Below are 50716 nucleotides of genomic sequence, written 5' to 3'. Positions count from 1 at the left end.
TAAACCCTATTCAATCCCAGTGTCTTGCACAAGCTAGGCAATTTAATCAAGAATAATCCCCGTCCTTCGAAAGAAGGCTGACAAATTTTTCCGTTATTACGGCTTTATTTTTTGACCTGATTTCTCATGGCAGCAAGTAATGGGCATTTTTATACCTCTATATTTATTGAAATATATACTTTCTTAAGTTCTATTCTTCAGCTATTTTTAGGGTTGATGCTAAGGAGAAGGAAAACGACTTCCTGCAGCCCTGTTAATTTTTCTGGCGTACTGCAAGATTACATTTTGAATACATTTGCTATTTTAATGGTCTGAAATTTTTAAGGAGTATCTGGCTTGCAAAAAAGAGCACAAAGAGTCATTCAGGTTAAACCCAATTCAAAACGTAATCGTTTATTTTTATCGTGTTTAGGCTGCTTATTGCTGTGCGTTTGCCTGTTGTTAAATCTCTTCTTGTGGGAGCAGTATAAGATCCAGTTAATCTTTATCATGTCAGCCAGTTTTATGATGTTATTTGTTGGTTTACTTAAATTTTTAGAGCCGCCAATAAGTTACCGCATAACACCAGAGACTATCTTTTATTGTCATCGTCACGGTCATTGGAATTTACCTTGGCAAGATATTCTGCGCATTGGTGATATCCCGGCTGATATACGGGGACAGCATGTGAAATTACCTTACTTGGGCATAAAATTAAATAGTTTGACAAATATAGCGCAAACTATTTCACCAAGGTTGGCTAATAAATTACTTCATGAGCAGCTGGAGCTATTATTGTTAGCGGTAAAAAACCATGAAATTGATCTACCAGATGGTCTGATTAACTTTGAGCCCTTTAAATTAAATGGGATCACCTACAAAGGCCCGATCGCCGCCTGGTTATATCGGACAGAAGAGTTGAGTAAAGCTTATGGTTATCATCTCTATTTACCGGAAAATAGTTTTGATCGCGAGTTAATTGAATTTTTGGGCTTATTGAAAGAATGCCACCATTACATTAATAGCTATCAGAGTAACTGATTATTGCGGATCATATTAACGAATTGTAAAAACAGGGGTACTCTTATTCAAACTCAAAAAAAAGCTTAATTGTTAAACAATTAAGCTTTTTTATTCAAAATCGATTGAAAAGCGTTAGCCTATATTTATTCTGCAGTAGTAACGGGTACAGAATAAGCTTTTGTTCCCCATAGCGGAACGGTAGACATTGAATGCTTAAAGCTACCCTCAATTTCTTTAGTGCTATAAGAAATGTAAAGTATAGTTTGTGTTGACGGATCAAAAATACGTCTGATTTTTAATGACTTAAATAAAATACTTTTCGATTTTGTAAAAACCACATCTCCGCTTTTTGACTTATCGATAAGGCTGAGCATTTCTGGAGTGATTTCACCCGTTTGACGACAGCTTATGGATGAATCCGATGGATCGGCAAAACTCAAATCAGCAACAATATTAGAAATATGGCAGGTTACACCGGGTATTAACGGATCATTTAGTTTTTCAATTTTAATATCTTTTGTGGTGAAAAGTCCCAGAGAAACAGTACCGACTTCATCTCTGGAGCAACTGTATAAAGCGAAAAAAGTGATAACAAGAATGATACTGATCGCGCCGAAAAACTTTATTTTTTTTACCATTATTTTTCCCTTATTTTTTGAAATCCCAAGATATGTTTGACAATAGTTTGCATGGCTCACATTTGAAATCAAAGATATCAAATAATGGCGCAGCTAGTTTCCAATCTCCTCCACAGGCGGGGCATTTTCGCTCCTGTTCTGCTATTAAACTGTTACCGGCAACACGGTATAGGTAATAATAGGTTGGTACTTTAGTAATTTCTTCAATGCGCTGACATAAATTAGTACCGCGATAAAATAGTTTGCTGCCGATTTCGCCAATTTCTTTTAAAGCTGCACTGGAAACCGCCGAACCGTTCATTTGCAGTTCGTCGCAATTTATCCACTCTTCCTGCCATTTTAGAACGGCTTTACGATCACCATTACTAATTGCTTCGGGCGTTCGATAGAGCGGAATGGGAGCGAGGCTTTCACCGCAGCGCAGTGGGGAGCAAGTATCTAAAAAGGTAGTGTACAAAAGCTGCCAACTTGGTTGAAATTTCTCTGCGCAGCACATAGAGTTTAAATCTTCAGCAGTATTTTTAATTTTAGGTGAAAGTAAGCCCGCTTCCGTTAAACCTTGTAATGCCTGCTTTACCTGCGGGCTATTAAAAATCTCATTTAAACTATTTTCTTCCGGGCAGACTAAGCTTGAGACAAACCAACCCTCAAACATGGCGATCGGAAATTCACGCCCCAGAATTTGTCCGTTATAGCGTAGCATATCAAAATAGTTATTGATGGCTTTTTCAACGGCTGCGTACTGGGTGTTTTTGTAACACTCAAAAGTTATTTCTTTAATAAACACGGCTACTCTTTTTCTTGTATGTTAAGTTGTTTTTTTAAATCAACAAGCTGTTTAGTTAATAACTCAATCTGTTTTATTAATGGCGCAATGGCTTGATTAATTTTAGTGTCGATTAAAGTCTCGATCGTTGTGCTGCTGTCTACAGTTTCACTTGCTGTTACTTCTGTTGGAGTATTTATGACTTTATGAGGATCATTCATCCACATTTTTAAACCCTGGATAATAGCCGGCAAGGGTACATTTTTAGGCAAGCGTGCTTTGATCAATGCGGTATTCGGTTTTTTGCCTTCTTTGGCAATCTGTTGTGCAATTAAAATGATGCTATCCATAAAAAGCCTTGTTATAAATTAATTGAGTGAATCTGAGGATTCCACCGAGCGGTAAACCGGCAGTTCAAATCTTGGTCGGCGTAACCCGCGCATAAATAAATGCCCTTGGTAGTTGTTGTTATTGTCGCTGCTAAATTCAAAAACGAAACTGGCTTGTAAAAACTGTTCACCCAATTTGAAATTAAAATTAGAACGAGAAACCGACAGCAACTGCAGATCTAATTTAAAACAATGTTGGGTGATCTGCTCTCGAGCATATTCCGATTGTTTACGTAATTTCCAAATAATAGCGCTCAAAAGCACAGTCAACAAAATAAATAGCAGCTCGATCATTATAATTCCACCTAATTTTAACTACCTGAAAATAATCGTCCGATCGCGTCCGTTAAAGCCGGTGAGCGCGCGGGTAAACGTATTTGTCTGAGTACTTTTTCGCGTAATAAAGGAATTGCCACAATATCTGTAAAGAGTTGCGGAAAAAGTGCTGCTTGGTTATTCGCTAAAGATTCCAAAAAGCGATTAAGTAAGGTTTCATCTTCAAGGACTGTCCATAAGCGTCCTGCAATGCCAACATACCAATGTACGTTATGGATTAAGTCTGAATAAAGTTGCTCTTCTATCAATTTTTTGGTGATAACCATAGAGGGGGAGCTTGCCAATGCCCGTAATAATAAAATTGCATTTTCCTGGCGATGTTCTTGTAGTTCGACTCTTATTTGTCCGGCAATCGCCTGCTGTAAATCAGGGTTTATTTTATTCTGATGCTCTAAACACAACGCGAGGGACTGCAAAGGCTGTTGTGGTAAATAAGGAAGAGCGTTAATTAAATTCTGCTGATTATTATCATGATCTAAACGCGCAGTGAGGTCAGCAATGCCTTGAATGCCCAGTTCTTGCCACTCGTTCCAGCTTGTCGAACCTGAAAAATAGCGCTGTGCACCACTGTAAAAAGAGGAAGCAGGACGAATGAAACGAGCATTCATAATCGCATTAAAAATAGCCAATTTTTCTGTACTTGGCTTAAATAGAAACGGATTACTCGCCATACGCTCTTGTAATTTATCACTCACATCTGCGGTTAAATCCTCACCCAGCGCTTCTACAACCATTTTGATAAAGCTTATCTGCGCGGGAATTTGTAATAACCCCTGCTCATCTAATGGTATTTTTAAGAACCAAATGAAATGTTCTTTTTGTGCATCAGTTTGCCAAAACGTTAATGCAATAAAAGCGTGCTGCTGAATGGGATAGGGGTAAGGTAATTGGTTAAGTTCAATTTCTTTAAAAAGGCTGTTGGATATGTTGCAAACTTTACGTCCCAAATCATAAACACTAAATTGGCAATTTGATTGTTCTAAAAATTCGCTAAGGTTATTTATGTTCATAGTCATCTGTTCTGCTGTTTAGTAAAGTGTCTGGATTATATCAATTACTAACTTGATATTGTTAGGATTTTATATGATTTTGCTAACCCGTGGCTGAGCTTCTATAAATAAGCTGGGATTATACAGAGTCTTAAACTTTTGGCTAACCAATGAGTCAGTGATTTCTGCCGCCTTAATCTATATTATATTGGCATTATAAATCTATTTCAGTTAGAAAAAATCATGTTGAAAAATGAATTGGAATTAAAAAAACGCCGCCTTATTTTGCCTTTATTGACTGCATTAGAAGATGAATTGCGTAATAAGGGGTTATGGCAGGAGATTAAACCTGACCAGCAGGCACTCGATAGCCGGGAACCTTTTGCGATAGACAGCTTAAGCTTTGTACAGTGGTTACAATTTATCTTCTTAGATAAGATGGTCAAACTTGTGCGCTTGCCGCAACCCTTACCACGTGCAATGCGGGTATTACCGATGGCGGAGGAATATTTTAAAAATTTGCCGGGCAATAGTGCTGAAATAACAGATATTATCGGCCGTATTGATCTGTTATTTAGCGAATAATTTGTCGTCCAGCCAGGTGGAAGGTCCATATGCTAAAGATGCGCTTTGTTGGTTATACACTAAACCATGGTATGGGCGCAGGCAGCATGGAAGGACGTTTACGTTTCAAAGCAACGTGATGTCTAAAGAGCCGTTAGGTTATTCACTAAACCATGGTATGGGCGCAGGCAGCATGGAAGGACGTTTACGTTTCAAAGCAATATGATGTCTAAAGAGCCGTTAGGTTATTCACTAAACCATCATATGGTTGCAGGCAGCATGGAAGGAAGTTTACATTTTAAAGCAATATGATGTCTAAAGAGCCGTTAGGTTATTCACTAAACCATCATATGGTTGCAGGCAGCATGGAAGGAAGTTTACATTTTAAAGCAATATGATGTCTAAAGAGCCGTGAGGTTATTCACTAAACCATCATATGGTTGCAGGCAGCATGGAAGGAAGTTTACATTTTAAAGCAACGTGATGTCTAAAGAGCCGTGAGGTTATTCACTAAACCATCATATGGTTGCAGGCAGCATGGAAGGAAGTTTACATTTTAAAGCAACGTGATGTCTAAAGAGCCGTTAGGTTATTCACTAAACCATTATATGGTTGCAGGCAGCATGGAAGGACGTTTACATTTTATAAAGCAACGTGATGTCTAAAGAACCGTGAGGTTATTCACTAAACCATGGTATGGGCGCAGGCAGCATGGAAGGACGTTTACGTTTCAAAGCAACGTGATGTCTAAAGAGCCGTGAGGTTATTACCAGCGGTTAGTTTTTTTAATTAATTTGAATATTAAATGATGCACCTATTGGCGATTATCGCCGATCTTTATACTCCACTTTTAATCTTTTTCTGGTTATTTTATTTATATCGGGGAGCTGCAACCCGTGGTGCCGAGATAAAGGTTTTATTGTTTTCATTATTACTTGTTTATACTGTGATGTTGTTAGATAACTATTTCAATATTTGGCCAATTTGGGGATTGGATTACAGCACTCATAGCGCGGTGGCATTGGTTTTTGTGGTTAACTTAATCTGGCGAAATAAAGTATTGCGGCTGCTCGCGCCATTGTCTTTATTCGCTTATTGCTGCTTAATGCGGTTACTTAACTACCACTCCTTTGCTGATACTTTTATGACCATATTAGTGTTATTACCTGCACTATTGTATTGGCAAAAAGGATTGAAAAACCAACTTGTCTGTAAATAATATTGGGCAGTTAATGTTATGCGTTATTTTTTTCAAAATAGAGATAAAAAAAACATCATTAGTTCTTAATTAATTCGTCATATCACTGTAACATCCCGTTGGGCACTGATTATAATAAGGATTTTTATGAGCAATAAAAAAATAGTGGCAGTAAAGGATGACGCCTGTATTATCGAAGCACCCATTTATTACTTACGGCGGCAAGGTTTCGATGTTATTAGCACCGTTTCTGAGTGCTTATAAATCAATACTTTCACCCTATCGTTTTATTAGATCTATCGCGTTATAGAAAATGAGTAATACATGTTAAAATCATCTCTGTTTAAACCCAGTTTGCTGCGCCGTTTATTTGTCGGGTATGTGGTTCTTATATTAAGTCTAACCATTATTGTAAGTGTATTAATTAGCCGGCAAACCACTGAAAATACGTTACAAGAGACCCACCATTCATTGTTTATTCGCGCACAGTTTTTAGCTGAATTATCAAAATATTTATTGCCCTTCTCAGATCAAACATCATTAATACCCCTTAATCAGACCATTGTTGAGTTGGGCAAAAAAACACAAAGTAGATTAACGCTTATTAGCGAAAACGGCACAGTATTGGCCGACTCCCAAAAATCGCCCCTGAGCATGAATAATCACGCTAACCGTCCCGAAATTATCGCAGCACGGCAACAACACATTGTCCCCACCACGCGATTTAGCCATACTTTACATAAAGACATGGTTTATCTCGCACTGCCGGTTATGACTGAGCAAAAAATTCAGGGTTTTGTTCGTGTGTCTTTACCCTTAACCATTATAGATAAAAAATTAACACAATTACGTTTGGCATTGGCTTTCAGTGCCTTTATTTCAGCGTTAGTCGCGTTAATTTTGGGTTATTATTTTGCGAAACGTTTTTCAGCACCTTTAATAAAAATAACGGCAGTCGCAGAGGCAATCTCCAAAGGTGATTATAGTAAACGTATTATTACTCATCAAAAAGACGAAATAGGTTTATTGGCAGATGCCTTCAATCTGATGGCGCAAAACTCCGAGCAACGCCTTAATGAAATTGAAACGGACCGCAACCGCTTAGCCATGATTTTTATGGGTATGGTGGAGGGGGTTATTTATGTTAATGAGCACCTGCAGATTATCCACATGAATCAAGTGGCAGCAGAGATGTTCAACCTGTCTGCTAGCAGCTCTATTAAGCAACCTCTAACAGATCAGATTAAGGTACCTGAAATAGTATCGGCGGTGCAGGATGCTATTGCACAACAAGGTGTGGTAAAAGCGCAATTACACCATGATGACCATACTAAAAATGATGAAGTGATTGATATTTATGTTGCCGCGCTCAGTAATGATTTAGGTGAGTCCGTTGGCGCCGTAGTGGTACTCAACGATATATCTGAGCTTGCTTATTTAGAAAGAGTACGCCGTGACTTTGTTGCCAATGCCTCCCATGAGCTTAAAACGCCGATTACTGTGATCCTTGGCTTAGCTGAAACCATATTAGATTATAAAGATATGCCAGAGAACATGCGCACTCGGTTTATGGGCGACATACAAACACAAACATTGCGCCTTTCTTCGTTAGTTACTGATTTAATGAGTATATCTCGTTTAGAAACAACTCAAAATGGCATTGTCTTTGAAACAGTAGATTTAACTGCCAGCGTCAAAAATGCGCTTACTAATGTGAGTAATATTTGCCGGGAGAAAAAAATAACGCTTTCAAATAAGTTGCCAAATGGAAAAGTATTAATCAATGGTGACAAGCAAGAAATAAATCAACTCATTGATAATCTGATCGGTAATGCCATTAAATACACGCCTTCGTTAGGTCATGTTAGTGTGGCTCTGCAAGTGTTAGGCGAGCAGGCACAGATAATAGTAAAAGATACCGGAATCGGTATCAGTTTGTCGCATCAGCAACGTATTTTTGAACGCTTCTATCGTGTCGACAAAGCTCGTTCCCGGGATTTAGGGGGTACGGGGTTAGGCCTGTCCATTGTAAAAAATATTGTTGAAAAACATAACGGGACTATCTCTGTGAGCAGTCTTGAAGATCATGGTTCGACGTTTACCCTGTTGCTGCCACTGAGTTAATGTGAATATTAAATTTATCGCCTCAGGGAACGGCTTAAGCGTCGTGCACCTTTTATATAATAACACTAGAGTCAATTGAAATTACGCTCGTCCGAGAGCAATAATGCGATCTAACTTACTGTTTGAGGCGATCAATTTTGTTATAAAAAGAACTATCATTAATGAATATACAATCTAATGCTTTATTGCAGGGCTCTGGGAGAGTGTGATGTCAACAGGAAAACATAAGCGTAAAAAGGTCAATAACTCGAATAAAAATAAGAGTTTAAAAAATGCTGATAAACACCCTGGTGTGATCAGTAAATATCCTCAGCTTTTTCTTTTTGTCGGTGTATCGTTAATCGTAACCGGCATCTGCTTAATTACTATTGGTATACCCAATAATGCAAAAATTGGACTGGCGATGCTGTCCATTTTCTTTGGTATAACAACCGCCATTTTTGCCAACTCAGCCCTACCTAAGAAGCAATAAAACAGATAAAATGCTGCAAACTGTGTAAATTAGTTTGAAGGTGATGAAAAGAGGGGGGATATAAGAAAAACCTCTCTCTGCAACGAGCAACAACTGTGCTGATTAAGCGCGTTTACGTCTGCTGAATGCAACATTTTATGCTAGAATGCTTACCTTCTAAGGTTATTACCTTTATACCCAACTGTTTATTTATTAATCATACCCCTGAGATGCCAAATGCTATTTTCCACCCTTAAATTAAGCGATCCGATTGTCAAAGCGGTAACTGAACTAGGTTACCAAACCCCGACACCTATTCAAGAACAGGCTATTCCTGTTATTTTAGCGGGTAAAAACCTGATCGCCGCTGCGCAGACAGGCACAGGTAAAACAGCCGGTTTTGCATTACCTATATTACAGAACCTGATTGATGCGCCTGCCGTGCGGGCTAAGCGTATTCGCGTCTTAATCCTAACACCCACTCGAGAACTGGCTATACAGGTGGAGAATAATATTGCCCAATATGGAAAACATCTGCCTCTTAAATCGATGGCCATGTATGGTGGCGTTGACTCAGAGCCGCAAAAGCAGCGCCTGATCGAAGGTGTTGATATTTTAGTCTCCACACCGGGCCGCTTATTGGATATGTATACGCGCAGAGCTATCCACTTTGATGAAATAGAAGTGTTAGTCATAGATGAAGCCGACCGTATGCTGGATATGGGGTTTTTGCCTGATATTAATAAAATTGTTGAACGCTTACCCTTACAAAGACAGAACCTGCTGTTTTCAGCCACGCTTTCTGATCAGGTGCGTTTTTTAGCTAAAACGGCTATTACCGATGCGGTTGAAATAGCTATTTCTCCTGATTACAAAACAGCGCCACAGATTGAGCAATGCTTAATTAGTGTTGATAAAGATAATAAATCTGCATTGCTGAGTCATTTGATCAATGAAAATCAGTGGCAACAAGCACTTATTTTTATCGAAACCAAACGTGGCGCGGCTAAGTTAGTCAGTCAACTTGAAAAACGCGGCATTAAAGCTGAGGCTATTCATAGTGGTCGCAGCCAGGCAGTACGAACACAACTATTAGCGGACTTTAAATCGGGGCAACTCAAGTTTTTAGTGGCGACCGGGATTGCTGCACGGGGCATCGATATTGACTCACTTAGTCGCGTGGTTAACTATGATTTGCCCGACGAGGCCGATGATTACGTGCACCGAATTGGTCGTACAGGTCGTGCCGGCGCATCGGGTGAGGCTATTTCATTTGTTTCCAGAGATGATTTTAGAAACCTGTGTGCTATCGAAAATCGTTTGGGTGAATTTATTACCCGCAAAGAGATTGCGGGATTTGAGCCGAAATTAGTGGTACCTGCCTCGAATGCAGCTCATGCGCCAAAGAAACCCCAAAAACCGAGACGTCATAACGCCAAGGGCAAGTAGTTTGGCTGTTGTTCATCCTGTGACCGCTATCAATCAATTTAGTAATTAAATTGATTGATAGCCAGATTTTCCCCCTCCTGATTTTGTAGCTCAACCTTCCATTCACCGTGCATATTAGGCTGAATAAACTTACTTGAGTAACTTCTCCAACGATTAGCGCCGACCTTTACTTTGATCTTCGCTATATTTTTGCCATTCAAGCTCCATTGGTAATAGACAGTTTGATCTTTTAATCCATTAACATTGGAGTATGCATACACAGTCGCAATATTGTTGCTGTCAAAATGAATATTATCGAGAGTGCCGATCGGTTCATTGCCTTCTACCGCTTGGGAAATAATAAAACGAGTGACATTATCGGAGAGTAATTTTTTCCGGGATTGAGTAAACAGACGCTCGGAAACAAACTTTTTCTCAGCTGCCGCGGGTTTAATAACGTCAACCTCATCAGCTGTTGTGGGTTCAATGGTGGTTATATCTTCAGTTGTGTCATAGGCTGCGGGTTTAATGATGGTGACATCTTCCGTTGTGTCAACTGCTGCGGGTTTAATGACGGTGGCATCTTCCGTTGTGTCAACTGCTGCGGGTTTAATGACGGTGGCATCTTCCGATATGTCAGCTGTTGCTGACTTAATATCGGTGAACTCTTTAGAAGCCGTCTTAGTGTCAGCTGCTGCGGGTTTAATGACGACAATCTCATCAGTTGTGTCTGCTGTGTCAGTTGCTGCAGGTCTAATGACGATAATCTCTTCCGATGTGTCAGCGGTTGTGGATTTAATATCGGTGAACTCTTTAGAAGCCGTCTTGGTGTCAGCTGCTGCGTGCTTAATGACGATAATCTCTTCAGTTTTGTCAGCTGCAGTGGGTCTAATAACGGCAACCTCATCAGTAACCGTTTTGGCTTCAACTGCTGCGGGGTTAATAACGGCGAACTCTTCCGCTGTTATAGTCATCTTTTTATTTCCGATGGCGGATGCACTGATTTCCACTGCTTTTATTATCGGCTCATTCGAAGCTACCGAAGGCGTTTTTCCGCTCTCTATCTTAAGTGAACTTTTTTCTGCTGCCGTTGCAGTCAGCTGAAACTCTTTCTGCGATGCAGCTCGAACGGCCTCTTTTTTCAGCGAGGACGAGAGGCTCTTATCTGCGACTGATTCGCTATTAATTTGATCTTGATTTAAATAATAGGAGCCCCCGCTAATCAGCAAGGCGATTGCAATAATCGCGGTTAAGGAAATGCCTATGATTCTTCCCCAGTGGTAAGTCCAGCGCTTTTTCTTTTCAGGTGCTCGGTCTTTCTCTGGGCGAAAGTTGATGCGGATGGTGAGTTTTTTGGGTTCATTCATTTTATGATGCTCACTGGCGTTGATAGGCGTTATAATATTATTGAATTATGACCTTAATAGAATAATACTAAGCTGATTAAATTTCTGGTTTTTTTATTTGCAAACGAGGCTTAATTCACGATTTTGTCTTGCGTGCTTAATGCGGCACCTGCAAATATAAAAAGATCAATCTGTTTTGCCGATTGGTATCATTCATGCTTTATTTTAGCCTATTATTTGCCTGATGCGAGGACCCGTTTGACGGCGAAGAGATGAGCTGCAAATTATAGAAAAATCATGGGTGTCGCAGAGAGGTTATAAATATAGACTTAGAGACTGCCTTATTCGTTGAGATTAACTATTTACAGTGTCATTTTTATCAGTCTTAGCCGTTGCTGGCTAAAGTGATGTAATATCCTTCCTATTTTTTATTTATTGCTAACTCTTTCGAGGTACACCTTGTTTTCTATCCCCGCTTCATTTTGGTTGAGCTTATATTTTATTAGTTTCTTTTTTATTTGGGGGGTGTTTTTACCGTTTTGGGGTATTTGGTTATCGGGTCAGGGCATGTCCAGTGAAAGTATAGGTTTGTTTTTTTCGATCGGTCTGCTTTTAAGATTTGTCAGTAATCTGACCTTATTACCCAGGGTCAGCAGTGCGAAATCCACTTTACGTTTATTAAGAATATTAGGATTTTTCACGGCATTAGCTTTTGCCTTATTATTATTTTTTAATGGTTATATGTGGTTAGCCGCCATTACATTAGTTGTCAATTTTATAATGGGACCATTGGCGCCTTTAGGTGACCTTATTGGCGCCCGTTTAGTGAATCAAATTCAGCTCGATTATGGCAGAGTTCGTTTATGGGGCTCTCTTAGTTTTATTGTTGGCTCAACCAGTGTCGGTTGGTTGATTGTCGGGTTGGGGAACGATGCTATTTTATGGTCAATTACAGGTGCGGCATTAATAATGTGGTTAGTTTCATTATTAAACTTATCACCACAATTACAGGATGAAATTGACTTAAATCCAGAGGAAAAAAAATCTCTGTTTACACTCTTTAAACGACCGGGTGTACTGCTGTTTTTAATTATTGTTGGCTCAATTCAGGGCAGTCATGGTGCTTTTTATGCTTTTGGTACTATTCACTGGAATGAAATCGGTCTTTCTGGTGTGAGTATTGCCTGGTTATGGGCGATCGGTGTTTTTGCTGAAATATTATTAATGCGTTTTAATCAAAAATTATTTATCAACTGGTCAATTAAGCAGATGCTGTTATTGGGTCTTATTGCCGCGATAATCAGGTGGTTGGTATTCTCCGTTAGTGATGATTTTTATGTGCTGGCAATTTTTCAAACCTTTCACGCATTAACCTTCGCGGTGACACATTTAGCGGCTATTCGTTATATTAGTTTGCAAAAAAACTCAGAGATGGTCTCTTATCAATCACTCTACTCTGGAGTAGCATTAGGTTTAATGCTGGCTGGATTCACTTATCTTTCTGGTCTTTTTTACGAAGAGCTGCAGGGTTATATCTTTCTAATTATGTCTTTATTGTTACTGCCTGTTTTTTGGTGCATTAAAATATGGAAAGCTGAATAAGCTAACACCCTTTTTAGTTTTAAAAATAGTTAATAAATTAATTTGAAAAGTGAACTTATAAGGTATTTCTTAGACAAAACCTTGTTACTGCCAAGGCAATCGATTTTTACATTGAATTATCAAAAATTGCCCCCAAATGATTACCAGTAATATTTTATATTTTAGGAGTCAGTATGTTTGCAAAGTTATTTTTAACTATGGTCAGCGTTTCTTTGTTAGAGATTTATGTTCTGATCAAAGTGGGTGGTTTTTTAGGTGCATGGCCAACGGTGGCTTTAGTGGTGCTCACCGCATTTATTGGCTCGGCATTAGTACGTAGTCAGGGTTTACAGGTATTAAGACAATTTCAGGAACGCATTGCTCATGGGGAGTCACCCGGGCAGGAGTTAATTGAAGGGTTCATGTTACTTGTGACGGGGGTGTTACTGGTCACGCCTGGTTTTGTAACGGATTTTTTAGGGTTGTTAATTCTACAGCCAAGCATTCGCAGTATGGTTGCTAAATATATATTGGCTAATGTTAAATTAAATCCAACAATGTCCGGTGGATTTTCCCCGTCATCAAGCCGCTCAACTTTTGGTGATGATGTTAAAAACAAAAGGGCGGATGGAAATATCATCGAAGGTGAATTTGAACGTAAAGACGATAATAAAGACCAGTAACAGATAAGTATCTGCAGGTTAAATTTTTATTAAGCAAATGTTAAATTAAATCCAACAATGTCCGGTGGATTTTCCCAGTCATCAAGCCGCTCAACTTTTGGTGATAAAAAAGCGGATGGAAATATAATCGAAGGTGAATTTGAACGTAAAGACGAGAATAAAGACCAATAGCAGATAAGCATCCGCAGGTTAAATTTTTATTAAGTAAATGTCTGTAAAAGAGATCTAAGTCATAAAATTATCGTGGCTTGCTAATATCTTATTGTTCGCCTTTTATTGTCAAGCTAATATAAAATAATGATAAAATAAAAGAGCAAGACTTTATAAATGGAACTTAACAGGGGTCAAAAGTGAATATCAAGAAATCTATTACATTACGAACGTTTAAAAAATACCAACCACGCAAAATTGCCAAGTTTGTCCGAGCGTTTTTTAACGGTCGTATATTTATTGTTGGCTTGGGCCGATTAAGGGTTATTGAAGGCAAAGTTGCAGCTTACCAACATCAAAAAAACGATAAAAATTTTCTGGTAACGGTCAGTGAAATCAACCGCATCATTAATGAATTATCACAGCCTAAAGTTTCAAGCCTTTAACCGGTTATAACGCAGAGTAGGCTCGACATCACCCTGCTCAGCATTTAATGCATTGATTTAGAATGACTAAACATTAACTTTCAGATGTCTCTTCCCGATTTGCAGAATCTTGCATCTTCAGTAGCTGGTTTATATTAAGCACTGCCATTTTAAGGCAGTGTTTTGCAAAAAATTATTTTTTATCCTTTTTACTTGAAAACTGATTTTTAAGCACCATCTATAAACCACGTACAAGTATCTATTACCCTTGAGGAAAAAACATGACTATTCGTCCATTACATGATCGAGTTATTTTAAAGCGTACTGAAAAAGAAACTAAATCAGCTGGTGGTATTGTCTTAACAGGCAGCGCAGCTGAAAAATCGACACGTGGTGAAGTCCTTGCTGTTGGTAAAGGCCGTATTTTAGATAACGGTGAAATTAAACCTCTTGACGTGAAAGTGGGAGATATTGTTATTTTTAGTGAAGGTTACGGCTTAAAAACAGAAAAAATTGAAGGCGAAGAAGTCCTTATTTTAAGTGAAAACGATATCCTTGCTGTCGTTGAATAACGCCTATCTGCTTTTTTAAAGATCGAAAAGTAAGACTCTCAATATTAAAGATTTAAAGGAAAATAATAATGTCTAAAGAAATTAAATTCGGAAACGATGCTCGTATTAAAATGTTAAACGGCGTTAATATTCTAGCTGATGCAGTTAAAATTACTTTAGGACCAAAGGGTCGTAATGTTGTCATCGATAAAAGTTACGGTGCACCACAAATTACCAAAGACGGTGTAACGGTTGCTAAAGAGATCGAACTTGAAGATAAGTTTGAAAACATGGGCGCACAAATGGTCAAAGACGTTGCATCACAAACTAATGATGCTGCGGGTGACGGAACAACAACTGCAACAGTATTAGCGCAGGCAATTATTGCAGATGGTTTAAAAGCCGTTGCAGCTGGTATGAATCCGATGGATTTAAAACGCGGTATTGATCAAACAGTAAAAGCGGCTGTTGCCGAGTTAAAAAAATTATCTACACCTTGTTCGGATTCAAAAGCAATTACCCAGGTAGGCACTATCTCTGCCAACTCGGATCATGAAATTGGTGAAATCATTGCGCGCGCGATGCAAAAAGTAGGTAATCAGGGTGTTATTACTGTTGAAGAAGGTCAGGGTCTGGAAACTGAATTAGACGTGGTTGAAGGTATGCAGTTCGATCGTGGTTACCTGTCTCCTTATTTCATGACCAATCATGAATCCGGTACAGTTGAACTTGAAAATCCATATATTCTATTAGCAGATAAAAAAATCGGTAACATTCGTGAATTATTGCCGACATTAGAAGCTGTTGCAAAAGCCTCTAAGCCATTACTGATTATTGCGGAAGATGTAGAAGGTGAAGCATTAGCAACATTAGTCGTTAACAATATGCGTGGTATCGTGAAAGTATGTGCTGTTAAAGCACCTGGTTTTGGTGATCGCCGTAAAGCAATGTTACAAGATATTGCAACGTTAACGGGCGCTACGGTTATCTCTGAAGAGATTGGCTTAGACATGGAAAAAGTCCAACTTGAAGATCTAGGTCAGGCTAAACGTATTGTTATCAATAAAGATGAAACCACTATTATTGATGGTGTTGGTGACGAGTCTGCTATTCAGGCACGAGTAAGCCAAATTAAACAACAAATTGAAGCTTCTACGTCGGATTACGATAAAGAAAAACTGCAGGAACGTTCAGCTAAATTAGCTGGTGGTGTTGCAGTTATTAAAGTTGGCGCATCCACTGAAGTTGAAATGAAAGAGAAAAAAGATCGCGTAGATGATGCATTGCATGCAACCCGTGCTGCGGTTGAAGAAGGTGTTGTTGCCGGTGGTGGTGTTGCTCTGGTACGCGTCGCTGCAATATTAAAAGGTTTAATGGGTGATAACGAAGATCAGAATGTAGGTATTCGTGTTGCATTGCGTGCAATGGAATCACCACTGCGTCAAATCGTAGAAAACTGCGGTGAAGAAGCCTCTGTTGTGGCAAATAATGTACGCCAGGGTGAAGGAAACTACGGTTACAATGCAACTACGGGTGAATACGGTGATATGTTAGAAATGGGTATTATTGACCCGACTAAAGTAGCACGTAGCGCACTGCAGTTTGCTGCATCGGTAGCCGCTCTTATGATCACTACTGAATGTATGATCACCGATCGTCCTGTTGCTGCTTCTGCAGCCGCAGCCGCGCCTGATATGGGTGGAATGAGTGGTATGGGCGGTATGATGTAATCATACTCCCCTCATACTAGAACATCCTAGTAAAGCCCGTAAGCCCAGTGTTTACGGGCTTTTTTATTGACTTCACTTCCTAAAGTGTTCCATAATATCCCACTACTTCCCATAATAATTAGGTATCAATGAGGGGTATCACTCTTTTTTAATTGCTTTAAATTGAGAGTTTTACTTATAAGTACCCCTCATCATGAGCCAACTTAGGAGCTTTTAATGGTATTAACAACACAAGGAGTTAAGAATATAACCTGCCCTGATGGTAAAGTGCAGATTAAGCGATCAGATGGTAACAACTTGTTTTTGCTGGTTAAAAAAGGCGGTTCTAAGCTTTGGCGACTGAGATTTAGGCATGCCGGTAAGTATCAGGAAATGGCTTTGGGAAAGTACCCCTCTATATCCCTAAGTGAAGCACGTAAATTAGCAGAAGAAGCAAGAGCCTCTTTAATTCACGGTATTAACCCGATGGATGAAAGAAGAGAAAGAAAGCGCACAAAAACAACGTCTAAAGATAAGCTATTCGGAACCATTGCCCTGAAGTGGTGGGAACAACAAAAAGACTCTTGGTCAGAAGATCATGCCGCTAGAATTAAACGCTGGTTGCTGGTGGACTCTAAATATATAAGTAATCTCCATATTGAGGATATCGATGCAGGGCACATTACGGAATTAATGTTAGCCATTGAAGCTGCGGGTGCACTTAAAAAAGCACCTAATATATTAGCGGTAATAAATCGAGTGTTTGGTTATGCGCTGGCGCATAGATTAACGCGAAGTAACCCAGCTCAAGGACTTCCGTTGGGCGATATATTAAAGCCATTGCCAAAAGTTAAACATAGGGCAGCAATAGTTAAGGCTGATGAACTTGCTCAATTAATTAAAGATATAGATACAACACAATCAGGAAATTATTGCACCGTAGAAGCGCTGAAACTAATACCTAGAGTGTTTTTAAGGCCTATAGAAATAAGAAACTTAAAGTGGGAATATATCGATTTTGACGACCTTTTAATTAGAATACCAGCCGCAGAAATGAAGCGGGATCGAGAACATTTAATACCAATGTCAAAACAAGTTGCCCAGCACCTAAGAGAAGTTAAAGCAGTGACGGGTTACTCTAAACTTGTATTTCCAAATCAAAGAGACAGCAGTAAACCGATGAGTAAAAATGTATTAACTAATCGTTTGCGTGATTTAGGTTATCCCGCTGATGTCATGTCTGCTCATGGCTTTAGAAGTACCGCATCTACCATCTTGCATGAAAAAGGGTGGGATCATGATGTGATTGAAGTACAGCTTGCTCATTTGACAGGAACCGCCACATCAAGAGCTTATAACCGTTCGATGTATCTAACAGAAAGAAAAAGATTAATGCAGGAATGGGCTAATTATCTCGATGAATTGTCTGATATGGATTAACAAAGGTACGTAATAATAATGAGCAAACTATTTAAAAAAAAAGAATGGTTAACACTTGATCAAGCCGTGATTCATATTTCTAATGTGCTTAGTGAGCCCTTCACATTAGCCAATATATATGAATTTGCATTGAGTGGAGACTTAGTATTGTCTGTTAATTTTGAAAATATTGTAAAAGCTAAAAAAGTAACTTTTATTAAAAAAGAAGATATTAAGTATAAGAAAGTGTTTCCTAAAAATTTACCAAATATTCCTGAAGGTGGATATTTTAATGTTCCAATTAATGCGAAACATCCAATATCAAGGGATTGTTGGGTTGAAAACATAGAAGAGCAGGTGGTCTCTCTATCTGGAGTGTGGGATTTATCGATGATTGGCACTGAAAAATTTAGTATTAAGCAACTATATCAGCAAGAAATATCATCAGATATTGAAGTTAAGGTACCTGAAGCTTTGAGTGTTTATGTTAAAGGAGCTGAGGATACCTATCAGTTACAATTACTTTTAACTATGGCGCAATATAGAGAGCAGCACAATAACCTAACAGTAAATGGCTTGAAACCTAAAATAGCTGATTGCGCCCTAGCTTATCCAGCAAGTAGGTTGGATGAACGAGATTATATTCTGGTTGTGAGAGTAAAGGAAGTTACACGTTTTATTCAATCGCTAGAAGATTCACCGCAAGAAGATAAACCGTTGCATGATAAAGAACGCACTACATTGTTACTCTTATTTGGTTCTATGTTAAAAAAAGCTAATTTTGACCTTAATGAACGAGGTGTTACAGGAAAGATTCGAAGAGCAACGGAATCAAATAATACCCCTATATCTGAACAAACAATTAGAGATCTTTTGCCATATCTAAGAGATACGATTGAGTTAAAGAAAAAATAATAAACCCCAATTGGGAGTTTATTTCCCCAATTGGAATTGTAAGCCTTCAAAATCAATAATCTCTTAATCGTTCCCATAAACGATTAAGAGGTTTTAACATGTCTAAAAAATTCATTCGCTTACCAGAAGTAAAAAACAAAACTGGTTTGTCACGTAGCAGTATTTATTTACGTATGAGCAATGGTGAGTTTCCCCAAAGTATTTCATTAGGTAACGGTAGCCGAGCTATCGGTTGGCTTGAAAGCGATATAAATGCATGGCTTGAACAGTGTATCGCGACAAGCAAAGGTAGGGCGCTATGAAACGAAATCATAACCATAACAAGTGCAAAATCCATCGTAGTTATACGGTGCAAGAAGTTGCGGAGTTATATGGTGTCCACAAAAGAACGGTGCGTAATTGGATTAAGAAAGGACTGCCTATTTTTGATGATATTCGTCCACTGCTTATCTTAGGTACAGATTTAAAAATCTTTATTCGTAAGCAGAGAAAAGGAAATAAGTTTAAATGCAAGCTTTCAGAAATCTACTGTTTTCGGTGTCGAATTCCGCGAAAGCCTGACTTACAAAAAATTAAATTTTCTCAGCAACCAAGTGGTATTGGTCGCGTGTTTGCTATGTGCAGTGTGTGTGATTCAAAGGTTAATAAGTACTTCAGCTGGAGGCGGTTAGATGCAATCCAAAGAGAATTGTTTATGGAAAGTACCGTTAGCACAAAAACACATAAGTATGAGGGGTAACCCCCTCCTAGATTGCACCTAAGAAAGAGTATTAAGATTATGAAAAAACGCAACACAAATAACGTCAGAGCTATCCGTAATTACTGTGTCTTTTTGAAAGAAGCGAAGCGACAAAGTGATGCCTCAGTTGATGGTGTAACAAAGGCAATCAATCGCTTTGAGGAGTACACAAAATACAAAGATTTTAAGCAGTTTCATTGCCAGCAAGCTGTCGGTTTTAAAAAGAATTTGATGGGGCAAAAAAACGTAGTGACGGATCAGCCGTTGAGTAAAGCGACATTGAATACAACACTTCGTCACCTGAAAGTATTTTTCCAGTGGCTTGCCCTGCAAAGTGGCTATCGTTCCCGCATGAACTATAACGATATGGAGTATTTCAATTTATCGGAAAAAGATGCGCGGATTGCAAATACTAAACGTAAAAAACCAGTACCAACAATAGATCAAGTTGTTCAGGTTCTTGAGGCAATGCCATGCATGACAAGTATTGAAATGAGGGATCGGGCGCTGGTGGCTTTTACTTTGCTAACAGGCGCGAGAGATAGCGCTGTAGCGTCATTAAAACTAAAGCATATCTGTATTGCAGAGCAAAGCCTGTATCAAGATGCGCGAGAGGTGAATACAAAATTCAGTAAAACGTTTACGACTTATTTTTTCCCTGTGGGAGAGCTACCTGTAAAAATATTTTCGGACTGGGTTAACCATTTGACTGCGGAGTTATCTTTTGGCCCCGATGATCCACTTTTTCCAAAAACGAGGGTGAGGAATAGTCCAAGCCACAAGTTTGAACCTATGGGGTTACTTAGGGAGCATTGGACTACGGCAGGCTCTATACGTCGAATTTTTAAGGAAGGGTTTAAAGCGGCTGATTTACCCTATTACAACCCACACAGTTTTCGTAACACATTAGTACGACTAGGTGAGAAGCTTTGTTGTAATGCAGAAGCATTTAAAGCATGGAGTCAGAATTTAGGGCACGAAGGGGTATTAACCACTTTTTATAGCTATGGTGATGTGACTGATTATCGGCAGGCTGAGTTATTAAAGAGCTTGGCTCAGCCTAAATCTGAAGCTACACCAGAGATGGAAGCATTGATTGAGCAGACCATGATGAAAATGCTTAACAAGTAAATTTCTTTCTTTAAAAACTGGTATCAAAAAACAGTCGTATATTGATACCAGTTAGCCATATTAAAAAATGGTATCAAAAAAGTAGGGTTTGGACTTTATGATGCTTTAATTATATGATACCCCCATATTTGATACCTTATATAAGAGTGAGTGACCAATGCGTATATTTTCCTATTGTCGTGTTTCCACAACAGAACAAACAACTGAGAATCAAATTATTGCTATCCGCCAGAAAGGATATGAGGTGAATGATTCGCGTGTTATCAGCGAAACGGTTTCAGGTTCTGTTGAAGCAATGAAGCGGGATAAATTTAAGATGCTAATCAATCACCAGATAGAAAGTGGCGATATGTTGGTTGTCTTAAAGCTAGACCGTTTAGGCCGAGATAACATAGACGTACAAAACACCATCAACATGCTTACGGATAAAGGCATTAAGATTGCTTGCCTTGATCTCCCCGTAGCAGATCTTTCCAGTGCTGAGGGTAAGTTGATGTTGCAAATGTTTTCGGCCTTTGCTGAATTCGAGAGAAACCGAATCAGAGAGCGAACAAAAGAAGGACTTGAACGAGCTAAAGCTCAAGGCAAAAAGCTGGGCAGACCAGAAGCCCACGCCACAACGCATTCAGTTCAAACAAAGAAAACTGAGGGCTTATCTCAATCAAAAGCAGCTGAAGCATTAGGACTGGGGATTGCGACGATAAAAAGGCATTGGAATAAAGTGTAGTAGTCTAAATATAATCTATCAGTTACGCTTCTACGATGTGACCTATCTTACAAAGAGCGCTTTGCCGTCTTTACTTACCTGTTCGAGAAAACTTACTTACTCTCGGTTTCTCCCAAGCGAGTTATAATTGTGGTAAATTTTACTCAGTCACAACAAATATTTTAAATATTTAAATTAAAAATTTCGAGTTTACTGACGCTTATGATCTCAAGCAGATAATAAATATCAAAATTATGTAGTATGAATGGATTATATTTGATTATAGGTAATTATAGGTAATTATAGGTATGGCTCATGATGCATCTGCTACTTGGAGTGGGTTTAATTATCAAGGTAAGGTCGGTTTATTTTACGCTTTAAAGTTAATTAATAATGGAATAGTAATTAATATTAATACTAACTTTGATTTACATGAAATTATTTTTGAAAACCACGAAGATTTTGATATCAAAGTTAATGGTCTAGTTGAATCAATACATCAAGTAAAAGCATATAACTCAGTGTATTTAAGTAAATATACAAATGCAATAATAACGACAGTTATAGAGTTGCATGCAAAACGCTTGGTTAATACTCTCGGTTATTTACACACTTGGAAAGAGATCACTTTTCAAAATGGTCAAACAGCTGGTAGCTATGCATTAACTGAAATTACAGCAATAAAATCTGAGTGGGATGATGCAACGACGCAAGCTGATAGCAAGATACAAAAAACGGTTAATACAGCCCTTTCGGCTTCACAGATCCCCAAATTATCCGCTATCCTAAGACAAAGCTACCCTAATTTTACTGGAGCCCAAATAGCTCAAGATCTTGGGCTATATATTTCGACAGCCCAACAGTCCACTGTAGCTAACTTTACGGTTTATCAGTACCCATCTGGCAGAGGGGGTTGCGATCTTGAAGAGATTAACGATTTAATTTTAGATCAACTTTCAAGCTATCTTCAGCTAAATAACTTACCAAACTCACCAGATATTAGGAATCGAATTTTTAATTTGTTACTTGGGTTGCTTGATAGACATATCATCGACAGGCATAACAATTTAAATCAACCAATTGGGCCTATATCGATTGGTTTTGCTGAGTTACTCGAGATATTAGATGACACTAATGTCGGGGATGCTAGCCCAGCTCTACTTGCTCTTGAGTTTAAGAAAGTATTTAGTGATTGTATCTATAGTTTCATTAATGACCCAGATCTATGTGATGATGCTGAATACATAAAATATTTTAGTGAAACAGACAAAAGTGAGTTAGAGCAGTGTTTAGAGTCTTTGCTCACGTTGCCTGCATCCCAGCTATTAGAATATTATATTCAACAATCACCTCAGGTTAAGATTAACCTTCAAGAGCGCGTTATTTCGAATGCTTTTAATATTGAAAAAGGTGGGATAACAGAAGCACTTTTATATATTTTAAATTTATTCCCTTCCCGTTTTATTTGTAATGATTTAGAAAGATCTCGATTAACATACCTAAGCGAAGGACATCACTTTCTTCCAACAACGATTAATTCTGGCACACCATCTACCTTAGCTAAAAAAATTTTGCAAAACCTTAGTTTTATTGAAAACACTTTTGAAATATCAACCTTATTGGGTGGTCGTCAATGCCCTGAAATAAAAGATTTTATTGAGTCTTTTGACAGGTGTCGGGATGTCAATATAGATGAGTACCTTAATGAATTATCTCCCCCAAGAAAAGATCGCATTACAGAAATAAATAAAAACCTAAAACTAAAACCTATTCAAAACGTTATTGGTGAAATCAATGATTAATTTTTTAAATAAGATATTTACAGATCGTAATTACTCAGTTTCAGAAACTTGTTTTATTGATGAACAATTTGACATCTTACTTATTGAAGAGGAATCAAGTCTTAATAAAGAAGAATATTATCTAATAGTCCAGCCTAAATTCAGATTAGATGATTGTATCAACTTACTTTTAAGTGAAAAGATAGACCTATTTGAATCTAAAATAAAACCTTTAAAAGCTGGAATAATTAAAAATTGTACTCTCATACTTTGTGATTCACATAACTTAAGTAACTCCGATATATTAATGTTTGAAGAAGATCCATTTTCATTTAAAAAGAATGTTATTACATACAGTACAGAGCAACTAAACAATCTAATTGACCTTGTTACCGATAAAAAATTTAGCAATTCCTTAATCGGATCAATAATCTCAGCTGATGCAGGGGATAAATTTGATAATTTCAAAGAAGGTAAAATGGATAAGAATGACCATTATCATCTTGTGATGATGTTATCAATTAAACTACCACTCTTAAAATATAACAATAGTATTTCTCAATTATATGATGTGGAAAGTGTGATAACTGAAAAATTAAATGCACCACAATTATTACTTAAAGAAAACTGTTTAGCTTCAGATCTACTTGATATGGATAATGATGCTCTTGAAGAAACAGTTTTGGGTTGGGGAGTGAGTAGTGACTTATAAGCTAACAAAAGTAAATGTTAAGAATTTTAAGCTTTTTGACAAAAATGAGTTTGTAGTAAATTTAGACTCCGAACTTGTAGTTTTCGATGGGCCAAATGGCTACGGAAAAACATCCATTTTTGATGCTATAGAATTAGCATTAACTGGAAATATTCGTCGTCTTGTAAGTGTTGAAAATAGACAAGTACCGACAGATATTGTTGTTGCACATAATAACTCCAAAGATGTCGTTGCAAGCTGCACATTGAAAGAAGTAGTAACAGGTAAAGTTGTCACAATCTCGCGTGAATTAAATAATACTTATTCAGCACAGTCTAGAAAGATTAGTAATTTCATGAAACTGTGGAATTGTTACCTCACCGAAGATGGAGTAAAGAAAGAAATAACTCAAATTGAATTAGAACGTTATCTTAATGCTATGAACCTTTCACATAATTACAATTTATTCCACTATGTTGAACAGGAAGATACATTTCATTTTTTAAAATCAAATAATGAAGTTGATAGAGCAAAAGCTTTATCTCATCTATTGGGCGAAACCTCTAAACTTGAAGATGAAATAGCCAGATTTTCCATACTTGAGGGAAGTTTAAAAGCAATAAGGAAAACTTCCGTTGATAGGCTGAAGTTACTAAGCCCAGAAACAAAGCTTTCAGAAAAAAACAAGGATTCTACGAGTGAAATTATATACAAAAAATTAATTTTTTGGAATGAAAGCCCTTATGTTTGGGATCAGGAAGACTTATTATCAATTACTGAAAATGAAAGAAAGCAACACTTAACTGCGGTATATTCAATCGGTAAATTAGTTAAGCATAAAGAAATTTTTATTAAAAACAGAGCTTTTCAAGAAGCAATAAAAGAAGGAAAAATCCTCAACTACTATTTGAAACATTTTAATCAGCTAGATGATTATCAACAAATTCACAATTCTTTTACTCTGTCGAATAGCTTATCTCGTTGCTTGAAAATAATACATAAGGGTGAGCTAAAAGAAATTAAAGAAGAGCTGGAGCAGAATGATATTCTGACAAAAATACAGTATGGAGATACAGCTAAAAATCAATTGCTTCAATCTATAAATTTGCTAATTAACTCTGAAGATAAAAGCAATAATCTAGATAAACTGTTTGGGGATATTGTTAAATACAGGGAGACTCTAATTACAGCGACGTCTAACTTAACAGAAGAAGAAGCAAGCTGTTTATTATGTGGTAGCTCGTTTGTTTCAAATAAAGCGTTATTAGATGCATTTTTAAATAAGGAATCGAAAATATTAGCTCAGTTAACAGAAGATGGTGGTAAAGCGAAAAAGGCATTAGATACATTTAAAAGTAATCATCTAATCCCATTGGCAGAAATAATCTCAGAAAAAATCCCCAATATGCTATATCCACCAGAGTTTATTAAATCATTAGAAGATGCGTTTAACCTGAAAACCAGGATAGAAAATTTTCATAAATGGCTTGTTCATAATAAAGTTGAAGTCACAAATCTAGTGTCGGTGGCTAATGAGGATTTGAATAATTCTGTGCACCAAAATCTACCATTATTAAAAGATATGATATTAACTAAGAGGCAGCCACTAAGCTCCGAGTACATCAAAGACAATGAGTTTTACGATTTTGAAGCAACGTATTTATCTGTATTTTCTAAATCTAAATCTAATCTGCTATCTCTGGATATTAATGAGGTGAACAATAAAAGAATATATATTGAAAGTTGTTTTCAAAAATCTCAAAACTCACGTTATATAGAAATTCAAAAGTTAAATAAAAACATCCCAGTGCTCACTAATACATTAGATAAGATAAAAGACATCAAATCTGTATACACACAAGAAATTGGAAAATACAGAAAAAAATTAATTAAAGATATTGAGATTCCTTTTTATATATATTCAGGAAAAATATTACAGTCGCATCAACTTGGTCAAGGTGCAGGGGTATTTATTAAAGACAAAACAGGAGGGAATGAACTTAAAAATATCAAATTAGTTTCAGATTGGAATAGCGATCATGATGTATTAAATATGATGAGTTCAGGGCAAATCTCAGCTATTGTAATAGCTTTATTACTTTCATTGAATAAAGTGTACTTAAATGGTATCAATACCCTACTAATTGATGACCCAGTCCAATCAATGGACGAAATTAATATGATTTCTTTATTAGAGTTACTGCGAAATGACTTTGGTAATTTACAGTTAATTATTTCAACGCATGAGCCCGATGTTGCAAAATACTTCTTATACAAATATTTGAAATTTAATAAATCAGTAGCTCAGATTAATTTAATGAAACGTACTGAGTGTTTATTACCATATTCAAGAAATCAATCTACGGAGAATTAACATGGCCACCCAAGATTATTGTCATAAAAGGTTATCTCAGTGGATGAAGAAAGAAGCACCATTATTGTTTATAAAAATGGGTGGCTTAGTTAGTTTCGGATGGCCAACAAATGGCTTAACGTGTTGAGGTGGGATAAGTTTTATTTTAAAACCCATTTTAGAAAAAGTGTGGGCCCAGTAATTCTATGTGCCGCATGCCTCTATAGCAATCAGTGTGCCTTCTGGAAATTGGCGAACCACATCTAATAGACGTGCTCTTGTGACTTTTTTATTGGAATGGATCTCATTTTCATCAGTCAAAAAAAAAACTTGAAAATAATACTTAGCTAAATCAATACCAACCACTTTAATGTTTATGTGATGCTCCTTTGATTAAACGATCTAATCTAATTATGGCTAACATAACGCCATTGGGGATGGGTGTCCATCACAAAGCGCCGTAGTTTTTTTCTCTTTAATATCCATTTGAACAACCGAGATTAGCTTATGTGCCAGCTTTTTGGTCGTGGGTATAAGTGGCAGTGTTAATATTTAATTGATTGGGGTATGATGTTTATTTTAACGTGATGATTTAAAAGAATATAAAGAATGGGTGTCCAGCCTTTTTTCCATATCATCAGAGGGGTGGTCTTACCGAAGAGTTATATCGACAGGCTGTACTACTTAGTTGTTTTAGTTCATTGTTTTTAATATGATTAATTGTATTGAGTTTTCTTTGCTGGAGTAGCAAATGAGAACATATTCTTTCTGAATTAGAGTTTGATAAAAATCAGAAAGAAAGTTGTAAAAAAACACTTTGTTCAGCATTAATTTCTACTTAGTTTCAGTACTATATTTCATTCAGGAGTAATGATATCAATCTAATGTTTTATTGATATCCTACATTATATTCATTTAGAGTTAAGAGTCGAAACATGAGCGATACACTTCGTGTCAGTCTTGAAAATAGACAAAATAAAATTCAAATTGCAAAAGATTACCTTGAACATACACAAAAGTTATTTAACGAATTTGGTAGTGCAGAACTCAAAACTTCTCATGCAAAATTTAATGAGTTGTTGAATGCTTTGAACTCAGATTCGGTCAGACTTGTCGTGTTAGGTGAGTTTTCTCGAGGAAAATCTAGCTTGGTTAACGCTTTGCTTGGAATTGAATTACTCCCTACTGCTCTTCAGGCTACTACTGCAATTAATACGTTTGTACAAATGTTACCAGTAGGGCACGCTGACCGATTTATTCGCATCCATTATCAAGATGACCGCCCCTGTGAGGATATTCCTTGGAACGATGATGCAGCGTTAGAAAGTTGGGGTACTGAACTTGATGAGAGTAACAGTGATGCCAGAAAGACAGTAGACTTCATCGAAGCATTTATGTCGCATCCACTACTGGAGAAAGGACTGGTTTTAGTTGATACCCCTGGATTGGAATCTGTAATGGAGCACCATGAGGCAATAACAAGAAAAGCAATAGCTGAAGCGCATATTGCTCTGTGGGTTCAAAATACGACCCAACTTGGTGGTGCTGCAACGGAGTGGCGTTTTTTAGCTGATACCATCAGCAATAACTTTCGGAAGTTTGTCACGGTAATAAGTTGGTGGGACAAAGTAATTGAACCTGATGATAAAAGAGAAAGAGATATACCTCTTAAAGAACGTGAGAAGGCTAAATTAGACGTTGTTAAGCAAAATTTCAAGAGACATCTAAATGATGAAAAAGAAGTTGAGCAACTTACGAACAGCGATCACCTTCTTACTGTTAGTGCTCATTGGGCTATGAGTGATGATGAAAATAAAAAAAGAAACTCAGGTATTGACGTATTATCTAAACGTATTGCAGAAATGTTTTCTAGTGGTGAAGCGTTAGAGCAAATATACAGCAAGCCTCTTCAGCAACTTTCTCATATCCAGAGCCAGTTAGCGGATAATCTAAAAGATGAACTTGAGCAATTAGCTTTAGATAAAACTTTTACTGAGCGAACCAGAGATATAGAAAAATTTGATTTAGAAATTAAATTATTAAAACAGGATGCTGAGAATGTGTCGCGAGATTCTACAGAAGAACACCAACGCGTCTCCAATTTTTTTGTTGCAAAAGTAAAAGATGAATTAATTATACCTCTTGTAGACTTGAAAAATGATATAGAAAATCAAATAGATCTTAGATACGTTAAGTGTCAAATAGATAAACGTGTAAAAACAGTAGAGCTTCCTGAAAATCTTCACACTAAGTTTCATCTAGTTACTACTGAAGTGGCAGAGAATTGGAACTCTCATAAAAATGAACTATCAAATGCTCTTGAAGGGCTCAGTGTTGATTATTCCAAACAGATAGAAAAGTACGCTGGTAAGATTAGAGGAGAACTCTCGAAATTAGATGTTGATGTTCCAGAGCTTGAGATTAGTTTCAACCTTGATTTTTCCGAAATAGAACAGCACCATCAGCAAGTCATGGAACTAGACCAAAAGATTTTAGATCAACAAGACCAGATAGACAGTATTGAAACTGATAAATCTAGCTACAGCGAAAGTAAAGCTAGTATTGATATGGCTCGTCAACGTCTTATACGTGCAGAACGTAGTTTGGATAATTTAGGTAAGCAACCTTCTCCTATGACGACCTATGAGCGTGAGAGAGTTAAAAAGGGTGGGGCGTATAGTGATGATCAATATGCGAATGTGCCAACAACTGATCACTCTAATGTGCAGGCATGGAAAGCTGAACGAGATATTACACGTAAAAGTCTCGAAGACAAAGAGTCGCGTATGGAAGCGATTATGATTGAAGAGGAAAGAAAAACTGGCATACGCATTTCCTTAGATAAAGCACAGAAAAAATATGAAAAGGAAGTTTTTAAATTTGAGAAGGATAAAAGGTTATTTGAGCAGAAGGCTAAAGTTGCACAGGATGACTTGATAGAGTTGGCAACACAAAAGTTAATTAAAAATACAGCGGGACAACTTGATAAACGGATTAAATATTTACAGGATAATCTCTCTAGTGCGATTGGAGATGTTTTCAACGATCAATGTTCTACCCTTATAGCTTGTGTTGATGAGCAGTATGTTGAACCTTTGAATGCAAAACTAGCTAAGCGTGCAGAAGTAAAAACACTATTACAGCAGAGTGAAACTGAAATTAAACGTCGCAAGTCACAACTAGGAAAAGCATGCAAAGAATTGAATGATTTATTAGCAATGACATTAAATGCTTTAGAATCCTGAGGTAAATTATGACGAATAACTTAGAGTTAATGGATCGAATTCTACATCAATTACCATTCGATTGGAGAGAGCCTGTAGATGAACTTGGGAAAAACTTACTTCAAACAGCTTCTCCATTGCGATTAATCGTTTTAGGATCGTTTTCAGTTGGTAAGAGTAGTTTGCTTAATATGCTATTGAAAGACTCTTTCTTACAAACAGCTAAGGAAGAGACTACTGCATTACCGACGTTCATTGAATATGGGCAAGAAAAAAAGATACAACTGATCAATTTCGATGGAGATTCCCACCCCTTAAGTGCTAATGAGTTTGCTCGAGTAACGGTTCAAGCCCCTGAAGGAGCTGCTTATGCTTTGCTGAGTTTGCCATATACTTGGTTGCAAGGGGTATCTATAATAGATCTTCCTGGTTTAGGTTCAACATCCACGACACATCATAATTACATGTTGTCACAAATCGATCATGCCGACGCTGTGATGTATTTATTGCCCCCCACGGGCCCCTCAAAAAGTGATTTGAAAATGCTTTCTATTATCAATGAAAGCGGTAAGCGTTTAAAAGTGTTAGTTGCTCGTTGGGATGTTGTCGAGGATGCTAAAAATCGCGGCGAAAAATCACCTTCTTTACTGCAATGGTCAAATCAAATTGAACAATTTACAAACTTGCGAACATCTTTAATTCCTTGTAGTCAAATGGGATTGGGTAAAGATGCAATATTTGATTTTATTCAGGGGTGTAAAGAGGAGTTGTCATCAATTCGTTTACGACGATTTCGTGCAGAACTAAAGCCAATGCTGGAGAATGCACTAGGGCAAAATGAGGCAAAACAACGCAGTTGCTTAATTGAAACTGAAGATAATATCCAAAAGTTTCATCAAGAAATCATTCACATAAAGAAACAACTATCAGAATTTAAATCAAGTCTATATGTTGAGCAGCGAAAGGATTATGAATGCATTGAACGTTGTTGTGATACTTTAATCCAAGCGTCACAACAAAAACTTAAATGCAAACTTAACGACAATATAGACCAGTTAAGTAAGGAGACTGATTGGGAAAACTTTAGCGAGAAAGGGGGGCAACTGTTACGCTCAACACTTTTACTCATATCTAAAGAATTTAGAAATTTGTCAAATGATTACGGGGCTATTAGTTTACCTGAACCTCTGGTTGTTGAACTAAATCTTCGTTTACCTTGCCCTGACACTATCTCAGTTGAAGAGTTTTTAGATATAGGGAAACTCAGTCAGTTAGATAATGAATTAAAAAAGCATGAAGATGAATTTACTGAACTTGAACAAAAACTTATAAGTATGCCTGTTAATGATATGACAGAAAGTGAGGCAACCTTACTCGAACTAATTCATAAAAAAGAATCTGTTGAATATCAATCTGTTAATACTGTCGTCCAGCAAGTTGGCGGTAGCAACGGTGGTGTAATTGGCCGCTTCATAGGTGAAGTTGCTGATATCGGACTCATGTTTGTAAACCCAACAGCAGCAGGAACGAAGATTGCTTCAGCGCTTGGCAAAGGAGCTAAAATGGCTAACTTGGCAGTGAATACTGTCAAGGTAACTAAGCATGCGACGACAGGAGTTAAGGTTGTACAAGCAGCACAGCAAGGAAAAGGTGTTCGTGGTGTGCCAAAACCAATAATGGACAAACTTGCTAGGTTAGAAGTGATATCGATGGCTTATTGGGGGGGGGAAATAGGCTCAAAAATAGGAGGTGCACCTGTTGATATTGAAGTGGCTGATCCACAGGCTATAGCCGATAAGGAAGCTGAATTAGCGAGATTAAGTACACAGATATTGGAAATTAATCGAGCATTGGAACGTAATGAAGATATTGCTAACGAACGGCAGCTAACAGGATGGGCTTTGGAGCAAAATAAAAAAGAACAAAAGCGTTACCAAAATGAACTACAGATTGTTCAGGTTAAGGCTGAAAGTCAATTTCAAGAAGAGCAGCAGTATCAACTTACAGAGCGTAATTTAATACTTCAACGACATGCGGAACGAGCTATTTCTCATTGGTTGCGTAGTTCTGAGCAACAAGCATCCTCGATGTATAACTTGTTGCATGTACGAGTCAAAAGCTATTGGGAGGATCGTGTCGAATCTATGGTAAACATCCGACTAGAGGAAGTTGAACAGCTTACTGCTCAACAAAAATCTAGTAAAGAGGATAAACACGGCATGCTGGAATGTTTATACCGTGAGTCCGATGCCCTCAATCTTACACTGTCAGAGTTGTAGTAATTATCTCGATCATACTTCTAGCTATTGTTTGCCTTAATTTTATAGTCACTTAATGGCAGTAAATTACTGTTTGGTAAATAATAGCTACAGCAGGTTTTAAAATGATAGAAGAAGAAAGAAAAAAACTTATAAAAATCATTAGGTTAGCAATTAACTATGCTGAAAGGACAGGCGTTAAGCAGCCAGTTTCGTTGAAATCAATAGGAAGTATCTTAAAAAAGATTGATCCTAATTTTACTTATGCGCAGTTTGGCAAAGAAAAATTGATTCATTTGATTAAAGAATTTCCTAAAGAACTGCGCATTAGTTCTGAGAAAGAAGATTCTAGACTTAATTTTTTTGTAGAAGAAATAAACCCACGAGAAAATAAGCAGAGAGAAAGTGAGCATATTGAAAATAAATCTATCGAGATGGAGTTTTTAACAGATAATCTTATTAACAAAGATATTGTAGACTCCTATTTGAAGATGCTTGCACGTGTATCTTCACGGCATTCAAAAATGCTAAGACAATTGGAAATGGAGGTTGATAGACTAAAAGCAGATTTCGAATCTGATAAAAAAGAAATGGTTCAACTTGAAGATATTAAAGGAAAAATAAATAAAGATTTAAATAAATGGATTACTAAGTAAGTTTTTTAAATTTTTATACTTTGCAATATCAAAACACTTACATATCACCCTTTTTAAGGGTTGGGATACTCAAATAAAAAATGTTTGATGAACTTGTCTTGGAATTACAACAAACTCTTAAGAAGGATATTGAAGCTATTCACGTAGCAAGTTCAGATCCCGAAGAACAGCATGCTTACGATCGACTTATGGCGGTTGCTGAAAATGCTCCAGAGTTTCTGATTATATTTGGGGAACCTTGGCTCGACCCCAAAAGTATATCTAATGACACATTAGATATACTTAAGTGTTGTGCTCGTATTCATCTGTATGCCCGAATTTTAGATGATGCGATTGATGAGAATTCTCCTTGTTATAGGAAAAACTTGCTTCGCGCTCAACCCATTTTTTGGGACGTAGTTCAAAGAATAGGTTTTAGCTCATCACAATGTCTAGCTCAGCAAGCTATTGAGTTAGTTGTTGAAACTGTTAATGCGGTACAAGTTGATGATTTGATAAGCTGTCCTGCAAAGTGGGGTGAGAAAAATCATCATTTATTATTATTACCGCTATTGTTATCAAAAAATAATAACGCATACCAAACATGTAAGGACGGACTATCATCTTTGATCGCTTTGGTTCAGGCTGGAGATGAATGGCGGCAAGGGGAGTTCGCACAAGAGGCTATTAGAAAAGAGTTTTTTTTATTTTTGTCTAATTGTTTAAATGAAAAGATGTTAATAGCCATGAAAAATAATGGGTGGCATGTAGCTACTGAACGTATTGTGTGGAACGCACATCAACTATTAGATGTGTTATCGGATATAAAATATGACGGTAAATAAATTTGATTTTGAGAATCTACCTTGTTCAGATAAACTTAATCGATGTCTGCAATCGATTATCGGAAATGCTCAATCGACTAACAAATTGACAGATGGGCTGCTAACGGCTCGTGTTGTTGGGGAGTTTTCCGCAGGTAAAACTCGTTTTTTGCGAGAATTATTTGGTGAGTTAATACCTGAACCATTGTTTCCTATCAGTTCTCTAGAGAGACAAACAAGGCTGCCGCTAGAAATAACCTACGCAGAAACCCCTAAGTTAACACTTATTGAGAAAGCTGAAGACTATAGCCCCGTTCAAATAACTAAAACACTCTCTAGCTTTCCTGATCGGCAAAGTGTCATTGATTATGACACGGCTAATTACCGTTTACGCCTAGCCATTAACGAACCTCGGTTGATTTTACAAAATGGCGATGGCTACAGTGACGATAATAAGCCTAAGCGTCTTTTTTTAATAGACACACCTGGATGGAACTCTGGAGATGATGATTTAGCAGAGCGGGATGCGGCATCAATTATGGCAGGTTTTCATAACCTAGCATTGATTTATGTTTCACAAGCATCGCGTATCGATGGTGCAAACAACGCAGAGCACCTACGTGAATTTTTAGATGCTTTAGCAGAGGCGGATTTTCTAGAAAAAGCTAAATTATTATTTATTGTGACTAGTTGTCCAACACTTGAGATCGCTATATTTGAAAAGCGAGTTCGTAATTTGGTAAGTCGTTTGTGGGAGGAGTTAGGTAACTGTTCTGATGAGTTGGAAATGGATGTGTTATGTATTGATTTTGCTGATGTTTCCTCTAAGGAGTTAAATCATTTTCGTTCCAGTTTTTGGCATGCCCTTTTAGGGCCTTTACAACAAAATATATCTAATGATAGTTCATGGAGTAAAGTAATTAAACTGGCCCCAAATGATTGGGATATTATTCCTAGATTATCTGTAATGCAAGATATATTGAGCAAGTCTAATCAGCTATTGGATCTAGCACGCCAAGGCGATGATTTTATCCCAAGTATTAATAAATACCTCCTGATAGGGCTGAACATTAGTGAGATCCGTAAAAAAGTTAGAAATAAATGGTTAAAACAATTAGATACTAATGTTATAGATATTTATTTGTGGAGCCCTGGATTACTACCTGAAACACATCCACTGCTTGATTGGTGGGGGCAATACTGGCTTACTAATTTTAAACAAACTATGGAACCAGTTAGTGAATTTTTTTATGCAACAGAGAAGGCGATTAATGAATTAACCCCTGAAAATATTGATGATATAAAAAGCTATTTTTATTCCAGGTTATCTCGACAACATATTAAAGCTCAAATATCTTTGCAAAATAGCTTTGCATCATTAGTTTCAATGTCACAAAGTTTAGATCGTGAAAGTGATATAGAAAAACGTATGATGACACTTTTTTCTTTATCGATACTTCAGGCTCGATATGATGACTATGAGTATCAAAATATCAGTTCTGGTTAGGCTTATAAAATATTATTTAACAAGAGTTGTGAGTCATCAATATAAGTATTTACAGCTTAAACCGTCGGGCCAATAGTGCTACAATCTGCGGGTGAATTTAAATATTTACATGAAATTATAGCTAAACTGCCTTTATCAGCGAAATATAAGTGATAGATAAATCTAATCTAACGCTCTATCCCACAATTCACGAAACTTCCTTTTTATCTTTAAAGGAAGTTTTATGTACGAAAATTATCTAACTATTAGGGGTTGTTGATCTTTCACATTGGCAGCCAAATCATTGAGCATGCGAGGGCAAGCATGCTTTCAAAGTGGATTTTCAATTTGTCGAATCTTGTAGCAATCGCACGAAAATGCTTTAATCGAGCAAAAGCGTTTTCAACTAAATGCCGATATTTGTAAAGGCATCAATCTATATCTGCATTACCCAGAAGTGAATTTTTCTTTCTTGGGATCACTGGTATTGAGTTCCGCTCTTGTATTTTTTCTCTAATTGCTTCGCTATCATAACCTTTGTCGGCTACGAAAAAATCACTTTGAGGCAAGAGCTCAATCAACTCATTAGCTGCTTTGCTGTCATGCACTTCTCCACCTGTAATGATGAATTCAATCGGTAAACCATAACTATCAACAGCCCCTAGTACTTACCAAGTGTTGCTGAACATAATAAAGCTGACAAGACTGCTATTGTCACTAGGCTCGCGTCTTGCCTTTTGCTTCCAACCTGCTTAGAGGTGTGTACATCTTAGATTTTTTTATGCACTACTGAGAACACTCAGGGGTATAAGGCGGGGTATCTTGATTTTACAGTTTAATTATAACATTAAATATCAATGTCTTATTATTCACATGGGCGGTATGATGTAAACATCCTTTGATTATTTCATAGGAACTCATCACGTTTCATTAAGCCCGTAAAGCCATGCTTTACGGGCTTTTTTTGTTTTGGTTAGTTCATATTGTTTCATTAAAGCTCATAAAGTTGCAGTGTTTATTAGGTTTTAAGTGGGGTATCACTAGCTACGTGGTTATTTTTTTATGCTATATATCGCATTGTTACCCCACCTTGAGCCGTGATAGAGAGTTATGAAATGGCATCCACTGCATTAGCAATAAAAAACAGATCAAAAAATATGATAACTTTCATTAACGGTGGAAGATCCCTATTCTGATAATTGTAATTTATAGCAAAAGAATTAATGTAGAGATTAATGATTTCGAAGGAAAAATTTTAACCAGTAAGGATTATTTCCTTTTTAGTTTTTTTGCTATTAACTATTGTTGCTAATCATGGGAATACTTGTGAATGGTGATGACGATCATGCAGATAATCCCAAAATGAGAACTTTAATTTTCGGCATTTTGTCTTCGAGCTAATAATATATCGCGATATTCTCCCCAAATTACTGCGTCTTCCACCGCTCATGTTGCGTTTTACATAATCTCTTATATCACTTTCACTTCCGTTGTTGTGCAAAGGGACGTTCGATCGTTTTAATACCAGTAGCAGCTTATCTTTATGTTTGGCGGGCCTTTCTAACCATTTAATTCTTAACCTAAATCTCGGCTTGCAAAATCGACAGAATGATCTACGCAGTGATTGCATGTAGTGAAAATAGGCATATATTATAACTATCAAATAGAAATAAAAAAAACATCGTCTGTGCGCTGGTCATTCAACTGTTTCTCTTTATGTTTATCTTTATATTTCCCGATTAAGCAGCAAATGCGGCAATGGCTGCGGTGCTTTTAATTGTTTCCCTTTAAGAGGCTTCTATGAATAAAACAACTATTCCATGTAAATACTTAGATCGTGTCTTTAAAAAGCCAGAGAAAATGGGGCTTCGAGGTGATCCTATGTTATGGGATTGGTTAAAGGATAAACTGACCAGTGCTAGCGATGAATCAACGGGTGAACAACTGCTGCTTGAGATACGTAAAGACCTTGAAGAGTTTGGTGTAGATTTATCCGGTCGTTTAGATGACGTACATATAAAGGCATTTGATAGAGGGGGAATGTCCGGCATCTGCGTTAGTACACAATGGTGGATAAGAAAAGGCTTGCCTCTTATTGAGCAGCGTTTAACTGATCTAAGCAAGGTTTTGGATTTTAAGCAATTTAAGCTACCAAGAAATGTAGAAGATCTGTTTTTTATCGGTGATATCCACGCTCAATACGAAAAGCTTACCGATCTTTTAGAGCATTGTGGTTATATTGAATCAGAGCCTGAGAATGCTTTCTCCTACGGCAGGTTGGTATTTTTGGGTGATCTTATTGACAATAAACCTGACTGGGGAGGTGACCACCTTTCACTGCTAAATCATATTAAAGATCTGCTTGATAAAAGACTGGCTTATTGCGTATTGGGTAACCACGAGTTTAACGCTATTGGCTGGAGTCTTAAAAAGCCAGACGGCAGTTATTGTCGGGATAGAAACAAATCGGGCAACCGTAGGCAGCATCAATTATTTCTTGAACAAGTGGGTGAAGATTCCAGACAATATCATAAATGGATTGAGTGGTTTAAAACCTTGCCTTTGTTCATGGATTTTGCCGATGTGCGCGTGATTCATGCTTGCTGGCATCAGAAATCTATCGATAAAATCCGTCCCTATCTGAATGATGATAACAGTCTGAAAACAGAGTATTGGTATGATGCATTTGACCCTGAACATGAGTTATATCTGCTTTGTGAAACCTTGTTAAAAGGGCCCGAAATAGCGCTGCCTGAAGGCTTTTCATTTAAAGATAAAAATCAGATTGAGCGAAAAAATATCCGAGTAGGCTGGTGGAAAGCGCAAGAAGATATTAAAACCTTCAGAGATCTTGCTGTTGTGGCGAATGCCGAAGGAGATTGTATTCCGGATCTGCCTGTACAGTCTATGCATACCAGCTTTAATAAGGAACAGGATGTACCTGTTGTTGTTGGTCATTATACGCTTGATTCCGCCACTCCTTATTGTGTTGGAGATAAGGTGGTTTGTGTTGATTTTAATGCCGCGTCTCCCGGTAAAAGACTTAATGGTTATGTGGTTAATCTGAAGTCCTGGAAAAGTGCTGATCAGCTGGTATCTGAAGATAATTTTAGCGCGATTGATTTGGTAAATTCAGATGTTGTCGTTTGGCTGGGAGTCGATGGCATTTTAAGCGAATACCTTGAGTCTATTCCGCTGCCGGAGCTAAATGAGGAACTATCTGAGTCGCTATTCGAAAAAATAGGTGCGCTCCTTAAAAATGAGTGGGCGCCGCGAAAATCAGCCTTGCAGGATCAATATGAGCCTTATCTGGAAGATGTACTTAAGCTTGCGGGGGCTCAAAAAGAAGATGAACTGACTATGTATCTGTATTTTACTGAAAAATACATTCTAGACGTGGAAAGGCAGCATGCAGTATCTGTGTGCAGAAGGGCTGCCAGCCATATCACTGCCATGGTTAAGTATGAATTTGAGAAAGTGGCTGATTCACCAACCTATGATAAAGCATCACTCACTAAGTTTATTTCAAAAGCCAAGTACGAATAGCTGGACCGAATAGCTGGACAGCCATTTAATTGACTAAATATTAATGCGCATCTATATTTTATTCAGGCACTGTTTTAAATGATTAGGAGCTCATTATGACGCAATCTCGTGCAACACAGGTTTCCTTGGTTGATACGCCTTACTATCATTGTATTTCCCGTTGTGTTCGGCGTGCTTTTTTATGCGGCAAGGATAAATTCAGCGGGCAAAGCTTTGAGCATCGAAGACAATGGATGGTCGAACGCCTCCAGTTTTTAACCTCCATTTTTACTATTGATACCTGCGCTTACGCCATTATGTCTAATCACTATCATCTGGTTTTGCATGTTAATGAATTAGAAAACAGTGAGTTAAACGATGAAGAAGTTTGTCTGCGTTGGAGTCACCTTTATTCAATGCCAACATTAGTGAGCCGATGGCAAGCAGGAGCAGGGTTATCCGAGGAGGAGTTATTGATGGTAAAAACGGTTATTAATAAATGGCGAGAAAGGCTAATGGATATCTCTTGGTTTATGCGCAGCATTAATGAATTTATAGCCCGTAAAGCGAACAAAGAAGATAATTGCGCCGGTCGATTCTGGGAGGGGCGCTTTAAATCGCAGGCTTTATTAGATGAGAATGCGTTGCTTACCTGCATGGCTTACGTTGATTTGAATCCAATACGCGCCAAAATGGCCTCTAGCATAGAGTGCTCTGAATACACTTCAGTCCATGAGCGCATTCACGGCAACGCAAGTAAACACATGATAGTGGCACCCGAAAATAGGCCCATTAAACCTTTGTATGGTTTTGTGGGCGATAAGGCTCAGCAGACATCCGAAGGAATCCCTTTTTCGCTGATTGATTATTTTGAATTACTGGATTGGACGAGCAGAGTATTACGAGATGATAAGCGTGGAGTGATATCAGGCACTCAACCACAATTACTTGATGTATTAGGGATTGATGATGAAGCCTGGTGTGAATTAGCGAGTAGTTTTGGTAAAAATTATCAGGGTGCGGTGGGGTCGTTAGAAGAATTAGCCTCTTACGCTGAACATACTGGTAAATGTTGGATTGCTAAGAAAAATGTACTGCATCGATCTTTACATTAATCCTTTTATTTGAAAATATTTTTATGATAGCTTATGTATCTTTGTTCGTTGAGGTATTTTAACACACGTTAAATTTAGCTAATCTAATTATTTAACCTGCTTTTCAATGAAATGTTACTCCCTACCTTAATAAATGACTTAAATGCTGCTTATCAGGGCTGATATTTATGAGTCTTTGTATTAAATAATAGCCATATCAATTAATGGATGTCCGTAATTGTTTTTCGTAATTGTTTATGGATGTCCGTAATTGTTTATGGATGTCCGTAATTGTTTTTTTAATCCGTAATTGTTTAATCCGTAATTGTTACGTAATTGTTTGGTAAAATAATTAATGAAAAATCAGTCACAGATGCTTTTGGTGACCGTTACAGTTTGTACACTTGTTTGATTTTTTTTAGTGATCAATTTACGGGTGGCGAAACACAATTTTTAGTTGATAAAAGTGATTCAACACGCCCAGCTAGAAGGCCTGATAACGCTCAAATTAAAGGTATTCGTACAGCTGTTGGCGTGGTGTTATGTTTTCCGCATGGCACTCATCCATTACATTGTTTGCATGGTTCACAAATAATTAGTGAAGGTGTGAAGTATATTATTCGCAGCGATCTTTTGTTTAGCTTATAAATTAATATTTAGTGCTTTTAGGCAACTCATTTATTTTAAATAGTTATGTAGCGTCGATCCCATCAATTTTCTCGCGTTAAACGGTTATAGACAGTAATGAAGGTTATAATCACAACTTGACTATCAGCCTTTACGGCAGCCATCTCGGCTGAGGTTTTTTCTCTTTAAGGAAAAGCGATAGCTGGTTAAATAAAGGCTGAGTGGAAAGGATGGAAAAAGTGAAAAATGAAGATCATAACTGGACTATTTGTCCGGCATGTCAGGGACGCGGCAAAAAAAGTAAGGGGTTGCGCAAGAAAGTGAGATTGCGCTACCAGAGAGAGCTGGAGCAATTTGAAAAAAACAACAGCGAAGGGACGGCGCCTGTTCGTCCTAAGGGTCACCTCGATACATGCTTGAACTGCAAAGGGTCGGGGTTGATTCATTCAGCTCGGCCTCCCTTAGCTGATCAAGAAAACTACCCGCACCTTGCTATTATTGGCGGCGGAATAGGCGGGGTGGCTCTCGCCATTGCTTGTCTGCACCGCGGAATTCCTTTTACGCTTTATGAACGTGATAGCGGCTTCGAGACACGATCCCAGGGCTATGGGCTCACTCTGCAGCAAGCGAGTAGAGCTATTCAAGGATTGGGAATTGTCTCCTTAGAAGCGGGTGTGGTTTCAACCCGGCATGTGGTTCATACTACCGAAGGAAAAGTGATCGGCGAATGGGGAATAAGAAAATGGGGGAAGCCTGATGCGCAAACGTCACCGAAACGCACCAATGTGCATATTGCCAGACAGTCGCTGCGCTTAGCGCTGCTTCGGCAGCTAGGGGGGCATGATGCGGTGCAGTGGGGGCACCAGTTGGTTGATTTTAAAGAATGCGCAGGCGAAGGTGTGGATTTAAGCTTTCAAGTAGATGGGCAGATCAAACACGCCAAAGCGGATCTTGTGGTGGGGGCGGATGGAATTCGCAGTTCGGTGCGCAGGTTGTTGATTGGTGAGGAGGCTTCCCCATTATGTTATTTAGGTTGTATTGTGATTTTGGGAATTTGTCCTTTGGAGGCGATAGAAGACTGCGAAGGTTTTGATCGTTCTTTGCTGGACTCGGCTACGGTATTTCAAACAGCCAACGGCAATGAGCGGATCTATATGATGCCCTATGCGTCAAACTCGGTGATGTGGCAGCTTAGCTTTCCAATGTCAGAAAAACAGGCTAAGGCTTTGAGTGCTCGAGGAACTCAAGCACTTAAGATTGAGGCCTGTCGTCGATGTCAGTGGCACTATCCTATTCCGCAGATTTTAGCGGCGACGCGGGAAGATCAGATTTCGGGTTATCCCGTCTATGATCGCGCCCTGCTCGAGGCCGAATTGTTGGCCACCGGTGCTAAAGTGACTCTGATTGGAGATGCGGCTCACCCGATGAGTCCCTTCAAAGGGCAGGGAGCGAATCAAGCTCTGCTCGATGCGCTGGCGCTGGCTCGAGAGATAAAAAAAGAATGCCGGCCCTTATCTCAATGGAGAAAAGCAGGAATAAGGAAAAGAGTGTTAACTGAGTTTGAATCAGAAATGTTGCAGCGCAGCGCGACTAAAGTGAAGGATTCAGCGGAGGCTGCACAGTTTCTGCATTCAGAAGTCGTGCTTCATGAGGGCAATGAGCCTAGAGGGCGGTGCCTAAAGAACAAAGCAACATAGAATCACGGTTAAGCGAAATAATGACGCTTAGCCAGATTATTAAATTTACTTAATTCTTATCAATAAAAATGACTTTGCTGCTCATTTATTTGTGTGGTTGTTAGCATGATAAATTTGTTGTTCGGGGGTAAGCGATTTAGATTTCCAGCTGGAATTGGGGCAAGCCCCTTAGAAATATTGCACTCTTAATCCGTTGAGAGATCCCCATTAACGATCCTTTTATCGAGGGCGCTGGCGCCATGCTTTGAGCAAGACTGCTGATTGTCTCTCTATCTATTATTTTATTACTTAGATGCCGTATTTGTGGACAGCAAAACAGTGCAGAAAAGATTAAATACTGATGCTCACTCTCAGCGCTTAATCTCCTTTGCTTTTTTAGCTGTTATCTTAATTTTCAGGGTGTTTTTAGTTAACTGAATATGTATTAATCCGGCTAATAGCCCCCACAGCGTAGAACCGATACCTAATAGCGTGACCCCGGACATTGTCAGAAGAAATGTAAGCAAAGCGGATTCTCGAAATTTTTCTTTTTCAAAAGCCGTTTGCAGGCACATCTGCAATGTCCCTAATAAAGCAAGCCCAGCTAATATGTCTGTAATTCCACCGGGTAAAAACAGGAAGATATCCACTAAGGTTGTTGCAAAAAGGCCCGCAATAAGATAAAAAATACCCGCCCATATTGCCGCCCGGTATCGCACTGTTTTATCCGGATCTACTTCTTCATTCATACAGATAGCCGCTGAAATTGCAGCGAGGTTGACACTAAAACCACCGAAGGGTGCCGCTAACAGATTGGCCAGTCCTGTACCTATCAAGAGCGGCTTGACGGGTGTCTCGTATTGATAACTTCGGATCATGACAATACCCGGTAAATTCTGTGAGAGCATAGTGATCACATAGAGTGGAATGCTGAGATTAATCATTGCCCAGAGATCAAACTCCGGTGTCACCCACGCTGGCTGCGCAACGGAGAGTATAATTTCCTGATCCGTGAAGGCACCCGTCATGACTGCGCAGATGATGCCGGCAGTCAGTAATAGCACCATTGAATAACGAGGGAAACAACGTTTGCCGATAAAAAAACTGGCAAACATACTTAAAAATATGACCGGGTTATCCATCAACGGCGTAAAGGCTTTCAGGCAAAATGGCAGTAGAATGGCGCCCAGCATTGCCGTTGCTAATTGAGCAGGTATCTTTTCTAAGATTCGGCTTAGTGGCGTTATCAGTCCGGTTAATATAATTAAGACTGCAGAGACAACAAAAGCGCCAATAACCACAGGTAACCCGTATTGAGTCGCTCCACTGACCAGTATGACAGCGCCCGGCGTTGACCATGCGGTTAAAATCGGCGCCTTATAAAACCACGAAAAAATAATAGTGGTAAGTCCGGTGGCGATACCAAGGGTCAGCAGCCAACTGCCAATTTGCGCCGATGATGCGCCAGCCGAGGTGGCAGCTTGAATTATAATAAAAACAGAGCTGCTGTAGCCGACCAAAACAGCGCTAAAGCCGGCAAATAAGTGACTGATATTGAATGTTCTTTTTATCATTTACCGCTCCAGAGACAAGTGCTACAATTGTGCGTTATTACGCACAAAGTTGAGTGTATCATTGTGCGTTATAGCGCACAACAAAGGAAAGGTAATGAATCAATTAATTTTCAAATCACATATCGCCAAGCATTTGAAGTCGCTGCGCAACAAGAAAAAACTCAGCTTGGATGCCACAGCTAAAGCGACGGGCGTATCTAAAGCTATGTTAGGACAGATTGAGCGGGAAGAATCGAGTCCGACTATTTCGACGCTATGGAAAATTTCAAGTGGTTTAGAAAGCTCTTTCTCTGCTTTTTTTGCTGATGAGCCGCAGTTATGCTCGAGTGAAAAAATCTTTCCAAATGATCCTGATATGAAGATTAAAACGTTGTTTCCTTTTAAGGCTGATGCGGGTTTAGAGGTGTTTGAAATCACCTTGACCGGACATCACAAGCAAATGTCATCTCCCCATGGAGCAGGGGTGATTGAACATATACATGTGTTAGAAGGTCAATTAAGCATCTATTTTGATGGTCAATGGCATTCGCTGAAGAGTGGTGAGAGTATGCGATTTTTTAGTGATCAAGCACATGGTTATCAAGCAATATCTGAAACCGCTATTTTTCAGAATATTGTATGCTATCAGCAATAAACTTATACACTTCACATTAATGAAGTTGGGGGCAAGGTAATTGTCTGCACTGATTATCAGACGATCTTCTCTCACCTTATCGAAACCGCTATTTTTCAGAATATTGTATGCTATCAGCAATAAACTTATACACTTCACATTAATGAAGTTGGGGGCAAGGTAATTGTCTGCACTGATTATTAGACGATCTTCTATCACCTTAGAAACAAATGGCCAGTAATACGTACATGAAGAGCCTGTGATGCCATTGTCAATAAGGTTAATTTAGCGTTCACTTTGGGGCGTTTGCGCCTGAGAATAATTATCTATGATAAGTAGACGGACTTTGATTGGTCGTTGCAATATTATCCTTTTATAAAAGCCGGTTGTTAGGCAAATTGGCGGCATGATCTGTTCTAAAATAATTGCTTTTAAAAGTCATTTCGGGGGCTTTTTTTATGCAATTTTTATAAACATGATTTTGCTGATAACAAGGAATCCGATGCTTCTCTCTCGGGCTATTCCTAATCTTCCTGTTGTAGTTGATGAGGGTTTAATTTAGATGTTGAAAATTAGTGAAGAAAATGCAGTAACTCTCTATCACCTCTCATTTTATTAATTTTTTTTAATAGCCTTTTAGTTTGCACCAACCTATAGTGGCGAGATTTATAAGTACTTAATAGAGGTCGTGTACATGAAATCAATACTCAACCAAAAAAATGACATTTTAGATCAAATTTTCTCTCAATTAAAAAGTTATTTTTCTGAACCGGAACAACAAACGGTAGAACAATTTATTCAAACTATTTTCCGTGATGTGGCGATCGCCGATTTAACACCAATACCATTAACTGATCTGGCCGGACTGACGGGTTCATTATGGCGAGAAACGGCTAAATGGAAAGGTAGCCAAGCAAAAGTACGTGTTTTTAACCCCGATGTTGAGCAAGATGAATGGAAATCTACCCATACGGTATTGACTGTATTATGCCGTAATACTCCCTTTGTGATTGATACCCTAAAACTTGTCCTCAATGAGCAAAATATTAAATTACATCGTGTTTATTATGGGGAAATGTCCAGCAGACGGGACCAAAATGGGAAATTAATCTCTTTCGATGAAGCAAACTTAAATGAATTATTACTCTATTTTGAAATTGACAACACCAGCTCAAAAAAAGAACGCGATCAAATTTCAGCTAAAATACAAACAGCATTAGAAAATGTGGCGCTGGTGGGAGATGATTTTGCAGCATTAAAAAATACGATGACAGAAGCTATCGAAATCAGTAAAACGGATAATCTAAAAGAACATATTGATAACTTAAAAGAACAGCAAACCTATTTATTATGGATGTTAAAGGATCATTTTACTTTTCTTGGTTGTGATCAATTTAATGTTGAAAATGGAAAGATTAATGTCCTTGAGGGGAGCCAGTTAGGTTTATTGAAACGCCCTGATTTTATGACTAAAGCCCATGACTTTGAATCGTTTTCAATACTTAATGAGATGACATTTATCCATTTTAGTAAAGCCTCACAACGTGCGATGGTTCACCGCAGAGCTTTTCCAGATGTTATTTATATCAAACGTTTTAATGCAGCAGGGGAGCTGATTTCCGGTTTTCGTTTTGTCGGCTTATATACCTCTTCCGTTTACAGTGGTACGCCAACTGAGATACCCGTAATACGTGATAAATTAGCGAATATGTTAAAACAATCGCCTTATAGTCAAGGGGGGCATTATTATAAAGAATTATCACAAATATTATATACCTACCCGATTGAAGATTTGCTGTTATGTGCTGAAACCGGCTTATTACAAAATGCGACCGAAATCTTACATGCTCAAGAGCGCAAAGAATTAAAACTGTTTTTACGTATGGATGGTAATAATCAATTTGTGGTGGCCATCTTATATGTTCCTCGTGATGTTTATAATACTAAGGTAAGGCTGGATTTTGAAGAGTTAATCTGTCGTACTCTGGAAGTCACAGACCGTGATTTTCAAACCTATTTAAGCGAATCAAATTTAGCGCGTTTACGTTTGGTATTACGCTTAAAAGCCCCCCTTGAATATCCGTTAGAAGTGCAGGCCATACAGGATCGCATGAAACAGTTAACCAAACTCTGGAGCGAGGGGTTACAGGACTCTTTAGTTGAAAATTTTGGCGAGGAACGTGGCATAAAACTGGTTAAAAAATACCAGTCATCATTTTCAACAAGTTATAAAGATAGTTTTAGTGCCCGTGTTGCAGTGTCCGATATTGAGCGTATCGAGTCCGTCTATGCAGATAAAGAACGGTCTATGGCATTACGTTTTTATCGTTCTCTGGATCCTAATGGCAGCCAGTTAAAATTAAAACTTTTCCACCAGGATGGTGCTTTATTATTATCGGATCTTATCCCTATTCTGGAAAATCTCGGCCTTAAAGTGGCGGAAGAATACCCTTATAAAGTTACCCCGAATAGTGAACAGTCATTCTGGTTATATGATTTTACCTTAATTTATTCACGGGTTACTGATTTTAATCCTGATGCCTACCACGATGTTTTTGTTGATACATTTTTATCCGTTTGGTATGGAAGAGCCGAAAATGACTCTTTTAATAAACTGATTTTGAGGACGGGATTAACGTGGCGTGATATCGCGATGCTGCGTGCTTATGCCAAATATTTAAAACAGATCCGTTTTGGCTTTAGTCAATCTGCAATAGCAAAAACAATGTTAGACCATAGCAAGTTAGTCATCGAGTTGGTGCAGCTCTTTAAGCTACGCTTTGACCCAAGCAACGAAATTAATTTAGAAAAACAGCAAAAATTAGAAGAAAAAATTCTAACCTCATTAAATGACGTGACTAATCTTAATGAAGACCGTGTATTAAGGCAGTATGTTGAACTTATCATGGCCACTATTCGGACCAATTATTTCCAGAAAAGTGAAGGGGAAAATCAACCCTATATCAGTTTTAAATTTGACCATGCTAAATTATCTGAGATTCCATTACCGCGTTTAAATGTTGAAATTTTTGTTTATTCACCGCGTGTAGAAGGTGTGCATTTACGCGGCGGCAAAGTTGCCCGTGGTGGTTTACGTTGGTCTGATCGTCGTGAAGATTACCGTACTGAAGTATTAGGATTAGTGAAAGCACAGCAGGTTAAAAATGCGGTGATTGTTCCGGTAGGTGCTAAAGGCGGTTTTGTCGCTAAAAAACTCAATGCTTCTATGGACAGAGATAGTTTTATGAAGGAGGGCATTAGCAGCTACAAATTGTTTGTTAGTGCATTACTTGATCTGAGCGATAATCTTGATCAAGGCCGGGTAATACCCCCCGTTGATGTGGTTCGCTATGACGACGATGATACCTATCTTGTTGTAGCAGCAGATAAAGGTACAGCTACTTTTTCTGATTTTGCCAATGAACTCGCGGTCGCAAGAAATTTCTGGCTAAATGATGCATTCGCCTCTGGTGGTAGCCATGGTTACGACCATAAGGTCATGGGTATTACTGCACGTGGTGCATGGATTAGTGTACAGCGTCACTTTCGTGAACTGGGTGTTAATGTACAAAAGGATCCTATTAGTGTAATCGGCATAGGTGATATGGCGGGTGATGTATTTGGCAACGGCATGTTAAGCTCACAATCGATACGCTTGGTTGCTGCCTTTAATCACCTGCATATATTTATTGATCCGAATCCGACCGATCAAGCGGCCTGTTTTACGGAGCGCAAACGCTTATATGATACCCCGAAAACGGGTTGGAATGATTACGATAAAGCCTTAATTTCTGCAGGAGGCGGGATTTTTGAACGTCGGGCTAAGTCAATAAACGTTTCTCCTGAAATGGCCAAACGTTTTGATATTCAAAAACAGAAAGTAACACCTAATGAATTGATCTCGCTATTATTAAAAGCGCAAGTTGATCTGATTTGGAATGGTGGTATAGGTACCTACATAAAAGCCAGCAGCCAAAGTCATGCGGATGTCGGTGATAAAGCCAATGATGTGTTACGTGTCAATGCAAAACAACTGCGCTGTCGTGTGCTGGGTGAAGGTGGAAATTTAGGTGTAACACAATCTGCCCGTATTGAGTATGCATTACATGGTGGTTTATGTTTCACCGATGCGATTGATAATGCCGGGGGAGTGAACTGTTCCGATTTAGAAGTTAATATTAAAATCCTACTTGACAAACTGGTCTCCGAAGGAGATTTAACCGTTAAACAGCGTAATGTTTGGTTAGTTACTATGACCGATCAGGTTGGACAATTGGTGCTTAAAAATAATTATCGGCAGGCGCAAAGTATTAGCCTCTCTTATGTTGAATCATACAAACGTATTGAAGAGTATCGTCGTCTGATATGTAATTTAGAAGAAAAAGGCAAACTTAACCGTGCACTTGAATTTATTCCTACGGAGGATGTGCTTAATGAACGTAAAAATAGTCACCTCGGTTTGACTCGACCTTGTATTGCGGTGATGTTAGCTTATGCCAAAAATGAACTGAAAGAAGCCCTGGTCGCTGAGCATGTTGCTTCTGATCCTTGTTTGATCAAAGAGGCCGAAAAAATATTTCCTCGATCGCTGGTTGATAAATATAAAAATGAAGTTCATCTTCATCCGCTGATCAATGAAATTGTTGCCACGCAAATAAGTAATGATATTTTCAACTGCATGGGGACAACCTTTGTACATCGTTTAATGGCCAGTGCAGGCTGCTCATTTTTGGATGTCTGTAAAGCGTGGGTCGCAGCAAGAGAAATTTTCGCGATGACCTCGCTTCTGGAAGAGATTGAAGGATTAGATAATCAAGTTCCTGTCAATGTGCAAAATGATTTAATGCTGCAGTTAAAACGTATGGTGCAGCGCGGTACGCGTTGGATCATTAGCACCCATCGTACGGATCTTGATATCGGCATGCTGATTAAACAATATCAGGAGCCTTTGAGTATGTTAGCGGAACAATTTGATAATATATTAACCGGATCATCTCTTCTTCACAGACAACAATCATTGACTGAATTAACCGCCAAGAATGTGCCGGAAAAATTGGCGCATTCTCTGGCCAGTGTGGATAAAATTTATGCCATGTTAGGTGTTATTTCAGTTGCTGCAAAAGTGAAAATTGAACCCCAACTTGCAGTGCAGGTTTATTTCCACTGTGGTGATCATTTGAAATTATTTGATGTTGCTGAGCAACTTAGCCTTTTACCTGCAGATAATAATTGGCAATCGCTTGCCAGAGAAGCAATGCGCGATGATCTTGAATGGCAGCATATGCGGATCACTAAAAGTATATTAGAAATGGTCAAAGAAAGTATGGATATTGCGGATGCCTATGTTGATTGGCACTCATCAAATCATATGCTTTCTGATCGCTGGCAACGTATGGCTGATGCATTATTGGCGGCTAGTCCTCCAGAGTTTAGTATGTGTCAGGTGGCTTTACGCGAGTTGCTGGATCTATCTCAGAGTTAGTAGATAACTGAGTTGTTAAAACAGTACCTGTCGGCAAATCGTCCGGCAGGTACTGAAAAGCTCGAAAGCTAGAAGGCTCGAAGCTCGACACTCGAAGCTCGAAGCTCGAAGCTCGAAGCTCGAAGCTCGAAGCTCGAAAGCCGATAGCCGACAGCTGACAGCCTATAGCCTATAGCCTATAGCCGACAGCTGACAGCCAATAACCGATAGCCGCTTTTACCGCCCTTTTTGGGCTATTTTTTTCAGCATATATGCGCTACCTACAAAGCCGAAACTCGCGGTTACCATCGTTGATGCACCAAATCCTGTCGCACAATCCATCTTCATATTCCCATCGGATTCCGATTTTTGCTGGCACACTTCACCCTGCTGATCGGGGTAACTTAATTGCTCGGTAGAAAAAACACAATCCACGCTAAATTTTCGTTTAGGGTTTTTACTGAAATTGAAAAATCGGCGTAATTCCGAACGCACTTTAGAGGCCAGAGGATCCTGGACCGTACGTGCTAAATCAGCAACTTGAATTTGTGTAGGATCTAACTGTCCCCCCGCACCTCCAGAGGTAAGCAGCGGGTATTTATTACGTTTACAGTGTGCAATTAAGGCCACTTTAGCTTTGATGCTGTCGATTGCATCAAAGACATAATCAAATTCCGCTGATAAATATTCAAAGCAATTTTCTTTATCAATAAAATCATCAATTAAATTCAATTTAATGTCCGGATTTATCAACCGGCAGCGGTTTGCCATGGCTTCTATTTTCATTTCGCCGATGGTGTTGGTTAATGCATGCACCTGGCGATTGGTGTTAGTGACACAGATATCATCCATATCAATTAACGTGATTTGGCCAATACCGGAACGCGCCAGAGCCTCTACAACCCATGAACCAACCCCGCCAATACCAATAACGCAAATGTGGCTTTGTTGAAATTTATTAAGTGCTTGGGTGCCGTATAAGCGTTGTATACCGCCAAAGCGATTTTGATAATTAGACATGTAAAACTCCAGAATATAGCTGGCGCATTATACCCAATGTAAATAAAAATACGAGATGCTCAATAATTATTGAAGCAATGAGTTTGCTGCTAATAATAAATCAACAAACTATTCGCCGCCCGCGACGAATCAAGGACTGTTTTTTAGGAAATCATTTAAAGACAGGTAATGAGCTTTGCGCTTTTATTTGCCTTACGGATAAATGCGTATGGATATCTCTAACACTTTTTAGCCTGTGCAATTTTTTTGTAAACAATTCATACCCTTCTAAATCCGGACTCACTACCTCCAAAAGATAATCATAAGCACCTGAAACAATATAGCCGTTAATAACTTCTTTCATTTCTGCAATTATTTTCTCAAAGTCATCGATCGATGCGGCTTGGTGATCATTTAAGCGAATCTCAACAAAGAATGTCATCACTATCCCTATTTTGGCTTTATTTAGATTCGCTTGATAGTTTTCTATATAACCTTCTTCTTCCAGGCGCTTTAAGCGCCTTGCACAAGGAGAGGGGGATAACGCAACCTTCTCTGATAAATCAGCCGTTGATATACGGCCTTCTTGTTGAAGAATCATAAGCATGTGTTGATCAATTTTGTCCATTATTTTCCCACCAGATGAATTACGTTA

General features: G+C 38.3%; 40 protein-coding genes and 1 pseudogene. 31 read left to right on the top strand and 10 right to left on the bottom strand.

The window, feature by feature from the left end:
* Positions 1-336: 336 nt before the first annotated feature.
* The gene (locus CXF72_RS13270; protein ID WP_101039484.1) at positions 337-1020 is read left to right on the top strand and encodes a DUF2982 domain-containing protein; all 684 of its coding nucleotides are present in this window, start codon (positions 337-339) and stop codon (positions 1018-1020) included.
* 125 nt (positions 1021-1145) lie between these two features.
* On the opposite strand, the gene CXF72_RS13265 is transcribed toward CXF72_RS13270, so the two are convergent.
* Genes CXF72_RS13265 through CXF72_RS13245 form a run of 5 tightly spaced genes read right to left on the bottom strand, consistent with a single transcriptional unit; the run spans position 1146 to position 4147 of the window.
* On the bottom strand, positions 1146-1640 hold the full coding sequence (locus tag CXF72_RS13265) for a CreA family protein (protein WP_198552598.1): 495 nt from the start codon (positions 1638-1640) through the stop codon (positions 1146-1148).
* Between the two features lie 10 nt (positions 1641-1650).
* Positions 1651-2427, bottom strand: a complete 777-nt coding sequence (locus tag CXF72_RS13260; RefSeq protein WP_101039483.1) for a Zn-ribbon-containing protein — start codon at positions 2425-2427, stop codon at positions 1651-1653.
* Between the two features lie 2 nt (positions 2428-2429).
* Positions 2430-2756, bottom strand: coding sequence for a hypothetical protein (locus tag CXF72_RS13255; protein WP_101039482.1), 327 nt, complete (start codon positions 2754-2756; stop codon positions 2430-2432).
* An 18-nt stretch (positions 2757-2774) separates the two neighbouring features.
* On the bottom strand, positions 2775-3089 hold the full coding sequence (locus CXF72_RS13250; protein WP_101039481.1) for a DUF3301 domain-containing protein: 315 nt from the start codon (positions 3087-3089) through the stop codon (positions 2775-2777).
* A gap of 17 nt (positions 3090-3106) precedes the next feature.
* Positions 3107-4147: a DUF3549 family protein gene (locus tag CXF72_RS13245; RefSeq protein WP_232784984.1), complete on the bottom strand. Its 1041-nt coding sequence runs from the start codon at positions 4145-4147 to the stop codon at positions 3107-3109.
* 216 nt (positions 4148-4363) lie between these two features.
* Here CXF72_RS13245 and CXF72_RS13240 point away from each other — a divergent pair, with 216 nt between their 5' ends.
* From CXF72_RS13240 to CXF72_RS13220, 5 genes are all read left to right on the top strand, one after another.
* A complete protein-coding gene (locus CXF72_RS13240; RefSeq protein ID WP_101039480.1) occupies positions 4364-4705 on the top strand; it encodes a YqcC family protein in 342 nt (113 codons plus the stop codon).
* A gap of 784 nt (positions 4706-5489) precedes the next feature.
* The gene (locus tag CXF72_RS13235) at positions 5490-5903 is read left to right on the top strand and encodes a hypothetical protein (RefSeq protein WP_101039479.1); all 414 of its coding nucleotides are present in this window, start codon (positions 5490-5492) and stop codon (positions 5901-5903) included.
* A 303-nt stretch (positions 5904-6206) separates the two neighbouring features.
* A complete protein-coding gene (locus tag CXF72_RS13230) occupies positions 6207-8006 on the top strand; it encodes an ATP-binding protein (RefSeq protein ID WP_101039478.1) in 1800 nt (599 codons plus the stop codon).
* Positions 8007-8214: 208 nt separating this feature from the next.
* The gene (locus CXF72_RS13225; RefSeq protein ID WP_101039477.1) at positions 8215-8478 is read left to right on the top strand and encodes a hypothetical protein; all 264 of its coding nucleotides are present in this window, start codon (positions 8215-8217) and stop codon (positions 8476-8478) included.
* A 216-nt stretch (positions 8479-8694) separates the two neighbouring features.
* Complete coding sequence (locus CXF72_RS13220; protein ID WP_101039476.1) at positions 8695-9906, top strand: DEAD/DEAH box helicase; 1212 nt, start codon at positions 8695-8697, stop codon at positions 9904-9906.
* A gap of 38 nt (positions 9907-9944) precedes the next feature.
* On the opposite strand, the gene CXF72_RS13215 is transcribed toward CXF72_RS13220, so the two are convergent.
* A complete protein-coding gene (locus CXF72_RS13215; protein WP_101039475.1) occupies positions 9945-11252 on the bottom strand; it encodes a DUF2914 domain-containing protein in 1308 nt (435 codons plus the stop codon).
* Positions 11253-11690: 438 nt separating this feature from the next.
* Here CXF72_RS13215 and CXF72_RS13210 point away from each other — a divergent pair, with 438 nt between their 5' ends.
* From CXF72_RS13210 to CXF72_RS13115, 19 genes are all read left to right on the top strand, one after another.
* Positions 11691-12833 carry a 3-phenylpropionate MFS transporter gene (locus CXF72_RS13210; protein WP_101039474.1) on the top strand — a complete coding sequence of 381 codons (1143 nt, stop codon included), beginning with the start codon at positions 11691-11693 and terminating at the stop codon, positions 12831-12833.
* A 173-nt stretch (positions 12834-13006) separates the two neighbouring features.
* A complete protein-coding gene (locus tag CXF72_RS13205) occupies positions 13007-13495 on the top strand; it encodes an FxsA family protein (RefSeq protein ID WP_101039473.1) in 489 nt (162 codons plus the stop codon).
* A gap of 350 nt (positions 13496-13845) precedes the next feature.
* Positions 13846-14091 (top strand): DUF1107 domain-containing protein, encoded by a 246-nt coding sequence (locus tag CXF72_RS13195; protein ID WP_101039472.1) that lies wholly within the window; start codon positions 13846-13848, stop codon positions 14089-14091.
* Between the two features lie 260 nt (positions 14092-14351).
* Entirely contained in the window at positions 14352-14642 is a 291-nt protein-coding gene (locus CXF72_RS13190) for a co-chaperone GroES (RefSeq protein WP_101039471.1), read from the top strand.
* Between the two features lie 68 nt (positions 14643-14710).
* Positions 14711-16351 carry a chaperonin GroEL gene (gene groL / locus CXF72_RS13185; protein ID WP_232784983.1) on the top strand — a complete coding sequence of 547 codons (1641 nt, stop codon included), beginning with the start codon at positions 14711-14713 and terminating at the stop codon, positions 16349-16351.
* A 216-nt stretch (positions 16352-16567) separates the two neighbouring features.
* Complete coding sequence (locus CXF72_RS13180; RefSeq protein ID WP_101039469.1) at positions 16568-17770, top strand: tyrosine-type recombinase/integrase; 1203 nt, start codon at positions 16568-16570, stop codon at positions 17768-17770.
* 18 nt (positions 17771-17788) lie between these two features.
* A complete protein-coding gene (locus CXF72_RS13175) occupies positions 17789-18664 on the top strand; it encodes a hypothetical protein (RefSeq protein WP_101039468.1) in 876 nt (291 codons plus the stop codon).
* A gap of 98 nt (positions 18665-18762) precedes the next feature.
* Positions 18763-18966: a helix-turn-helix transcriptional regulator gene (locus CXF72_RS13170; protein ID WP_101039467.1), complete on the top strand. Its 204-nt coding sequence runs from the start codon at positions 18763-18765 to the stop codon at positions 18964-18966.
* Positions 18963-19403, top strand: coding sequence for a helix-turn-helix domain-containing protein (locus tag CXF72_RS13165; RefSeq protein ID WP_101039466.1), 441 nt, complete (start codon positions 18963-18965; stop codon positions 19401-19403). The genes CXF72_RS13170 and CXF72_RS13165 overlap by 4 nt, the downstream gene beginning before the upstream one ends.
* Positions 19404-19442: 39 nt before the next feature.
* Complete coding sequence (locus CXF72_RS13160; protein ID WP_101039465.1) at positions 19443-20534, top strand: tyrosine-type recombinase/integrase; 1092 nt, start codon at positions 19443-19445, stop codon at positions 20532-20534.
* A gap of 157 nt (positions 20535-20691) precedes the next feature.
* A complete protein-coding gene (locus CXF72_RS13155) occupies positions 20692-21261 on the top strand; it encodes a recombinase family protein (RefSeq protein ID WP_101039464.1) in 570 nt (189 codons plus the stop codon).
* Positions 21262-21548: 287 nt separating this feature from the next.
* Positions 21549-23042, top strand: a complete 1494-nt coding sequence (locus CXF72_RS13150) for an ABC-three component system protein (RefSeq protein WP_101039463.1) — start codon at positions 21549-21551, stop codon at positions 23040-23042.
* Positions 23035-23733 (top strand): ABC-three component system middle component 1, encoded by a 699-nt coding sequence (locus CXF72_RS13145; RefSeq protein WP_101039462.1) that lies wholly within the window; start codon positions 23035-23037, stop codon positions 23731-23733. Before CXF72_RS13150 ends, CXF72_RS13145 begins: the two co-directional genes overlap by 8 nt.
* Positions 23723-26086, top strand: a complete 2364-nt coding sequence (locus tag CXF72_RS13140) for an AAA family ATPase (protein ID WP_101039461.1) — start codon at positions 23723-23725, stop codon at positions 26084-26086. The genes CXF72_RS13145 and CXF72_RS13140 overlap by 11 nt, the downstream gene beginning before the upstream one ends.
* Positions 26087-27000: 914 nt before the next feature.
* On the top strand, positions 27001-29310 hold the full coding sequence (locus CXF72_RS13135) for a dynamin family protein (protein ID WP_101039460.1): 2310 nt from the start codon (positions 27001-27003) through the stop codon (positions 29308-29310).
* Positions 29311-29318: 8 nt separating this feature from the next.
* Entirely contained in the window at positions 29319-31568 is a 2250-nt protein-coding gene (locus CXF72_RS13130; RefSeq protein ID WP_101039459.1) for a dynamin family protein, read from the top strand.
* Between the two features lie 104 nt (positions 31569-31672).
* The gene (locus CXF72_RS13125) at positions 31673-32203 is read left to right on the top strand and encodes an OST-HTH/LOTUS domain-containing protein (protein ID WP_101039458.1); all 531 of its coding nucleotides are present in this window, start codon (positions 31673-31675) and stop codon (positions 32201-32203) included.
* Between the two features lie 80 nt (positions 32204-32283).
* Complete coding sequence (locus CXF72_RS13120) at positions 32284-33027, top strand: hypothetical protein (protein WP_101039457.1); 744 nt, start codon at positions 32284-32286, stop codon at positions 33025-33027.
* Positions 33014-34513: a dynamin family protein gene (locus CXF72_RS13115; protein WP_101039456.1), complete on the top strand. Its 1500-nt coding sequence runs from the start codon at positions 33014-33016 to the stop codon at positions 34511-34513. Before CXF72_RS13120 ends, CXF72_RS13115 begins: the two co-directional genes overlap by 14 nt.
* A 263-nt stretch (positions 34514-34776) precedes the next feature.
* Here the strand turns inward: CXF72_RS13115 and CXF72_RS19875 are convergent.
* Positions 34777-35151 (bottom strand): annotated as a pseudogene (locus CXF72_RS19875) (IS5 family transposase); the annotation flags it as partial.
* 1141 nt (positions 35152-36292) lie between these two features.
* On the opposite strand from CXF72_RS19875, the gene CXF72_RS13105 reads away from it, so the two are divergent.
* From CXF72_RS13105 to CXF72_RS13090, 4 genes are all read left to right on the top strand, one after another.
* On the top strand, positions 36293-38038 hold the full coding sequence (locus CXF72_RS13105) for a metallophosphoesterase (RefSeq protein ID WP_101039455.1): 1746 nt from the start codon (positions 36293-36295) through the stop codon (positions 38036-38038).
* Between the two features lie 95 nt (positions 38039-38133).
* The gene (locus tag CXF72_RS13100) at positions 38134-39132 is read left to right on the top strand and encodes a transposase (protein ID WP_101039454.1); all 999 of its coding nucleotides are present in this window, start codon (positions 38134-38136) and stop codon (positions 39130-39132) included.
* A 315-nt stretch (positions 39133-39447) separates the two neighbouring features.
* A complete protein-coding gene (locus CXF72_RS13095; protein WP_101039453.1) occupies positions 39448-39759 on the top strand; it encodes a hypothetical protein in 312 nt (103 codons plus the stop codon).
* Between the two features lie 209 nt (positions 39760-39968).
* The gene (locus CXF72_RS13090) at positions 39969-41435 is read left to right on the top strand and encodes an FAD-dependent monooxygenase (RefSeq protein WP_442966046.1); all 1467 of its coding nucleotides are present in this window, start codon (positions 39969-39971) and stop codon (positions 41433-41435) included.
* A 350-nt stretch (positions 41436-41785) separates the two neighbouring features.
* On the opposite strand, the gene CXF72_RS13085 is transcribed toward CXF72_RS13090, so the two are convergent.
* Positions 41786-42988, bottom strand: coding sequence for a benzoate/H(+) symporter BenE family transporter (locus tag CXF72_RS13085; protein ID WP_101039452.1), 1203 nt, complete (start codon positions 42986-42988; stop codon positions 41786-41788).
* 94 nt (positions 42989-43082) lie between these two features.
* Here CXF72_RS13085 and CXF72_RS13080 point away from each other — a divergent pair, with 94 nt between their 5' ends.
* Positions 43083-43622, top strand: a complete 540-nt coding sequence (locus CXF72_RS13080; protein ID WP_101039451.1) for a helix-turn-helix domain-containing protein — start codon at positions 43083-43085, stop codon at positions 43620-43622.
* A gap of 673 nt (positions 43623-44295) precedes the next feature.
* Complete coding sequence (locus CXF72_RS13075) at positions 44296-49083, top strand: NAD-glutamate dehydrogenase (protein ID WP_101039450.1); 4788 nt, start codon at positions 44296-44298, stop codon at positions 49081-49083.
* Between the two features lie 216 nt (positions 49084-49299).
* Here CXF72_RS13075 and tcdA read toward each other — a convergent pair whose 3' ends face one another.
* Together tcdA and CXF72_RS13065 are read right to left on the bottom strand one after the other, a co-directional pair.
* Complete coding sequence (gene tcdA, locus CXF72_RS13070) at positions 49300-50082, bottom strand: tRNA cyclic N6-threonylcarbamoyladenosine(37) synthase TcdA (protein ID WP_101039449.1); 783 nt, start codon at positions 50080-50082, stop codon at positions 49300-49302.
* A 151-nt stretch (positions 50083-50233) separates the two neighbouring features.
* Positions 50234-50689, bottom strand: coding sequence for an Lrp/AsnC family transcriptional regulator (locus CXF72_RS13065; protein ID WP_101039448.1), 456 nt, complete (start codon positions 50687-50689; stop codon positions 50234-50236).
* Between the last annotated feature and the right edge of the window lie 27 nt (positions 50690-50716).

Origin of the sequence: Psychromonas sp. MB-3u-54, assembly GCF_002836415.1 — a bacterium.
Taxonomy (GTDB): Bacteria; Pseudomonadota; Gammaproteobacteria; order Enterobacterales; family Psychromonadaceae; genus Psychromonas.
This window is presented reverse-complemented; position numbering and strand designations above follow the sequence as displayed.

Bases quoted from the DNA above. Each gene is read 5' to 3' on its own strand.
- groL (WP_232784983.1), top strand. From the start codon at position 14,711: ATGTCTAAAGAAATTAAATTCGGAAACGATGCTCGTATTAAAATGTTA.
- CXF72_RS13150 (WP_101039463.1), top strand. From the start codon at position 21,549: ATGGCTCATGATGCATCTGCTACTTGGAGTGGGTTTAATTATCAAGGT.
- CXF72_RS13205 (WP_101039473.1), top strand. From the start codon at position 13,007: ATGTTTGCAAAGTTATTTTTAACTATGGTCAGCGTTTCTTTGTTAGAG.
- CXF72_RS13220 (WP_101039476.1), top strand. From the start codon at position 8,695: ATGCTATTTTCCACCCTTAAATTAAGCGATCCGATTGTCAAAGCGGTA.
- CXF72_RS13090 (WP_442966046.1), top strand. From the start codon at position 39,969: ATGGAAAAAGTGAAAAATGAAGATCATAACTGGACTATTTGTCCGGCA.
- CXF72_RS13080 (WP_101039451.1), top strand. From the start codon at position 43,083: ATGAATCAATTAATTTTCAAATCACATATCGCCAAGCATTTGAAGTCG.
- CXF72_RS13180 (WP_101039469.1), top strand. From the start codon at position 16,568: ATGGTATTAACAACACAAGGAGTTAAGAATATAACCTGCCCTGATGGT.
- tcdA (WP_101039449.1), bottom strand. From the start codon at position 50,082: ATGTCTAATTATCAAAATCGCTTTGGCGGTATACAACGCTTATACGGC.
- CXF72_RS13175 (WP_101039468.1), top strand. From the start codon at position 17,789: ATGAGCAAACTATTTAAAAAAAAAGAATGGTTAACACTTGATCAAGCC.
- CXF72_RS13145 (WP_101039462.1), top strand. From the start codon at position 23,035: ATGATTAATTTTTTAAATAAGATATTTACAGATCGTAATTACTCAGTT.
- CXF72_RS13085 (WP_101039452.1), bottom strand. From the start codon at position 42,988: ATGATAAAAAGAACATTCAATATCAGTCACTTATTTGCCGGCTTTAGC.
- CXF72_RS13225 (WP_101039477.1), top strand. From the start codon at position 8,215: ATGTCAACAGGAAAACATAAGCGTAAAAAGGTCAATAACTCGAATAAA.
- CXF72_RS13160 (WP_101039465.1), top strand. From the start codon at position 19,443: ATGAAAAAACGCAACACAAATAACGTCAGAGCTATCCGTAATTACTGT.
- CXF72_RS13165 (WP_101039466.1), top strand. From the start codon at position 18,963: ATGAAACGAAATCATAACCATAACAAGTGCAAAATCCATCGTAGTTAT.
- CXF72_RS13120 (WP_101039457.1), top strand. From the start codon at position 32,284: ATGTTTGATGAACTTGTCTTGGAATTACAACAAACTCTTAAGAAGGAT.
- CXF72_RS13240 (WP_101039480.1), top strand. From the start codon at position 4,364: ATGTTGAAAAATGAATTGGAATTAAAAAAACGCCGCCTTATTTTGCCT.
- CXF72_RS13100 (WP_101039454.1), top strand. From the start codon at position 38,134: ATGACGCAATCTCGTGCAACACAGGTTTCCTTGGTTGATACGCCTTAC.
- CXF72_RS13075 (WP_101039450.1), top strand. From the start codon at position 44,296: ATGAAATCAATACTCAACCAAAAAAATGACATTTTAGATCAAATTTTC.
- CXF72_RS13125 (WP_101039458.1), top strand. From the start codon at position 31,673: ATGATAGAAGAAGAAAGAAAAAAACTTATAAAAATCATTAGGTTAGCA.
- CXF72_RS13105 (WP_101039455.1), top strand. From the start codon at position 36,293: ATGAATAAAACAACTATTCCATGTAAATACTTAGATCGTGTCTTTAAA.
- CXF72_RS13245 (WP_232784984.1), bottom strand. From the start codon at position 4,147: ATGACTATGAACATAAATAACCTTAGCGAATTTTTAGAACAATCAAAT.
- CXF72_RS13265 (WP_198552598.1), bottom strand. From the start codon at position 1,640: ATGGTAAAAAAAATAAAGTTTTTCGGCGCGATCAGTATCATTCTTGTT.
- CXF72_RS13235 (WP_101039479.1), top strand. From the start codon at position 5,490: ATGATGCACCTATTGGCGATTATCGCCGATCTTTATACTCCACTTTTA.
- CXF72_RS13170 (WP_101039467.1), top strand. From the start codon at position 18,763: ATGTCTAAAAAATTCATTCGCTTACCAGAAGTAAAAAACAAAACTGGT.
- CXF72_RS13115 (WP_101039456.1), top strand. From the start codon at position 33,014: ATGACGGTAAATAAATTTGATTTTGAGAATCTACCTTGTTCAGATAAA.
- CXF72_RS13190 (WP_101039471.1), top strand. From the start codon at position 14,352: ATGACTATTCGTCCATTACATGATCGAGTTATTTTAAAGCGTACTGAA.
- CXF72_RS13130 (WP_101039459.1), top strand. From the start codon at position 29,319: ATGACGAATAACTTAGAGTTAATGGATCGAATTCTACATCAATTACCA.
- CXF72_RS13065 (WP_101039448.1), bottom strand. From the start codon at position 50,689: ATGGACAAAATTGATCAACACATGCTTATGATTCTTCAACAAGAAGGC.
- CXF72_RS13255 (WP_101039482.1), bottom strand. From the start codon at position 2,756: ATGGATAGCATCATTTTAATTGCACAACAGATTGCCAAAGAAGGCAAA.
- CXF72_RS13215 (WP_101039475.1), bottom strand. From the start codon at position 11,252: ATGAATGAACCCAAAAAACTCACCATCCGCATCAACTTTCGCCCAGAG.
- CXF72_RS13135 (WP_101039460.1), top strand. From the start codon at position 27,001: ATGAGCGATACACTTCGTGTCAGTCTTGAAAATAGACAAAATAAAATT.
- CXF72_RS13230 (WP_101039478.1), top strand. From the start codon at position 6,207: ATGTTAAAATCATCTCTGTTTAAACCCAGTTTGCTGCGCCGTTTATTT.
- CXF72_RS13250 (WP_101039481.1), bottom strand. From the start codon at position 3,089: ATGATCGAGCTGCTATTTATTTTGTTGACTGTGCTTTTGAGCGCTATT.
- CXF72_RS13155 (WP_101039464.1), top strand. From the start codon at position 20,692: ATGCGTATATTTTCCTATTGTCGTGTTTCCACAACAGAACAAACAACT.